The organism is Roseibium sp. AWQ4_254, assembly GCF_056161025.1.
In genome coordinates this window covers 57,672-112,164 of sequence record NZ_JBSWYH010000012.1, presented here as the reverse complement: position 1 = coordinate 112,164, position 54,493 = coordinate 57,672, and the positions used below count along the sequence as shown (strand labels likewise).

Annotated in this window: 57 protein-coding genes and 1 tRNA gene (2 of these 58 only partly in view); 39 read left to right on the top strand and 19 right to left on the bottom strand. The window is 59.8% G+C overall.

What is annotated here, in order from left to right:
- Positions 1-444, top strand: the 3' portion of a protein-coding gene (locus ACXAIC_RS11290; RefSeq protein ID WP_475178113.1) for an NAD-dependent epimerase/dehydratase family protein. It extends 426 nt beyond the left edge of the window; the window shows 444 of its 870 coding nt (coding positions 427-870); the start codon falls outside the window, past its left edge; its stop codon occupies positions 442-444.
- A gap of 52 nt (positions 445-496) precedes the next feature.
- On the opposite strand, the gene lipB is transcribed toward ACXAIC_RS11290, so the two are convergent.
- Positions 497-1,222, bottom strand: coding sequence for a lipoyl(octanoyl) transferase LipB (gene lipB / locus ACXAIC_RS11285; RefSeq protein ID WP_475178110.1), 726 nt, complete (start codon positions 1,220-1,222; stop codon positions 497-499).
- A gap of 95 nt (positions 1,223-1,317) precedes the next feature.
- On the opposite strand from lipB, the gene ACXAIC_RS11280 reads away from it, so the two are divergent.
- From ACXAIC_RS11280 to mgtE, 3 genes are all read left to right on the top strand, one after another.
- Positions 1,318-1,584 carry a FliM/FliN family flagellar motor switch protein gene (locus ACXAIC_RS11280; RefSeq protein WP_475178108.1) on the top strand — a complete coding sequence of 89 codons (267 nt, stop codon included), beginning with the start codon at positions 1,318-1,320 and terminating at the stop codon, positions 1,582-1,584.
- Between the two features lie 143 nt (positions 1,585-1,727).
- Positions 1,728-1,814, top strand: a tRNA-Leu gene (locus ACXAIC_RS11275).
- Positions 1,815-2,538: 724 nt separating this feature from the next.
- Positions 2,539-3,954, top strand: a complete 1,416-nt coding sequence (mgtE, locus tag ACXAIC_RS11270) for a magnesium transporter (RefSeq protein ID WP_475178105.1) — start codon at positions 2,539-2,541, stop codon at positions 3,952-3,954.
- A gap of 601 nt (positions 3,955-4,555) precedes the next feature.
- On the opposite strand, the gene ACXAIC_RS11265 is transcribed toward mgtE, so the two are convergent.
- On the bottom strand, positions 4,556-5,371 hold the full coding sequence (locus ACXAIC_RS11265; RefSeq protein WP_475178102.1) for a MarR family winged helix-turn-helix transcriptional regulator: 816 nt from the start codon (positions 5,369-5,371) through the stop codon (positions 4,556-4,558).
- 152 nt (positions 5,372-5,523) lie between these two features.
- Between ACXAIC_RS11265 and ACXAIC_RS11260 the strand changes: the two genes are divergently transcribed.
- From ACXAIC_RS11260 to ACXAIC_RS11195, 14 genes are all read left to right on the top strand, one after another.
- Positions 5,524-5,949 (top strand): organic hydroperoxide resistance protein, encoded by a 426-nt coding sequence (locus ACXAIC_RS11260; RefSeq protein ID WP_475178098.1) that lies wholly within the window; start codon positions 5,524-5,526, stop codon positions 5,947-5,949.
- A gap of 170 nt (positions 5,950-6,119) precedes the next feature.
- Positions 6,120-6,554, top strand: coding sequence for a VOC family protein (locus ACXAIC_RS11255; protein ID WP_475178093.1), 435 nt, complete (start codon positions 6,120-6,122; stop codon positions 6,552-6,554).
- Between the two features lie 91 nt (positions 6,555-6,645).
- A complete protein-coding gene (locus tag ACXAIC_RS11250) occupies positions 6,646-7,356 on the top strand; it encodes a GH25 family lysozyme (RefSeq protein WP_475178090.1) in 711 nt (236 codons plus the stop codon).
- Between the two features lie 86 nt (positions 7,357-7,442).
- Entirely contained in the window at positions 7,443-7,844 is a 402-nt protein-coding gene (locus ACXAIC_RS11245) for a MerR family transcriptional regulator (protein ID WP_475178087.1), read from the top strand.
- A complete protein-coding gene (locus ACXAIC_RS11240; RefSeq protein ID WP_475178082.1) occupies positions 7,844-8,287 on the top strand; it encodes a PaaI family thioesterase in 444 nt (147 codons plus the stop codon). Before ACXAIC_RS11245 ends, ACXAIC_RS11240 begins: the two co-directional genes overlap by 1 nt.
- A gap of 5 nt (positions 8,288-8,292) precedes the next feature.
- Positions 8,293-8,760, top strand: a complete 468-nt coding sequence (locus tag ACXAIC_RS11235) for an N-acetyltransferase family protein (RefSeq protein ID WP_475178078.1) — start codon at positions 8,293-8,295, stop codon at positions 8,758-8,760.
- Positions 8,761-8,765: 5 nt separating this feature from the next.
- Complete coding sequence (locus ACXAIC_RS11230) at positions 8,766-9,938, top strand: isovaleryl-CoA dehydrogenase (RefSeq protein ID WP_475178074.1); 1,173 nt, start codon at positions 8,766-8,768, stop codon at positions 9,936-9,938.
- 43 nt (positions 9,939-9,981) lie between these two features.
- On the top strand, positions 9,982-10,494 hold the full coding sequence (locus ACXAIC_RS11225) for an SET domain-containing protein (protein ID WP_475178069.1): 513 nt from the start codon (positions 9,982-9,984) through the stop codon (positions 10,492-10,494).
- Positions 10,491-10,880: a cupin domain-containing protein gene (locus ACXAIC_RS11220; protein WP_475178064.1), complete on the top strand. Its 390-nt coding sequence runs from the start codon at positions 10,491-10,493 to the stop codon at positions 10,878-10,880. Before ACXAIC_RS11225 ends, ACXAIC_RS11220 begins: the two co-directional genes overlap by 4 nt.
- 67 nt (positions 10,881-10,947) lie before the next feature.
- Positions 10,948-11,640 carry an SDR family oxidoreductase gene (locus ACXAIC_RS11215; RefSeq protein ID WP_475178060.1) on the top strand — a complete coding sequence of 231 codons (693 nt, stop codon included), beginning with the start codon at positions 10,948-10,950 and terminating at the stop codon, positions 11,638-11,640.
- Positions 11,641-11,747: 107 nt separating this feature from the next.
- Complete coding sequence (locus ACXAIC_RS11210) at positions 11,748-12,155, top strand: ACT domain-containing protein (RefSeq protein ID WP_475178056.1); 408 nt, start codon at positions 11,748-11,750, stop codon at positions 12,153-12,155.
- A 93-nt stretch (positions 12,156-12,248) separates the two neighbouring features.
- The gene (locus ACXAIC_RS11205) at positions 12,249-13,103 is read left to right on the top strand and encodes an adenylate/guanylate cyclase domain-containing protein (RefSeq protein WP_475178052.1); all 855 of its coding nucleotides are present in this window, start codon (positions 12,249-12,251) and stop codon (positions 13,101-13,103) included.
- A gap of 191 nt (positions 13,104-13,294) precedes the next feature.
- The gene (locus ACXAIC_RS11200; protein WP_475178047.1) at positions 13,295-13,909 is read left to right on the top strand and encodes an ATP-dependent Clp protease proteolytic subunit; all 615 of its coding nucleotides are present in this window, start codon (positions 13,295-13,297) and stop codon (positions 13,907-13,909) included.
- Positions 13,896-14,060, top strand: a complete 165-nt coding sequence (locus tag ACXAIC_RS11195; RefSeq protein WP_475178043.1) for a hypothetical protein — start codon at positions 13,896-13,898, stop codon at positions 14,058-14,060. Before ACXAIC_RS11200 ends, ACXAIC_RS11195 begins: the two co-directional genes overlap by 14 nt.
- Positions 14,061-14,175: 115 nt before the next feature.
- Here the strand turns inward: ACXAIC_RS11195 and ACXAIC_RS11190 are convergent, their stop codons facing one another.
- On the bottom strand, positions 14,176-14,580 hold the full coding sequence (locus ACXAIC_RS11190; protein WP_475178039.1) for a globin domain-containing protein: 405 nt from the start codon (positions 14,578-14,580) through the stop codon (positions 14,176-14,178).
- A gap of 572 nt (positions 14,581-15,152) precedes the next feature.
- Here ACXAIC_RS11190 and ACXAIC_RS11185 point away from each other — a divergent pair.
- Entirely contained in the window at positions 15,153-15,833 is a 681-nt protein-coding gene (locus tag ACXAIC_RS11185; RefSeq protein ID WP_475178034.1) for a YdcF family protein, read from the top strand.
- A 158-nt stretch (positions 15,834-15,991) separates the two neighbouring features.
- A complete protein-coding gene (locus ACXAIC_RS11180; RefSeq protein ID WP_475178030.1) occupies positions 15,992-17,239 on the top strand; it encodes an adenylate/guanylate cyclase domain-containing protein in 1,248 nt (415 codons plus the stop codon).
- On the opposite strand, the gene ACXAIC_RS11175 is transcribed toward ACXAIC_RS11180, so the two are convergent.
- The 3 genes from ACXAIC_RS11175 to ACXAIC_RS11165 all read right to left on the bottom strand — a co-directional run bounded on the left by ACXAIC_RS11175 (position 17,158) and on the right by ACXAIC_RS11165 (position 19,803).
- On the bottom strand, positions 17,158-17,880 hold the full coding sequence (locus ACXAIC_RS11175) for a DUF599 domain-containing protein (RefSeq protein WP_475178027.1): 723 nt from the start codon (positions 17,878-17,880) through the stop codon (positions 17,158-17,160). The two genes, ACXAIC_RS11180 and ACXAIC_RS11175, sit on opposite strands and share 82 nt — an antisense overlap.
- A 397-nt stretch (positions 17,881-18,277) precedes the next feature.
- Positions 18,278-18,823 carry a hypothetical protein gene (locus tag ACXAIC_RS11170; protein ID WP_475178025.1) on the bottom strand — a complete coding sequence of 182 codons (546 nt, stop codon included), beginning with the start codon at positions 18,821-18,823 and terminating at the stop codon, positions 18,278-18,280.
- A 95-nt stretch (positions 18,824-18,918) separates the two neighbouring features.
- Positions 18,919-19,803 carry an NAD(P)H-binding protein gene (locus tag ACXAIC_RS11165; protein ID WP_475178021.1) on the bottom strand — a complete coding sequence of 295 codons (885 nt, stop codon included), beginning with the start codon at positions 19,801-19,803 and terminating at the stop codon, positions 18,919-18,921.
- Positions 19,804-19,934: 131 nt separating this feature from the next.
- On the opposite strand from ACXAIC_RS11165, the gene ACXAIC_RS11160 reads away from it, so the two are divergent.
- The 3 genes from ACXAIC_RS11160 to ACXAIC_RS11150 all read left to right on the top strand — a co-directional run bounded on the left by ACXAIC_RS11160 (position 19,935) and on the right by ACXAIC_RS11150 (position 21,946).
- On the top strand, positions 19,935-20,369 hold the full coding sequence (locus ACXAIC_RS11160) for a DUF1489 family protein (protein ID WP_475178019.1): 435 nt from the start codon (positions 19,935-19,937) through the stop codon (positions 20,367-20,369).
- A 117-nt stretch (positions 20,370-20,486) separates the two neighbouring features.
- On the top strand, positions 20,487-21,239 hold the full coding sequence (locus tag ACXAIC_RS11155) for a vWA domain-containing protein (RefSeq protein ID WP_475178015.1): 753 nt from the start codon (positions 20,487-20,489) through the stop codon (positions 21,237-21,239).
- Entirely contained in the window at positions 21,239-21,946 is a 708-nt protein-coding gene (locus ACXAIC_RS11150; RefSeq protein ID WP_475178012.1) for a DnaJ domain-containing protein, read from the top strand. Before ACXAIC_RS11155 ends, ACXAIC_RS11150 begins: the two co-directional genes overlap by 1 nt.
- A gap of 17 nt (positions 21,947-21,963) precedes the next feature.
- Here the strand turns inward: ACXAIC_RS11150 and ACXAIC_RS11145 are convergent, their stop codons facing one another.
- A complete protein-coding gene (locus ACXAIC_RS11145) occupies positions 21,964-23,781 on the bottom strand; it encodes a serine hydrolase (RefSeq protein ID WP_475178009.1) in 1,818 nt (605 codons plus the stop codon).
- A 671-nt stretch (positions 23,782-24,452) separates the two neighbouring features.
- On the opposite strand from ACXAIC_RS11145, the gene ACXAIC_RS11140 reads away from it, so the two are divergent.
- The 7 genes from ACXAIC_RS11140 (at position 24,453) to ACXAIC_RS11110 (ending at position 31,130) form a co-directional block, all read left to right on the top strand.
- The gene (locus ACXAIC_RS11140; protein ID WP_475178005.1) at positions 24,453-24,785 is read left to right on the top strand and encodes a phasin family protein; all 333 of its coding nucleotides are present in this window, start codon (positions 24,453-24,455) and stop codon (positions 24,783-24,785) included.
- A 396-nt stretch (positions 24,786-25,181) separates the two neighbouring features.
- Positions 25,182-25,514 carry an ATP-dependent Clp protease adapter ClpS gene (clpS, locus tag ACXAIC_RS11135; RefSeq protein WP_475178002.1) on the top strand — a complete coding sequence of 111 codons (333 nt, stop codon included), beginning with the start codon at positions 25,182-25,184 and terminating at the stop codon, positions 25,512-25,514.
- Between the two features lie 12 nt (positions 25,515-25,526).
- Entirely contained in the window at positions 25,527-27,974 is a 2,448-nt protein-coding gene (gene clpA / locus ACXAIC_RS11130) for an ATP-dependent Clp protease ATP-binding subunit ClpA (protein ID WP_475177997.1), read from the top strand.
- A gap of 232 nt (positions 27,975-28,206) precedes the next feature.
- Positions 28,207-28,911 carry an SDR family oxidoreductase gene (locus ACXAIC_RS11125; RefSeq protein WP_475177992.1) on the top strand — a complete coding sequence of 235 codons (705 nt, stop codon included), beginning with the start codon at positions 28,207-28,209 and terminating at the stop codon, positions 28,909-28,911.
- Positions 28,912-29,328: 417 nt separating this feature from the next.
- Positions 29,329-30,039, top strand: a complete 711-nt coding sequence (locus tag ACXAIC_RS11120) for an AzlC family ABC transporter permease (protein WP_475177986.1) — start codon at positions 29,329-29,331, stop codon at positions 30,037-30,039.
- Complete coding sequence (locus ACXAIC_RS11115) at positions 30,036-30,401, top strand: AzlD domain-containing protein (protein ID WP_475177983.1); 366 nt, start codon at positions 30,036-30,038, stop codon at positions 30,399-30,401. Before ACXAIC_RS11120 ends, ACXAIC_RS11115 begins: the two co-directional genes overlap by 4 nt.
- A gap of 78 nt (positions 30,402-30,479) precedes the next feature.
- A complete protein-coding gene (locus ACXAIC_RS11110; RefSeq protein WP_475177977.1) occupies positions 30,480-31,130 on the top strand; it encodes a glutathione S-transferase family protein in 651 nt (216 codons plus the stop codon).
- Between the two features lie 57 nt (positions 31,131-31,187).
- On the opposite strand, the gene ACXAIC_RS11105 is transcribed toward ACXAIC_RS11110, so the two are convergent.
- From ACXAIC_RS11105 to ACXAIC_RS11090, 4 genes are all read right to left on the bottom strand, one after another.
- On the bottom strand, positions 31,188-31,622 hold the full coding sequence (locus ACXAIC_RS11105; RefSeq protein ID WP_475177971.1) for an HIT family protein: 435 nt from the start codon (positions 31,620-31,622) through the stop codon (positions 31,188-31,190).
- A gap of 209 nt (positions 31,623-31,831) precedes the next feature.
- The gene (locus ACXAIC_RS11100; protein WP_475177966.1) at positions 31,832-35,251 is read right to left on the bottom strand and encodes an acyl-[ACP]--phospholipid O-acyltransferase; all 3,420 of its coding nucleotides are present in this window, start codon (positions 35,249-35,251) and stop codon (positions 31,832-31,834) included.
- Positions 35,252-35,312: 61 nt separating this feature from the next.
- On the bottom strand, positions 35,313-35,594 hold the full coding sequence (locus tag ACXAIC_RS11095) for a YiaA/YiaB family inner membrane protein (RefSeq protein WP_475177962.1): 282 nt from the start codon (positions 35,592-35,594) through the stop codon (positions 35,313-35,315).
- Positions 35,595-35,608: 14 nt separating this feature from the next.
- A complete protein-coding gene (locus ACXAIC_RS11090; RefSeq protein WP_475177957.1) occupies positions 35,609-36,307 on the bottom strand; it encodes a PspA/IM30 family protein in 699 nt (232 codons plus the stop codon).
- A 109-nt stretch (positions 36,308-36,416) separates the two neighbouring features.
- Here ACXAIC_RS11090 and ACXAIC_RS11085 point away from each other — a divergent pair, with 109 nt between their 5' ends.
- Entirely contained in the window at positions 36,417-37,007 is a 591-nt protein-coding gene (locus ACXAIC_RS11085) for a TetR/AcrR family transcriptional regulator (RefSeq protein ID WP_475177953.1), read from the top strand.
- Positions 37,008-37,040: 33 nt separating this feature from the next.
- On the opposite strand, the gene ACXAIC_RS11080 is transcribed toward ACXAIC_RS11085, so the two are convergent.
- The 7 genes from ACXAIC_RS11080 to ACXAIC_RS11050 form a co-directional block, all read right to left on the bottom strand.
- Positions 37,041-38,522 (bottom strand): protein adenylyltransferase SelO, encoded by a 1,482-nt coding sequence (locus ACXAIC_RS11080; RefSeq protein WP_475177950.1) that lies wholly within the window; start codon positions 38,520-38,522, stop codon positions 37,041-37,043.
- A gap of 172 nt (positions 38,523-38,694) precedes the next feature.
- Positions 38,695-40,002: a TRAP transporter large permease gene (locus tag ACXAIC_RS11075; RefSeq protein WP_475177945.1), complete on the bottom strand. Its 1,308-nt coding sequence runs from the start codon at positions 40,000-40,002 to the stop codon at positions 38,695-38,697.
- Complete coding sequence (locus tag ACXAIC_RS11070; protein WP_475177939.1) at positions 40,002-40,526, bottom strand: TRAP transporter small permease; 525 nt, start codon at positions 40,524-40,526, stop codon at positions 40,002-40,004. The genes ACXAIC_RS11075 and ACXAIC_RS11070 overlap by 1 nt, the downstream gene beginning before the upstream one ends.
- Before the next feature lie 51 nt (positions 40,527-40,577).
- Positions 40,578-41,594 carry a TRAP transporter substrate-binding protein DctP gene (dctP, locus tag ACXAIC_RS11065; RefSeq protein WP_475177935.1) on the bottom strand — a complete coding sequence of 339 codons (1,017 nt, stop codon included), beginning with the start codon at positions 41,592-41,594 and terminating at the stop codon, positions 40,578-40,580.
- Positions 41,595-41,693: 99 nt separating this feature from the next.
- Positions 41,694-42,302, bottom strand: a complete 609-nt coding sequence (gene leuD / locus ACXAIC_RS11060) for a 3-isopropylmalate dehydratase small subunit (RefSeq protein ID WP_475177932.1) — start codon at positions 42,300-42,302, stop codon at positions 41,694-41,696.
- Positions 42,302-43,714, bottom strand: a complete 1,413-nt coding sequence (leuC, locus tag ACXAIC_RS11055; protein ID WP_475177927.1) for a 3-isopropylmalate dehydratase large subunit — start codon at positions 43,712-43,714, stop codon at positions 42,302-42,304. The genes leuD and leuC overlap by 1 nt, the downstream gene beginning before the upstream one ends.
- Positions 43,711-44,505 carry a GntR family transcriptional regulator gene (locus ACXAIC_RS11050; RefSeq protein ID WP_475178312.1) on the bottom strand — a complete coding sequence of 265 codons (795 nt, stop codon included), beginning with the start codon at positions 44,503-44,505 and terminating at the stop codon, positions 43,711-43,713. Before ACXAIC_RS11050 ends, leuC begins: the two co-directional genes overlap by 4 nt.
- A gap of 203 nt (positions 44,506-44,708) precedes the next feature.
- On the opposite strand from ACXAIC_RS11050, the gene ACXAIC_RS11045 reads away from it, so the two are divergent.
- Genes ACXAIC_RS11045 through ACXAIC_RS11025 form a run of 5 tightly spaced genes read left to right on the top strand, consistent with a single transcriptional unit; the run spans position 44,709 to position 51,333 of the window.
- Positions 44,709-46,406 (top strand): hydantoinase B/oxoprolinase family protein, encoded by a 1,698-nt coding sequence (locus tag ACXAIC_RS11045; protein WP_475177924.1) that lies wholly within the window; start codon positions 44,709-44,711, stop codon positions 46,404-46,406.
- Positions 46,403-48,466, top strand: coding sequence for a hydantoinase/oxoprolinase family protein (locus ACXAIC_RS11040; RefSeq protein WP_475177918.1), 2,064 nt, complete (start codon positions 46,403-46,405; stop codon positions 48,464-48,466). The genes ACXAIC_RS11045 and ACXAIC_RS11040 overlap by 4 nt, the downstream gene beginning before the upstream one ends.
- Positions 48,466-49,086 (top strand): isochorismatase family protein, encoded by a 621-nt coding sequence (locus tag ACXAIC_RS11035; RefSeq protein WP_475177914.1) that lies wholly within the window; start codon positions 48,466-48,468, stop codon positions 49,084-49,086. Before ACXAIC_RS11040 ends, ACXAIC_RS11035 begins: the two co-directional genes overlap by 1 nt.
- On the top strand, positions 49,083-49,949 hold the full coding sequence (locus ACXAIC_RS11030; RefSeq protein WP_475177909.1) for an isocitrate lyase/PEP mutase family protein: 867 nt from the start codon (positions 49,083-49,085) through the stop codon (positions 49,947-49,949). Before ACXAIC_RS11035 ends, ACXAIC_RS11030 begins: the two co-directional genes overlap by 4 nt.
- On the top strand, positions 49,942-51,333 hold the full coding sequence (locus tag ACXAIC_RS11025) for an FAD-dependent oxidoreductase (RefSeq protein ID WP_475177904.1): 1,392 nt from the start codon (positions 49,942-49,944) through the stop codon (positions 51,331-51,333). Before ACXAIC_RS11030 ends, ACXAIC_RS11025 begins: the two co-directional genes overlap by 8 nt.
- Before the next feature lie 31 nt (positions 51,334-51,364).
- Here ACXAIC_RS11025 and ACXAIC_RS11020 read toward each other — a convergent pair whose 3' ends face one another.
- Positions 51,365-51,751, bottom strand: a complete 387-nt coding sequence (locus ACXAIC_RS11020) for a hypothetical protein (RefSeq protein ID WP_475177900.1) — start codon at positions 51,749-51,751, stop codon at positions 51,365-51,367.
- 138 nt (positions 51,752-51,889) lie between these two features.
- Here ACXAIC_RS11020 and ACXAIC_RS11015 point away from each other — a divergent pair, with 138 nt between their 5' ends.
- The 3 genes from ACXAIC_RS11015 to ACXAIC_RS11005 all read left to right on the top strand — a co-directional run.
- Positions 51,890-52,420, top strand: a complete 531-nt coding sequence (locus tag ACXAIC_RS11015; RefSeq protein ID WP_475177896.1) for a TetR/AcrR family transcriptional regulator — start codon at positions 51,890-51,892, stop codon at positions 52,418-52,420.
- Between the two features lie 296 nt (positions 52,421-52,716).
- Positions 52,717-53,427 carry a helix-turn-helix domain-containing protein gene (locus tag ACXAIC_RS11010; RefSeq protein ID WP_475178308.1) on the top strand — a complete coding sequence of 237 codons (711 nt, stop codon included), beginning with the start codon at positions 52,717-52,719 and terminating at the stop codon, positions 53,425-53,427.
- A 9-nt stretch (positions 53,428-53,436) separates the two neighbouring features.
- A protein-coding gene (locus tag ACXAIC_RS11005; protein WP_475177891.1) for a GcvT family protein crosses the window boundary here: on the top strand, positions 53,437-54,493 show its start. It continues 1,385 nt past the right edge of the window; only the first 1,057 of its 2,442 coding nucleotides appear in the window; the start codon lies at positions 53,437-53,439; its stop codon lies off the right edge, out of view.

The following is a 54,493-nucleotide window of genomic DNA, read 5'->3' as shown; positions in this document are numbered from 1 at the left end:
GGCGAAGACGCTTTAAGGCGCCTGTGCGGACCGGGGTTCTTCGGCACGGTGCTGCGCCCCACGGGGCTTTATGGCGCCGTTCCGGGCCGCATGGACCACAAATGGACCGGTCTCTTCGAGGAGTTTCTGTCGGGCAGACCGGTCGCGCCGCGCTGCGGTACGGAACTTCATGGGGAGGATCTGGCGGCTGCCGTGTCGCTGCTTCTTTCAGGCCGCAGGGGCGGGGAGTCCTTTGAAATATATAATGCGTCCGATCTTCTTGTTGACCGTCGGGATCTGCTCGGGCGTCTTCAAACCGCCTGCGGCCGGGGCGGACCATTGCCTGAGGCGTCCAGCGCCCGGCCCTCCGTCATGGAGACAGCCAGGCTGGAAGCTCTTGGCTGGCGGCCGGGGGGCTCGGAAAAGCTGAATGGTTTCGTGGAAGCGTGCGCCCGGGCGCTGTAACACCAAGCGCGGTCAAATAGGTCATCATCAATTGCCTTTGGTATTGAGCGGGTCAAACGGTGTCAGGCGCGCCTTCGGTCTCAACGGGGCCGAAGATTTTCTCAAATTCCGCCCGGAGCACGGTATCGTTTTCCACCATGGTCACCGGCAGACCAAGATCCACAAGGCTGGTCACCCCGTGTTCTGTCACCCCGCAAGGCACAATGCCGGAAAAATGCTCCAGGTCCGGATCGACATTGAAGCTGATGCCGTGAAACGTGACCCATTTGCGCAAGCGGATGCCGATGGCCGCAATCTTGTCTTCGGCCGAGGCGCCGCGCTCCGGGCGCGCAACCCACACACCAACCCGGTCTTCCCGGCGCTCGCCTCTCACATGATAGTGCCAGAGCGTGTTGATCAGCCAGGCCTCCAGCGCGGAGACGAAGGCGCGGATATCCTGCTGGCGGCGTTTCAGATCCAGCATCACATAGGCCACCCGCTGGCCGGGGCCATGATAGGTGTGCTGGCCGCCGCGCCCGGTCCGGTAGACGGGAAACCGGCCCGGGGCAACCAGATCGCTGTCATTGGCGCTGGTGCCGGCGGTGTAAAGCGGCGGGTGCTCCAGCAGCCAGACAAGCTCATTTGCCGTGCCTGCAGTGATTCTTTCCACCCGCTGCGTCATCTGCTCAAGGGCGGTTTCATAGCCGACCAGATCATCGGAAATGCGCCACTCGACAGGGGCGGAGCCCGGTTCGGGCTGAAAACTGAAGGAAAGCGTGTTTCTTTCGGCAGGTGACATGTGGATGACAGTTCTTTGTTTTTTGAGCTGGCTTGCCGGGCCGTGGTATGGTGGGGCGCTGGCGGTTTCGCCCTATTTAAGGATCTTGAGGTCTTATGGCCACCTTTGACGAAATCAAAGTCGACATTTCCGTTGTGCTCGGCGAATCCGAAATGCCGGTGCATCAGCTCCTGCGCATGGGCCGCGGTGCGGTGATCGATCTGGACGTTTCGGAGGATGATGACGTCAAGATCTACGCCAACAACACTCTGGTGGCAAAAGGGCAGGTGGTGCTTCTGGGCGAGCGGATCGGCATTTCCATAACCGAAGTGCTGTTGCGCGGGCCGGAAGTGCGCCCAATGCGCACCGACGGGCCGCTCTGAGCCTTGCCGGCGAAAAACACCCGGTAGAACACGGCCGGATGTGCAGGCCTGTGAATTATTGCGCACTCGGCCCTTGCGCCCCCAAAAACCTTTTGCTACATGGGGCGCCTCGACGCAGACAGCGCCGGGAAACAATCGAATATGCGGTCGTGGCGGAATTGGTAGACGCGCAGCGTTGAGGTCGCTGTGGGGTAAAACCCGTGGAAGTTCGAGTCTTCTCGACCGCACCATTCAAAAACAAAGGGTTACGTCTTCCGGGCGTAACCCTTTGTTTTTTCCAAGCAACTCCAAGCTAGCTCTTCAGTAGCCTTTCCGACCTTGTTGCGTCCAACCATCGCCTGTGCGATGCGCTCTTTCATGATGGCTTTGAAGTTTCGTGCTTGTCTCAGAATTGGGGTTCAGCGTTCGCTATAAGTCTCGGATGCACGCTTGAGATAGCTGCAGAACGTCCAAGTCCCATAGTCATCGGGCGAAAGCTCATCTGGGTGTATACGGCTGAACCGCTGGCTGAAGTCAGCGTCGTTTAAGATCTCCAAGATCCCGGACGCGTTGATGTCCGTCTGGGCATCGGCAAAGCTGCGCGTCGCTCCTTTAGCCGATTTTGCTACCTTGCTTTGTAGTCATGACATAGTGTTGTCCCGCACATAGACTTTTTTGCCGTCAAAGCGAAAACCCAAATATTCAAAACCGTTCTTGCCGATCGGACACCAGCGATCCCGAACCCTCGTTATTTAATGCTGAGCCTGTTTCTTTGAGAAGAAACAGAGGGGAAATACACAAGAGGGCAGCACTCGAAGAGGCGCTTTCTTCCCTGTGATCTTGCGCACGCATCCCAACCCTGTGGACCAGCCGCCGATTTGCGGTGGCGCTTCGGGCCGGTAAGGGATAGTTCTGGGTTGAAGACCGGTGCTGGGGCGCCGAAGGCGCTGGCGGACGTAAAAAGGGGGGCACCGGATGGGGGACGCGGCTGAGCTTGACGTCACTGCCGTACCGGGGCCTCAAATCCCCGTCCGGGACGGGGAGGAGCGTCTCAACCCCGCGTTCATTGCCGCCATTGAAACCGCGATTGAGGCGCAGGACCGCTTTGCGCTGAAAGAACTGGCCGGGGATCTGCACGAAGCCGATACTGGCGACCTTCTGGAAACGCTGAGCGCCGATGAGCGGGCCGCGTTCATCCGGCTGCTTGGCGAAGAATTCGACTATACCGCCCTGACGGAGACCGACGAGGCGGTCCGCCTGCAGGTTCTGGAAGATCTGCCCAACGAGGTGATCGCCGAAGGGCTGGGCGAGCTCGATTCCGATGATGCGGTCTATATTCTGGAAGATCTGGATGCGGATGATCAGGCCGCGATCCTGGAAGAGCTGCCTTATGCGGACCGGGCGCAGCTGAAAAAGGCGCTGGATTATCCCGAAGACAGTGCTGGCCGGCGCATGCAGAGCGAATTCATCGCCGTTGCGCCTTTCTGGACCGTGGGCCAGACCATCGACTATATGCGCGAAGCCCGCGATCTGCCGGACAGTTTTTACGAGATCTATGTGGTCGATCCGGCCTTCAAGCTGCTGGGTTCGGTGCATCTGGACAAGATCCTGCGCACCAAGCGGGCCGAGAAGGTGACCTCCATCATGGAGGAGACCCGGCAGGCTGTGCTGGCAACGGAAGACCAGGAAGAGGTGGCCCGCCGGTTCGAGCGCTACAATCTGGTGTCCTCCGCTGTGGTGGATGAGAACGAGCGCCTTGTGGGCGTTCTCACCGTCGACGACATTGTCGATGTCATTCAGGAAGAGGCAGAAGAGGACCTGCGCGCCCTGGCCGGGGTGGGCGATGAGGAAATTTCCGACAGCGTCGTCACCATTGCCCGCTCGCGCCTGACCTGGCTGGTGGTCAATCTGGGGACTGCCATTCTGGCCTCGGTCGTGATCGCGCTTTTTGAAGACACGATTGAAGCCATGGTGGCCCTGGCCGTACTGATGCCGATTGTCGCCTCCATGGGCGGGAATGCGGGTACTCAGACCATGACAGTGGCGGTGCGCGGCATTGCCACCCAGGAATTGAGCGCGCGCAACATGATGCGGGTGCTGAACCGTGAAATTCTGGTAAGCGCGCTGAATGGGGTGGCGCTGGCGGTGCTGATCGGTCTCACCGCCTGGCTCTGGTTTTCCAGCCCGGGCCTTGGCGTGGTGATTGCTGGGGCCATTATCATCAACATGCTGTTTGCCGGGCTTTCAGGGCTTTTGATCCCGATTGTTCTGGACCGGCTGAACGTCGATCCGGCTATTGCCTCCAGCGTGTTCGTGACCACGGTGACCGATGTGGTCGGCTTTTTTGCTTTTCTTGGCATCGCCGCTCTGTGGTTCGGCCTGCCGCTATAGGGCGCGCCGCATTCCGAGGGTTTCAGGCCAATTGTCTTTTGCGTTGAAATCCTTGATTTCAGAAAGCGAAAGGCAAATCCAATTCAACGCGATTTATTCTCAAGCTGCGCGCAGGTTGCCTCTGCCGTTCTGCATGCGGTTCGGTCACGCGCCGCAGACAAACACTTTCTGGCGTTCACAGGCGGCAGTGCGGTGGTGTTAGGAGTTCCGGTCGGCTCCGTTGGAAAAGAGCGCCAGAAGGGCGTCAAGGTTTGGATAGGTGGCGAGCGCAATCAGATCCCAGTCCTCACCGCCGCTCAGAAAGGTTCCCCTGCACGGGGCCGCATAGGGGAAGCTGCAGCCGATATTGCCATGTGAGGCATGCTCACGGCGCCATAGCTTGAAAACGCCTCCCGGCCGCTCACGCCCGCGCAGCCCTCGTCATAGGCGGCTTCGCGCGCAGTTTGAACAGATTGATCAAAGTGACAGCCTGGTCTGCAGCGCGGCTTAAATTTGCGCGCCATTGGCTCTCTTTGGGGCAAGTTCCGTCATGGCCGGTTCCATACCGCTGCGGGGCTTGAATAAATTTAGGCGAGAAATTTCGGGTTGGGACAGGCGCTGATCAGCGCCCGTCCTGTGTCCGCAGATTGTCCCGCAAGGTGATGATCTTCGCCTGCAGGTCCGTGACCTCTTCGATGGTCAGTCCGGTGGCGGAGAAAATGCAGCGGGCAAAGTCCTCTGTCTTCTTTTGCAGGGCGCGGCCCTTGCGGGTGAGTTTCAGGATCACCTGGCGCTCGTCCTTGGCGTTGCGCGTGCGCGTGAGCAGGCCCATGGCCTCCAGCCGTTTCAACAGCGGGGTCAGCGTGTTGGTGTCCAGCTGCAGCCGCGATGTGATCGCGCCAACCGGTACTTTGTTGGTCTCCCACAGAACCGTCATGGCCAGAAACTGCGGATAGGTGAGTCCGATCTCCTTCAAAAGCCCTTTATAGACGCCGTGCATGGCGTGGTTGGCGGAATAGAGGGCAAAACACAGGAAGCCTTCCAGAGACGCTGGTGCTCCGGTATCCAGCTCAGACGCAGCGGCATCCGCTTCTGCGTTCGGGCTGATGACGGCGTCCGGTGTGTTGACGGCATCGGTCTCAGCACCGGCGCGCGCGGTCTCATGCGCTCCATTGTCACCGGATTTGGCAGCGGCTTTGGGGGCTGGAGGCTTGGCTGATTCAGGCGCGGCGGTGCCGGTCTCCAGGCTTTCCGGGGCTGGATCTTTGTGGGGAGGGGCGGCAGCAGCCTCTTCCGCAGTTCCTTTTGCAGCGGACGGGGCCACCGTCTTTGCCTTGTCCTTGCGGGCCGGGGCGGGCTTCTGCCTGTTTGGGGTCTCTTCGGGCGCCGACAATCCGATGGCGTCCAGCAGAGACATCTGGTCACTCGTCTCGTTCATAAGACACTTTATAAGTCGCGCGCGATATGATCGCAACATATTGACGGCGGGCCGAAGCGGGTTTATGTGAGTAAAATATATCGTGCACGATATAAATTGAAGCCGGGACGCGAACGGTGTCCTGGTGCAAGATCAAAACGGAGCTGTAAAAAATGCCAGTCGATGTTGTATATGAAACCCGCGCCCGGGCCACCGGCGGCCGGGATGGAACGGCGGAAACCTTGAGCGGATCTTTCAAGGTGACCCTGTCCACGCCGAAGGAACTGGGCGGTGCCGGCGGGCCGGGCAATAACCCGGAAGAACTCTTTGCTGCCGGATATGCGGCCTGTTTCATTGGCGCGCTGAAATTCGTTGCCGCTCAGGAAAAGAAGGCGGTTCCCGCTGAGACCTCAATCACCTCCACCGTGGGCATCGGTGCCAGATCGGAAGGCGGCTTCGGTCTTGCCGTGGCTCTGGACGTGTCCCTTCCGGGCGTTGAGCGGGCGGTGGCTGAAGATCTGGTGGCCAAGGCCCATCAGGTCTGCCCCTATTCCAATGCGACCCGGAACAATATTGACGTGCAGTTGACCGTCGCCTGAGGCAGCATTTCCCAGGAGTTAAGACCTCCACGGCGCTGCGCGGAGCGCTTTGTGACAAGCCGCCTTGCCGGATTGCAGGGCGGCTTTTCCGCGTGGGCGATGGACGGGATGGGGAAATTCGGCAAGGATTGCAGGATGTTCAACTGCATTCCCGAAAACGGACGAGGCCCATGGCAACACCACCCCTGATCGATGGCATTCTGGAAACGGCGGTTTATGTGGATGACATGGACGCGGCCCATGAGTTCTATGCAAACGTGCTTGGTCTGAAGCGTATGGTGTCGGGAGACCGGCTCTATGCCTATGACGCAGGACCCGCGCAGGCCTTGCTTGTGTTTCACCGCGGCGCGACGGGAGACGATGTGGACACGCCGGGCGGGGTGGTGCCGGGCCATGATACGTCCGGGCACAGCCATTTCGCCTTCCGGGTGCGGGCTTCCCAGCTGGAGCCCTGGCGGGCCTACCTGAAAGAGGCCGGCATTCCGCTCATCAGCGAAGTGACCTGGCCGGCGGGCGGAACCAGTCTTTACTTCAATGATCCGGACGGCAATGTTCTGGAACTTGCGGCTGCACCGCTCTGGCCGAATTACACCATCGAGACGTGAGCGGTTTGCCCTGCAGAGACACAGCCGTTCTTATCGTGATTTTTAAGACCTTTGCCGCATAGTCACACCTCCCAAAGGGGTGGGTGATCTTATGAATGTCTTGCAAGCGGTTTTCCGGGTTTTGTTTTATGGCGTGGTCGGATGCCTTATCTCGGCGGCTGGAGCTGCGTATTTCTTCATGAGCTGGGAACCGGACAGGGATGATTTTCCCCTTCGCGGCGTGGATGTGTCCCACCACCGTGGCGACATCGACTGGTCCAAGGTGGCCCAAAGCGATATCTCCTTTGCCTATATGAAGGCCAGCGAGGGGGGAGACTTCAAGGATGGCGCTTTTGCCCGCAACTGGGCAGGCGCCGGGGCGGCGGGGCTTGCGCGCGGTGCATATCATTATTTCAGCCTCTGTAAATCCGGCCGCCAGCAGGCGGAAAACTTTCTCTCTGTCCTGCCGGACGACCCGGACATGCTGGCGCCCGTGCTGGATCTGGAATTCACCGGCAACTGTGCAAAACGCCCACCGGTGGAGGTGGTTTTGCAGGACATTTCAGACTTTGTCCTGCGGGTGGAGCAGGCGAGGGGAAAGGAAGTCATTTTCTATGCGCCGGACGAGTTTTATCAGGTCTATCTGAAGGGGAAGGGGCTCAACCGGCGCCTGTGGGCGCGCTCCATCTGGCATTCACCCGCCTATACCAGGACCTGGACCCTTTGGCAGTATCAGGACCGGGGCATGGTGGACGGCATTTCCGGCAATGTCGATCTGAATGTGCTCAATGCAGGGGTGACGGTTTCAGATCTGAAATCTTGACCTTAGATGCTGAAAAATAAAATAAAAAACAGACATGTTGACTTTAACGTAAAAAGCTTGAACTGTTCCTGCGACGAGGAGCGGGCATGCAGCGCTATTACACGATCACACAGCTGACCCAGGAATTTGACATCACGACACGGACCTTGCGCTTCTATGAAGCCCAGGAGCTGCTGGCGCCCCAAAGGCGTGGCCGTCAACGGCTCTATACGCCCGGGGACCGGACCCGCCTGAAGCTTATTCTCAGGGGCAAGCGGCTCGGTTTTTCCTTGAATGAAATCAAGGAAATGATCGAAATGTATGCCAGTTCGCCGGGGGAGAGTGGGCAATTGCGGCTGTTTTTGGAAAAAATCGCACTCCGCCGGGCGGAGCTGATGGAAAAGCAGCGGGACATTGAGCTGACCCTTCTGGAGCTGGACGACGTTGAAGAGGGCGCCAGGGCCCGCATGGCGGAATTGCGCAGCCGTGCCCGGGTGGAGACCGAATAATGGATCTTGCCCCCAGAGACCCGGAGTGGGAACACCGGGTCAGAACAAGTTTTGCCGCCCAGGGCTTCATGCAGCATCTTGGCGCCGAGCTGGTCCATCTGGCGCCGGGCGGGGTCGATATCGAGCTGAAACACTCTGATGTTCTGACCCAGCAGCATGGCTTTTTCCATGCGGGGGCGACCTCGTCGATTGCCGACAGCGCGGCCGGTTATGCCGCCCTGACGCTGTTTGCTCCGGGCTGCGGGGTCTTGACCAGCGAATACAAGATCAACCTGCTCAATCCGGCCCGCCAGGCCGTGCTTCTGGCAAGAGGGCGGGTGGTCAAGCCGGGCCGGACCTTGACCATTGCCAAGGCGGATGTCTACGGGCTGGACGAGGGCAGTCAGGTCCATGTGGCGACCGGCCTGTTCACTTTGGCCAATGTTTCAGGTGTGAAGGACTAAATGGAATGACTGACCTTTCGGTGCGGGCGCTGACACGTGCGGATCAGGCCGCCTGGCGGGACCTCTGGCAGGGCTATCTTGCCTTTTATGAGCAGGACCTTCCCGGGGCCGTGACAGAGGAGCTGTTTGAACGCCTGCTCTCTCCAGAAGGCCACAGGGCTCTGGTGATTGAGGGCGCGGACGGGATTGCCGGTTTCGTGCATTACCTGTTTCACGACAACACCTGGTCCAGCGGGCAGAGCTGCTATCTGGAGGATCTTTATGTGAGCCCTGACGCGCGCGGTGGCGGTGCAGGTCGCAAGCTGATCGCTGCGGTTTACGCTTCGGCAGATGCCGAGCCGGGTGCCAGCGGCAAGGTCTACTGGCACACGGATAAGGACAACAAACGCGCGCAGGCGCTTTACAACCGCATCGGCGAGCTGACCGGCGACATTCGCTACAACCGTCCGGACAAGGATGGCCCCTTGGAGTAAATCACATGATCCGCAACGACTTTCCGTCTTTCAATTTCGATCTTGATGACACCGCGGACATGATCCGCGACACGGTCCGCTCCTACAGCCAGGACCGGATTGCGCCGCTGGCGGAAAAGATCGACCGGGACGACTGGTTTCCCCGTGAGCTGTGGCCGGAAATGGGCGAGCTTGGCCTTCACGGCATCACGGTGGAGGAAAGCTGGGGCGGGGCGGGTCTTGGCTATCTGGACCATTGCATTGCCATGGAAGAGATCAGCCGGGCCTCCGCCTCCATTGGCCTGAGTTACGGCGCCCATTCCAATCTATGTGTCAATCAGCTGCGCCGCTGGGGCAATGAAGACCAGAAGAACCGCTATCTCCGCAAGCTGATTTCGGGCGAGCATCTGGGGGCGCTCGCCATGTCCGAGCCGGGAGCCGGGTCGGATGTGGTCTCCATGAAATTGCGGGCCGAGAAAAAGGGCGACCGCTATGTGCTTAATGGCTCCAAGATGTGGATCACCAATGGACCGTCCGCGGACACATTGATCATCTATGCCAAGACCGATCCGGCTGCGGGGCCCAAGGGCATCACGGCGTTTCTGGTCGAAAGGGATTTTGCAGGCTTTTCCGTTGCCCAGAAACTCGACAAGCTGGGCATGCGGGGGTCGGAAACCGGAGAACTGGTGTTTCAGGACTGCGAAGTGCCGGAGGAAAACGTGCTTGGCGAGGTCGGCAAGGGCGTTAATGTGCTCATGTCCGGGCTGGACTATGAGCGGGCGGTTCTGGCCGCCGGGGCCATTGGCATCATGCAGGCTGCCATGGATGTGGTCATTCCCTATGTCCATGAGCGCGAACAGTTCGGCCAGCCCATCGGCACGTTTCAGCTGGTCCAGGGCAAGGTCGCGGACATGTATGTGAGCATGAATGCCACCAAGGCCTATGTCTATGCGGTGGCCAAGGCCTGTGACCGGGGCGAGACCACGCGTGAAGACGCGGCCGGAGCGATCCTGTTTGCAGCGGAAAACGCCACCAGGAGCGCCCTTGATGCGATCCAGCTGCTGGGGGGCAACGGCTATATCAACGAATACCCGACCGGACGTCTGCTGCGCGATGCCAAGCTTTATGAAATCGGGGCGGGGACGTCTGAAATCCGGCGCATGCTGATCGGCCGGGAGATCTTCAACAAAACGTCATGAGCCGCTGGTACATCCAGCTCTTTTGCATTCTTTGGAGAGGTTGATGGTTGCCAGCTGGTTTTCGCACAAGGTTAAAAAACGCCGGAGCGGCATTGAAGGAACAGGGCTTTTTGCAGCCAGCCGCATCGCGCCGGGAGAGCTGGTTGTGGTCAAGGGCGGCCATGTGTTCGACCGGGCCACCCGCGACAGGCTTGCGCATACTCTTGGGCCGGCGGAAATCCAGATTGGCGACGATCTGTTCCTGGGACCGGTTACAGCCGCGGAGCGGGACGCCTCAATGATGTCTCTCAACCATTCCTGCGATCCGAATGTCGGCATCAAGGGCCAGATCTGCTTTCACGCCATGCGCCAGATCGAGGCCGGTGATGAGCTGACTTTTGATTATGCGACCGGGGACGATGATGACTGGCAGATGACCTGCGCCTGCGGGGCGGCGCTGTGCCGGGGAAAGGTGACGGGCCGGGACTGGAGGCGGCTGGAACTGCAAGAGCGCTATGCCGGCTGGTTTTCCAGCTATCTTCAAGTCAAACTTGACCCTCTGACTGAGAAAACATGAAACAGACCACGCTGCCCGCAAAGCCCGATGCCAGATCTCCGGCAGGGGCTGAAATTCGTTTTATCATGGACGGGCCAACGGGCAACATGATCCATTCCACGGTGCCGCCGGGCCAGGTCAAACGGGCGACCCGGCACCAGACGGTCAACGAATTCTGGCACGTTCTGGAAGGCAGGGGGCAGATCTGGCGGTCCTGCGGGGCGCAGGAGAGCATGGTTGACCTTCTGCCCGGCGTTTCGATCGACATTCCGGCCGGAACGGCCTTTCAATATCGATGCGAAGGCGAGACCGCTCTTAAATTCATCTGCATATCCATGCCGCCATGGCCGGGGGATCATGAAGCCGAATATGTTGACGGGATCTGGGAGCCTTTGCTGCAGAGCTGACGTGTCAACTGATCCCTGAAGGGGTCTGCCAGCGTAGAGAGGTTTTGAAGAGGAAACAGACGCTCACATGTCTAACAGCATTGCATTGGTGATTGGCGCCACGGGCGGGATCGGCTCCGCGCTGTGCCGGCACCTGGCCGGGACCGGGTGCTATGACGAGGTGACCGGCCTGTCCCGGGCATCGTCACCGCCCCTGGATCTTCTGGACGAGGCCAGTGTGGCGCTTTGGGCAGAGCGTGTTGCGGCCGGAAACGGAGAGCTGCGGCTGCTCTTCGATGCGACCGGGGCGCTGTCTCTTCCGGAAACCCGCCCGGAAAAGAGCTTGAGGGAAATTGCTCCGGAAGCGATGGCGCAGTCTTTTGCCATCAATGCCATTGGTCCGGCTCTGCTGATGAAACACTTTCTGCCCCTGCTGCCGAAAGAGGGCCGCAGCCTGTTCGTCACCCTGTCTGCCAGGGTTGGATCGATTGGCGACAACCGGGCCGGGGGCTGGTATGCCTACAGGGCCTCCAAGGCGGCGCTCAATCAGCTTGTGCGCACGGCAGCCGTGGAACTGGCGCGCAAGACCCCTGAGGCCATTTGTGTGGCCCTGCATCCGGGCACTGTGCGCACGCCCTTGACCGAAGGTTTTTCCAAAACCGGCCTGGACGTTCAGGAGCCGGAAGAGGCTGCCAGCCGTCTGAGCGCGGTTCTTGATACACTGACCCCGATACAGAGCGGCGGTTTTTTCGATCATCACGGCAAGATCATCGATTGGTAGGCCTTGGACCTGTGGCCGAGAGAACGCCGCCAGGAGCGCGGCTTGCGGGATGGGGCGGAACTGGTGCAGGCTCTCGGGATCTTAATTCAGATTCGGACAACCCCCCTATGACCGGTGAAACCGATCTCAAAGCCCTCATTTCCCACATGCGGCCCATGCTCGATCCGGAGCCTTATGTGTTCTGCACCTTCGCAAATCTCGGATTTGAAGATCTGGCAGCGCATTCACCCGTGGGGCTGTTTGCGGAAACGGAAGGCACGACGGCCATCTTGCCTGTCAAGACAGCGCATGCGCTTGGTGTTGAGGAGGCGGAGTGGTTCCGGCGGATCACCCTGGCCGTGCATTCCTCTCTGGAAGCGGTTGGCCTGACAGCGGCTGTCGCAGCGGCGCTGGCGGAGGCGGGCATTCCGGCCAATGTGGTTGCCGCCTTTTTCCACGACCATGTTTTTGTGCCCAACGAGCAGGCGGAGAGGGCTCTTGCCGTGCTTCAGGACCTTTCGCGCCCGTCCGGTTAGCTGGCCGACCGCATGAGAGCCGGCCCAAGATTAGCGCTTGCAATTTGCGCTTTGGCTTCCCATTCCTAAGCATGGGCAATCAGAGGTTTCAGCATGAAGCGGGTGAAGCGGCGTCTGTCGGCAATCATGTGCGCAGATGTTGCACAATATTCGAAATTGATGGAGCGGGACGAGGACGGAACCCTTGACCGTCTCAAGGCCTACCGATCTGTCATGTCCGCGCTGACGGAGCGCCACAATGGCCGGATCGTCAACACCTGGGGCGATGCGGTTATCATCGAATTCGTGTCGGTGATTGAAGCGGTACAATGTGCCGTTGATATTCAGAACGAATTGTCGCAGCGCAATTCGGATCTGCCGGACGGCGACCGGATGGATTTCCGGATCGGGATCAATCTCGGCGATATCATGGTTGAGGGCGATGACATCTACGGAGACGGGGTGAATGTGGCTGCCCGGCTGCAGCAGATTGCCAAAAAGGGCGGCATCATGCTGTCCCAGTCGGTGTTTGATCAGGTGAAAAACAAGGTGGCTCTGGGGTTCGACCCGCAAGGGCCCCAGCATGTGAAGAATGTCAGCGAACCGGTTGAAACCTATTCGGTGCGCCTCGGCGGACGCAATGCACCGGAGGCTCCACTGTCCGGCCCGCTTGAGGAGGCGGGGCCAGCCTCTGACAGGCCGCCACCCCACCGGGGCTGGGACCCGGATGCCAGGGCGGCTGCCAACGGGTTTGAACAGGCGCGCCGCTGGATCCGCTCCCAGCCCCGCCGTGTGCGACGCTCCGTCTTCATGATCGGTGTTTTCTTTATTTTGAACCTGCTGACGTCTGGTCTGTCGAATTTGTGGTTTGTCTGGCCGTCGCTTCCCTTCGGTGTTTTCCTCCTGTGGCATCTTTTTGTAGGAAAGAAGGACGAGGGCTCCGCTGAGACTGATCCGAAGCAGGGGTAAAGGGGCAAGACCTATCGTGGCCGCTGTTCCCATTCTGATAACTGTTTTCAGGCTATTGAGAGTTTCAAGGTTTGCGAGTGACCGATACATCGCTTAAACATGGTTCCAAGACGGGCAGCGCCGGTGTGTTGTCCCGTTCAAAAAAATGCCGGCCCGGCCGGCCCAACAGCCAAGGGAGCTTAATCCTGCGCATGAAAAATTATTCGACCACGGTGCCAGCCCGCCTCGATGATGATGACGAGGACAAGTCCAAGAGCCAGCCGTCGATCCAGGTCGACAAGCACCTGTTTGAAGCGCGCACGGTACTGATCACCGGACCGGTGACCCAGGATATGGCACGCGACGTCTGCGCCCGTCTTCTGGCGCTGGCACAGGTTTCAAACGATCCGATCACCGTGATCGTGTCCTCTCCGGGCGGCCATGTTGAATCGGGTGACATGATCCACGACACGATCAAGTTCATTGCGCCTGAAGTGCGCATTCTCGGCATGGGCTGGGTCGCCAGCGCCGGGGCACTGATCTACGTGTCTGTTCCCAAGGACAAGCGCTTTTGCACCCCCAACACGCGTTTCCTTCTGCATCAACCCTCCGGCGGCGCCGGCGGCATGGCCACCGATATCGAAATCCAGGCCAAGGAGATCATCAAGATGCGGGACCGGCTGAACAAGATCTTTGCGGATGCCACCGGCCAGCCGATCGACCGGATCGAGAAGGATACGGACCGGGATTACTGGATGAGCCCGGAAGAAGGGATCAGCTATGGTCTTGTCGGCAAGGTCGTGACCAGCGTCGATGAACTCGGCTGACCGTCTCTTGAAAGCCATGCTTTGGGGAAACGCCGGTGCTTTTGCACCGGCGTTTTCTTTTTTGAGCAAGGCGCATTTTACCCGAGATGCCTTTCGCTGCCTGATATTCAGGGCATTCGATGCAAAAGAAAAACGGTTTGAAGCGGTATGACCGCAGCACGCCTCAAGACGCAGTGGAGAGGGAGCTCCGGCTGGCGTCTGGCTTTTGAGCGCCTGGAGGGCGGCAGAGCGCTGGCGCGCTCCGCAAGGAAAGCCAGAATCCCGTCTCAGGCGGAGATCAAATCCGGTTCGACGGAATAGACCATGATCGGATCCACCGGTTTGGGATCGAGGACACGGGGGCGCAAGGTCTCCATGGAACGGCGTAGATCTGCTTCGTCGTTGGCGCATTTACGCCTTTCCAGAAAGACGCCGACCAGGTGGTCCACAAACCGTTCATACACATCCGGGCAGGTGCAGATCGGTGCCAGAAGCTGACAGATCGGCTTGCCCTCATAAGAGGGAGCCCCGCCCAGAAGAAAGATCAGGAACTCGATCAGATCATCTGAATGTTCCATTTCCGTCTTGAATGCAGAAACATCGAAATAAGGATCCTGATCAAGCCGGGTGTGCAGGTGCGGCAGCGCCCGCGACACCGCGTCACGTCCCCCGAGTTTCAAATAGAGTGTCATCTGACCAACCCTCGACTGTGCCTTTACGAAAACTACGCCCCCATATTGCCGTAGTTCGGCCCTTGCCCCTGTGACCTCGGTCACTGATCTTGTCTTTGTGAAATTAGACAAGGCTCTTCCGTATCTGAAGTAACCGGTGCGCCCGGATTCAACCGGTCTGCAACCCGCACTGGCGATCCAGATTCCCTGTAAAATATGACAGATGATTATCACATTTATTTCTGTGGTGTGACCATTAAACTTATGGATTATCAGCGGTTTTGGCTTTATATTTCTCGTTGGAAAAATTTGTATAACTTCAGAAATGCAAGAGGATTTCGCCTGTTTGATCCTTTTTTGTTTCTAAAAATAATCTTGAATATTTCTAAAACAGAAATTTAAAGGGTTGTCATGAAATCGGCTACTTAGTGGCTTCTTGTCATTTGACAGAATTTGTCGGTAATCGGGTCGCCTGGGTGTTCTTCTATCTTTCAAAAATCGGCTATTTTTTAATTCAGCCGTCCAACTTTCTCATTGTTCTGTCCCTATCAGGGCTGCTGTTTGCGTCCCTGGGGATTCGGCGCTCTGGTGCCTTGCGCCTAGCGCTTTTTGGGATTGGCGGGCTGGCCTTTGCCGGTCTGTCGCCTGCTGCCAACTGGCTTATTCTGCCCCTTGAAGAACGGTTCTCCAGGCCCGCCACCTTAGAGGGCTATGACGGCATCATCGTGCTGGGGGGCGCTGTCGATACAGTTGTCACCGGCGGCCGCGGCGATACGGCCCTGACCACGTCAGGGGAACGGCTCACGATTGCGGCACGGCTGGCGCGGCACCTGCCCGGAGCCCAGTTGATCCATACCGGCGGCAAGGGGGTGATCGTGTCGTCGCAGGCCACAGAAGCGGAAGGGGCTGCGCGGCTCTTTGAGGATTTCGGCATTCCTGCGAACCGGGTTCTGTTGGAAGATGCTGCGCGTAACACCTGGGAAAACGCGGTCCTGACCCGCAAGCGAGTCCAGCCCAGGCCGGGGCAGAGATGGCTTCTGGTGACCTCCGCCTACCATATGCCCCGGGCAATGGGCGTTTTTGAGCAGGCGGGCTGGACCGGCGTGACCGCATATCCAGTTGATTATAGAACCCGCGGCCTCGAAGACAGGGGCCTCGGCTTTACCGGCGTGTCCAAAGGTCTGCGGCGTTTTGATCTTGCGTTTCGGGAATGGGCCGGGCTGCTGGCCTACTGGATGACGGACCGCACACCGCAGCTGTTTCCCGGCCCCTGACGTGTCCTTTGGGCGCTGATGAACTGGCGGCAGGCCAAAGCTGCATAGCTGCTCCGCAGCGCTGCCCTCTTTTTTCGGAGGGGCATCAGCCCCATATGCACCGGAAATGACCGGGCAGGGTGTGCCCGGTGAAGGCAGCAGGGAAGGGACGTGGGCTGATGGTCCTCGAAGCGCCGCTTGTTTCGGCAAACATAGTGCAGTGGCTTTACAGCGATGCGCCGCAGCTTGCGGGCACCCTGGAGATTGTCTGTGACCTGGGTGAACGTTTGCGCGCGGGCCATGTTCCTGTTGACCGTGTGACAACCGGCATCTGGATTGTGCACCCGAATGTTCAGGCAGAAGCCTCGATCTGGTCGAGTGACGGGACCAGTGAGCTGATCCGCTACACCAAGGACATCAAATCCGATACGGACTATAACAGCAGTCCGGTCAAGCAGGTGCACGAGACCTTGCAGCCGGTGCGGGTGGAGATGGCCCGCGATCCGGAGGCCTCCAGAGCCTTTCCTGTGACCGAGACGCTTTTTCACACAGGCTTCACTGACTATATCGCCCTGCCGATGCTGTTTTCCGACGGGTCCGTGAAAACGGCGACCTTTGCCACAAAGGCTTCGGGCGGGTTCTCCAGCGCGCATATCAGCGTGTTTGAATCTTTGCTGCGGCCGCTGGCTCTTGTGTGCGAGCTGAAGACCCTCAAGCGGACGGCCGAAACCGTGCTCGACACCTATGTCGGTCCGCGGGCCGCATCCAGAGTTCTTCATGGCACCACGCGGCGCGGTGAGGGCGAATGGATCAAGGCCGTGGTTAGCTTTGCTGATATTCGCGGCTTCACCCGGCTTTCCAACCGGCTTCCCGCAGACAGGATTGTGCAGTTCCTGAACAAATATTTCGGGGCCATGACCGGCGCCGTAGAAGCCCATGGGGGCGAGGTGCTCAAATATATCGGCGATGAGGTCATGGCGATCTTCCCCTATGAAACAGAGGAAGAAGCCAGGCATGCATCTAAACAGGCCCTTATGGCAGCCCGGGACACGCTCCGCCGGATCGAGACGATCAACGGCGCGAATACCTGCGCAGATACGCCGGATCTCAGTGTCGGCATCGCTCTGCATGCGGGCGATGTGTTTTATGGCAATGTGGGCAGTGAAACCCGCCTTGATTTCACCGTTGTCGGGCCGGTCGTCAATCTGGCGGCCCGGATCGCCGAACTGGCCAAAGATCTCCAACGCGAAGTGCTGGTGTCCGACGCACTCTCCGACATCATGGGGTGCCGGTCCGGGCTGTTCGGCCGTTATGAGGTCAAGGGCTTCGATGATCCGGTTGCGGTCTATTCGCCGGATTTGCTGAGGGACGACGGGCTGGGATATTGCCCGGACACAACGGCTGAGCGGGCGCGCGAGAAAAACTGACGCCTGAGCAGGACAACCAGAACGGCCAGCGTGGTGCCTGCAAAGACAAGCGGTCCGGCAAACCAGCCCAGAAATCCGATCGCAAAAAAGAGCGCCCGCTGGCCACGGTTGAAGTGGCGTCCGGCCAGCACGTTCATGTCCCCGGCCTGACTAGCAATGGTACGGATCTCTTCCTGCGGGGCCTGATCCCGGTCCGGCACCGCGCCCATGATGATGCTGGCATAGTTGAACAGCCTGTAGGCCCAACCGAATTTGAAAAAGCCGTAGGCAAGAATCAGCATCAGGCCCAGAACCTTGATTTCCCAGATGGCCCGGCTGCTTTCGACTGGAATGGACAGGTCGCCGGCGATCTGCACGATCCGGTCGGTGGCCTCCAGAAGGGCGAAGCCGCCGCCAATGGCAAGCAGGGCGGTTGAGGCGAAAAACGCTGTTCCCTGCTGCAATCCTGACATGATCGACGTGTCCATGATGCGCACCTCTCGCTGGCACATAGAGATCATCCAGCTGCGGCGGTACTCGTCCATGGCACTGGACAGGGTTTTCTTGCGCAGCGGGCTGACATCCACGATCAGATTGAATCCGAACCAGGCAAACAGGAACCAGGCCGCAGCCGCCAGATCCAGCGCAGAAAGAACATGCATTTGAAACCCTTTTTCAGTCGGGACCTGTTTTTCCTCAGCATAAGCGGCTGAAATACGGAAGGGAATTCTGGTCTGCAAAATTGTCGGGTCAGTTGCTCTATTTTTGCGCTTGCGAAAAGGTAAGGGATCGTTTACCTCCTCGCCTCAATGGCGCCTCATTTCAATTCGCAGGGGACTGGCGCCTTACAAAAAAGTGTAGGGTTTTAATGGACGAAAACGTGCAGAAGTCTTGTTGGAGCGTCACTCTTTGGACTGTCGCTGCAGTTGGTCTCGCTTTGACGATGATCCTCCTGTTCAACGATGCCGATGGCGCACAACAAGCCGTCGCCGCAGCCAACTAACGGCAAGCGGGACGTTGTCACGCAAGGGCGCAGCCAGGAGCTGCGCCTTTTTCATGTCAAAAGCCCTGTTCTTGCTCAAATGTCCCGGCAGAGGGCCTGTCAGCCGGGCCGAAAACCTGCCGGAATTCCATCTGCCGGACGATGATTTTGCCACCCGGATAGCTGATCAGGAACCCTGTATAGGCCTCTGGGCCGACCGGCATCAGCACCAGCCGGGCAAGGCCGGCTCCTGGCCAGGCGACCTCTGCACCCCAAGCCGGAAGACTGCTGTCTGCCAGGGCGCTGTTCAAGGCGGCGATGTCGGAATGGTGCAGGATCTCAGCGTCCCGCGCCGTCCATTCCAGTCCGTCCAGACCTTTTGGGAGTGCGAACAAGGTAATCTGTGTGCCATTGATCGCAAGCTGCAGGCTGTCCTCTGTCTGCTGACTGATTGTGGCCTGTCCGATCCGCCTGTCACGGGCAATCGGGCGCCGGTGGCCGTCTTCTTCGGAAAACCCTGTGGTGTTGACCACCTTGAAGGCGCCAAGCGGTGGGGGCTCTGCTGCCAAAACAGGCAGAGCCGTCAGCGTCAGAAACAGAAAACTTGCAATAAGCCGGGTCATTCACGCAGTCCGATGAAACGTTTGGCCTATTTTAACGGCTGAGGAATTGAAAAAGTCTTTGCCGTTGATCCGCAAACGCTCCGGTGGTGTCGGGACTATCTGGACAGGTTCACAACCAGATCTTCGATCGTGGGGCTTTCCGGACGCCAACCCGTTGTGCGCTGTGCGCGGGCCGTGTCGACCTGCTGGGACAGGGCGTAGCCGGCGCTCCAGTCCGTGTCTGGCGGGCTGCCTTGCGGGGCGGGGATGGTTTCGATGTCCAGGGGCTGGCCATGGCGGGCTGAAATGTGGGCGGCCAGATGGCCGACGGAGATGCCGGAAATGCTGCTGGCGATCAGGCTCATGCGGAAGCGGGCCTGTCTGAGGGCAAGCCCATAGAGTGCAGCAAGATCGGTGACGTCCACAAGCGGCCATGAAGTGCCCGGCGCAGCGCGGGTCCTGAATGGGGCGCCCACCTTGAGAGCCCTGGTCATTTCGGCAATTGGACCGGCGGCCCGGCTGCAGGCCAGAGCCGGGTGTAGCACCACCAGATTGAGATCCGTACCATGGGACAGGGTCCGGATTGTTTCGGCCATGTAGCGGAAGGCGGGCAAGGGGGAAAAGGGTGTTTTTTCGCTCAACCGTTCTGCGGCACGGGTCTCGGGAAACAGCCAGATACCGCCGGTATAAATCAGTTTCAAAGGTTGTTTGCGGTGTTTGGCAGCCTGTTTAAGGGCCAGCATTGCAAGCCGGTCGATCCGGCCCATTTCGCTTGAGAAGGTTGCACCCGCATGGATGACCGCATCGCAGGACGCGGCCCGGCTGACCCAGCCGTCGGGCGCCTCCAGGTCCCCGGGAAAAGCGCTGGCGCCCAGAGCTCTCAGCCTTTCAGCCGCATCGTCCGACCGGGCCAGGGCGATGACCCGGACGTCCTGCGAGATGAGATGGTTTACGATTGCGGCGCCGATCGTGCCGGTGCCGCCGGTCACAAAAACGTCCATGTCAGCACAGAACGCGTTTCGGTCCCAAGGCGCAAGCCTTGAAAGAAAAAGCGCTTGAACAATCCACCGGCCTTTGCACCGCTTTCACCCTGTCTGCTTGACGTTGCCTTCAGGCCTGATACGTCAGAAGGATGACCTTGCATCTGGTAAAATTATGTGTGGGCGCAGACAGCGCTGAGTCCCTTCAGGCATGGATCGATTTCCGGGTTGAGCAGGCACGCCTGGCCGGGCTTGAGGAGGTTACCACACATACGACCCGTATGGCGCCGACACGCAAGGATGAGCTTCTGGATGGCGGTTCGCTCTATTGGGTGATCAAGGGCAAGATCCAGGCGCGCCAGCATCTGATTGATATCCGCCTATTCACCGACGACGCCGGGATCAAGCGCTGCGATCTGGTGCTGGAGCCCCGGCTGATCCTAACCCGGTATCAGCCGAAACGCCCGTTCCAGGGCTGGCGGTATCTGAAGCCGGAGGAGGCTCCGGCCGATATGCGCGCGGCCGGAGATACGGCGGCGATGCCGGAGGCCATGCGCCGCGACCTTGCGGAGCTTTGCCTGCTTTAAAGCCTGCGTCTGGTCTGGCCCGCGCAGACGGCTGGCGCTTTGGACCCGGCAACCTTGCCAAATGGTTCTTGGGGAACCACTTTCAAGGACGGAGCGTTCAAGACGAGGGCAGGACGGATGGCCACAAAGCGTCGAGAGGGAACAGCGGAGATGCCGGTCCGGCAGCACGGCGGTTTGGCGTCGAGCCAGGACGATATCTCGGCCTTTCTGCAAAAGGTTCAGGACACCGAAGCGCTGGCCGCTGCGAGCCGGACAGCGCCCGGCGGGCGTCTGGTGTTTGCGCTGGACGCGACCATGAGCCGCCAGCCTACCTGGGACAGGGCGTGCCACATTCAGGCCGAAATGTTTCAAGAAGCCGGTCGGATCGGTGGCCTCAGGATCAAGCTGGTTTATTTTCGCGGCTTTCGCGAATGCAAGGCCTCCAGATGGTTCGAGCGCAGTGAGGATCTGGCCCGGGCGATGGGGCGGATCTCGGTGCAGGGCGGGCGCACACAGATCGGCAAGGTTCTGACCGCAGCCTTGAAGGCGGCGGAGGAGGACAGAATTGCGGGTCTCGTCTATGTCGGCGACTGCATGGAAGAAGATGTCGATGTCCTGTGTGACAAGGCCGGGCAGCTGGGGCTCCTGGGAGTGCCGGTCTTCGTGTTTCAGGAGGGGCGTGATCCGGTGGCCGAACAGGCCTTCCGTGAAATCGCGCGTTTGACCAAAGGGGCCTATTGCCCCTTTGATGCAGGATCGGCCGGGCAACTGGCCGAGCTCTTGAAAGCGGTTGCCGTATATGCCAGTGGCGGCTCACAAGCGCTGCAGGCGTTGGAAAAGAAAGGCGGGCAGGGGGCCCGTCTGCTGTTGCAGCAAATCAAATCTGGCTGATGATCTATATTCTTTTTGGCGTGTTTGTGCTCGGCGCGGTGCTTTATGGACTGCGCAGCTTCGTACAGGCGAATCCGGCGGACCTTGCCCGCAAGATCCGGATATATGGCGGGATCGGGCTTCTGCTTCTGGGGGGGCTGTTTGCCCTGACCGGCCGGTTTCTGTTTGCCCTCCCGGCCCTTGGTCTTGGCCTGTCGCTGCTGGGAATTGCCGGGTTTAGAGGCGTGAGCGGTGGTTACAGGGCGTCCAAGTCGGCCGGGCAGACCTCGCGAGTGCGCACAGCCATGGTCGAAATGGAGCTGGATCACGACACGGGTGAAATGACCGGTCTGATCCTGGCCGGCGGCTTTCAGGGCCGCAGGCTGGATGCGCTGAGCGAGCCGGAGCTAGAGGCTTTTTGGGGAGAAACGGCTCAGGACGACCAGAGCCGCAAATTAGTCGAAGCTTATCTCGACCGCAGGCTTGCCGGCTGGCGTGAACACTTCCAGACGGATGGAGCACAGGGGCAGGGAAGCCCGGCGGGCTCTGGCCCCATGACAGATGAGGAGGCCTACGAGATCCTGGGGCTTTCGCCCAATGCCGGGGACGCGGAAATTCGAGCCGCGCATCGCAGGCTTATGATGCGGGTGCACCCCGACAGGGGAGGTTCCGGTTTCCTCGCGGCGAAAATCAACGAGGCTAAAGACACGCTTCTCAGAGGACATTGACGGCATCCGTTACGCGGTTACTGGTAGATGGCGAAGCAGGCGAATTTTGCCTTTTTGAGAGTTTTGCAGGCCTTGCGGGCCGACGTCTTGGTGTCGAAACCGGCAAAGCGGGCCCGGTAGAGCATTTTGCCATTGGATTCGACGGGTTCGGTGTAGGGCGAGCGGCCTCGCAGGGCGCCGCCGGTTTTCTGTTTGGCCTTTTTCAAAAGTGCGACAGCCTGGTTTTCACTCTCCGCTGCAGCGATCTGAACCTGCCAGCCCGGCTCGATATCTGGGGTGTCGCTTGTGGCCAGGGTGACGGTGTCACCTTTGCTTTTGGTCCTGTCCGCATCCTTGACGACGGCTGCTGCCTCTTCAATGGCAGGGGCACCTTCTTCGGGGGCCGGCGTTCCAGTTGCGGAGGCCATGGCCAGTTTAACAGGCGCGCTGCCGACCGGAGCGCTGCCGACCGGAGCGTTGCCGCCGCCTGCTTCCGGTGCCGGAAGCGTTTCAATGGTCACGGTTTCCACCTTGATCGTTCCCGAAGCATCGATTGAAGACGCCTGCTGTATGGCGGTCTTGTCCTGGGCCCGGGCAATTTTTGCGCGCGCGGCCTCCAGCAGTTCTGTGGTTCCGACCGAATTGGTGGTCAGGTCTACATCAGGGCTCTCCCGGGGCACGGGCGGTAGAGCTGTGGCAACTGCAAAGGTGCTGTCAAAGCGCTGTTTAACCAGTTTTGGTGGAACGGGGATGGAGTCCCCGAAGCCTGGAATGGTCTTGGGGGGGGCCGTTGCCTTGTCCGCCACTTCCGCTGTCTGCATTTGCGGGGAATGGGCAGGAGCAGGGGCCGGGACCGGCGCTGCGGTTCCTTTGGCATCCTTGCCAAAAGCAAGCACCATCGCGGCGCTGTCGGCCGGTGCGGGGCGCTGGCCTGGCTTCGTTTTCGGAACCGGCGGATTGGTGAGCTTGGCGATAACCAGGGCCGGTGCCACGCTATGCTTGGCGATTGCCGGGACGGTTTTCTTGCCTCGGCTTGCCTTGGGCAGATACCGGTTGATCAGTTTGGTCATTTGCGCGTTGCGGGACGCGCCGGTGCGCCCACCCATGACAACGGCCACGATCTGGCGGCCATTGCGTTTGACCGAGGTCACCAGATTGAAGCCGGAGGCCCGGATATACCCAGTCTTGATCCCGTCAACACCCTTCACCCGGCCAAGCAGCTTGTTGTGGTTGCCATAGGTGCGGCCCTTGTATTTGTAGGACCGGGTTTTGAAGTAGCCATAATATTGCGGAAAATGTTCCTGGATGGCGCGGCCGAGGGTGGCCATGTCGCGCGCGGTCGTGCGCTGGCCGGAATTGGGCAGGCCATGTGGATTGCGGAAGGTGGTCTTTTTCATTCCCAGCGCGCGGGCGGTGCGGGTCATGCGCGCTGCAAAGGCTTTTTCCGAGCCACCGATATTTTCCGCCACCACTGTGGCAACATCATTGGCGGATTTGGTGACCAGGGCCAGGATGGCATCCTTGACACGGATCGTCCTGCCAGCCTTCAGGCCCAGTTTGGACGGCGGCCGGCCGGAAGCGTATTTGGACACTTTCAAACGGCTGTCCAGGGACAGGCGCCCGGCCTCGAGTTCCTCAAAGACAATATAGAGTGTCATTATCTTGGTGAGGGAGGCGGGATAACGATACGAATCTGCTGAAGACGCATAGAGGGTCTTGCCGGTCTTTGCGTCGACAACTATGCCCGCATATTTCGGGTTTGCCATCGCAGCCGAGGGGAGGCAGAGCAAAAGAGCGCCGAGCGTCAGAAGTTTGCCGAGCCGGGTCATTGCCACAGCCAGACGATGAAAACGCATACCAAACACAGTTACTATCCCAATCCGGGTCACACGTTTCTGTCTGAAGCGCCGCGGGTCGATCTCGCCCCCTCGTGAGCCCCGCCGCTGCTTCGTGAAGTCCAGACCATTTGATGGAAACACGGTTACGAATGTGTAAATGGAATGCAGAAAAAGCACATCGAATTTTTGTTTTTTGTCAGAGTTAATCAATGATTAATCTTGAATAACGCCTTGTTATTCAGCGTGGTGTAGATATGATATTTGTATAATTTCATAAAATTACATTTTTTACGTATGATTGTTTAAATTGAATTCGTTCTTGCTTGCATTGATCTGGGAGCTGGACCATTCGTTCGTGAGAGGAAAGTAGCCATTTGAGGTCTTCGGTGCTTATTTCTTCCGTTACGTTATTTCGTTGAATGCGAATGAACTGAGTTGTAGCTTAAAAATGTCGAAAAGTGCCCGTTTTGTGCGGGTTTTAGGGTGGGTAAGTAATCATCCTTACGTAGTGAAATCAAGTACGTAGTGCTATCAGGGGTTGTTTTTGCGCTGCAAAATCGCCTTGACAGTTTTTGTGCGGTGCATTACGAAAATTTTCTTGTAGGTAACGCTAAGCATGTACCGGATATCCTTAGGCCGTTTTCAAGGCTGGACAGGACTGGGCCGGCACGTATGATGAGGGCAGTATCATGATGAACAGCTTTGAAGATTTCCAGAAGTTGAGCAAAGACAATATGGACATGGCCATGGAATCCTTCGGGTCCATGAGCAAGGGTTTTCAGGCGATCGCCGCAGAAGTTGCTGACTACCAGAAAAAGTCCTTTGAAGAAGGCTCTGCCGCAGTGGAGAAGCTTGTAGCGTCCAAGTCCCTGGACAAGGCCTTTGAAGCTCAGACCGACTACGTGAAGACCGCTTATGAAGGTTTTGTCGGTGAAATGACCAAGATCGGTGAAATGGTCACCGATTTGTCCAAAGACGCTTACAAGCCCTATGAAGGCGTGCTTGGCAAAATGGCGAAATAACCTGCAAGGTTCTTTCGGCTAGGCAGTTTTTTGAAAAACCCGGTTCTCAGGAGCCGGGTTTTTCACATTTATACAGATATGCCCATATTTTGCCGGATGTGCAAAAAGATGCCGCAATCACGCCGAATTGCCCGGTGCTCCCATCTTTAAACCCGGTTTTGATCACCTACATGGGTGTAGGGCGGGCGGCATTGCCTTCCATTTGGATCAATCTCCTGCATCTTGATGAAATCGACCATTGCGCCCGCGCGGCTGGCGCGGCAGGATTACCGGTGATGATCTCCGCTTCCGTGCGCAAGTGCGCGGAAGCGTCAGGCAGCGGGCGACATACAGCCCAGCTGCAGGGACTTTTGACACCGGCCAGGTCCGGAAGGATAGAGGCAAATAGTGACGGCAATGTCGGCGGGCCCAGATTATGACAATGACGGTGACGACACCGGAACTGTTGTTGTTACCCGAACGAAAACGGTTACCAAGCGGCCAAATCTCTATCGTGTGCTGCTTTTGAACGATGACTACACTCCGATGGAGTTTGTCATTCACGTTGTGGAAAGCTTCTTTCAGAAGAACCGGGAAGAAGCGACCCGCATCATGTTGCATGTTCATCACCATGGTGTGGGGGAATGCGGGATATACTCTTACGAGGTCGCCGAGACCAAGGTGACCCAGGTGATGGATTTCGCCCGCAAACACCAGCATCCGCTGCAATGCGTCATGGAAAAAAAGTGAGGACCAACGCACGTGCCTTCTTTCTCACGCAGTCTTGAAAAAGCCCTTCACCAAGCCCTGGCCTTTGCCAATGAACGGCAGCAGGAGTATGCCACGCTTGAGCATCTGCTCCTGGCCCTGATCGATGATCAGGACGCGGCAGCCGTCATGCGGGCCTGCAATGTCGATCTGGAGACGATCCGGCGCAATCTCGTGGAGTATATCGAGACCGAGCTGGACAATCTGGTCACAGACAATGACGAGGATTCCAAACCTACCGCCGGTTTCCAGCGGGTGATCCAGCGTGCGGTCATCCATGTCCAGTCGTCGGGCCGTGAGGAGGTGACCGGTGCCAATGTGCTGGTGGCGATCTTTGCGGAGCGGGAGAGCCATGCGGCCTATTTCCTGCAAGATCAGGACATGACCCGCTACGATGCGGTCAACTACATTTCCCATGGCATTGCAAAGCGCCCAGGCATGTCCGAGGCCCGGCCCGTGGAAGGGGCGGATGAGGAAGACATTCTGCCGGGCGCTGACGGCGAGAAGAAATCCAGCCAGAAGACCGATGCGCTGGAAGCTTATTGCGTCAATCTCAACGACAAGGCCTCCAGCGGCAAGATCGACCCGCTGATCGGCCGGGACAGTGAAATCCAGCGCACGATCCAGATTCTGTGCCGCCGGTCCAAGAACAACCCGCTGTTCGTGGGAGATCCAGGCGTTGGCAAGACCGCCATTGCCGAGGGTCTTGCCCATCGGATTGTCAATGGCGATGTGCCTGATGTGCTGACCGAAGCGACGATCTTTTCCCTCGACATGGGGTCTCTGCTGGCCGGGACACGCTACCGGGGCGATTTCGAGGAGCGGCTGAAACAGGTCGTGAAGGAAATTGAGGACTATCCGGGCGCGGTGATGTTCATCGATGAAATCCACACGGTCATCGGTGCGGGCGCCACCTCCGGCGGGGCCATGGACGCATCGAATTTGTTGAAGCCGGCTCTGGCTTCCGGTGCGATCCGCTGCATCGGCTCGACCACCTACAAGGAATACCGGCAATTCTTCGAGAAGGACCGGGCGCTGGTGCGCCGGTTCCAGAAAATCGATGTCAACGAACCCTCGATCCCCGATGCCATCGACATTCTGAAGGGGCTCAAGCCCTATTTCGAAGACTTCCACAAGGTCCGCTACACCCATGATGCCATCAAAACGGCGGTCGAACTGTCGGCTAAATATATTGCCGACCGGAAGCTCCCGGACAAGGCCATTGACGTGCTGGACGAAACCGGCGCGTCCCAGATGCTGGTGCCCGAAGCCCGCCGCCGCAAGACGATCGGTGTGAAGGAAATTGAAAACACCATCGCCACAATGGCGCGGATTCCACCGAAATCCGTCTCCAAGGACGATGCGGAGGTGCTGGAAAATCTGGGTAAGGATCTGAAGCGGGTTGTTTATGGCCAGGACAGTGCCATCGAAACTTTGGCCTCGGCGATCAAGCTGGCCCGGGCCGGACTGCGTGAGCCAGACAAGCCCATCGGCAGCTATCTCTTTTCCGGTCCCACCGGGGTCGGCAAGACTGAGGTGGCCCGCCAGTTGGCGTCTTCGCTTGGCGTGGAGCTGATCCGGTTCGACATGTCGGAATATATGGAGCGGCACACGGTGTCCCGCCTGATCGGCGCACCTCCGGGCTATGTCGGTTTCGACCAGGGCGGTCTGTTGACTGACGGGGTCGACCAGCACCCCCATTGTGTGCTGCTGCTGGATGAAATCGAGAAGGCCCATCCGGATCTCTACAATATCCTGTTGCAGGTGATGGATCACGGCAAGCTGACCGATCACAACGGCAAGCAGGTCGATTTCCGCAATGTCATCCTGATCATGACCACCAATGCGGGCGCGGCCGACATGGCCAAGATGCCGGTCGGATTCAACCGGGTGAAGCGCGAAGGCGACGATGCGGAGGCGATCAACAAGCTGTTCACGCCGGAATTCCGCAACCGTCTCGATGCGATCATCCCGTTCGGCAACCTGCCGAAGGAGGTGGTCTACAAGGTTGTCGAGAAATTCGTCATGCAGCTTGAGGTCCAGCTTGCGGACCGCAATGTGACCTTCGAGCTGACCGATGAGGCGGTGAAATGGCTGGCCGACAAGGGTTATGACACCCAGATGGGGGCCCGGCCGCTCGGGCGGGTCATTCAGGAGCATATAAAGCGCCCGCTGGCCGACGAGGTTCTGTTCGGCAAGCTGAAAAAGGGCGGTATGGTCCGTGTGTCCGTTTCCGAAGATGGCAAGGGTCTGCTGTTGGAAAGTGTCGAGGAACGGGCGACGCCGCCCAAACCGAAGGCCAAGACAGAGACCAAGGCCAAGCCGAAGCGCCGACGCAAGCCGGCCGCCAAGGCAACTGCAGCCAAACCGTCCAAATCAACCGGTGGCAAGGGCGGGTCGTCGAAGAAAAGCCTGGTGCCGAAAGTGCCGCTCGCCGATTGATCCGGCCCTGCCGGATAAAGAAAACCCCGGATTGCTGTCCGGGGTTTTTTTTATGCTCCGGAGGCAGGGGGCCTGAGCGGGGCCGGTGTTAGAGCATCGTGCGTTAAGCAGGGAGCAACCGTTTGAGCGAAGGCTGAGCATCATTCCAGAAATGTGTTTGTTTCCGGTTGGATAGGTTTCTATCAGGTGAACTTGGTCATAGGCTTGGGCAGCACGATACAAGGAGTTGACGATGTCTGAAACGAAGGTTGCCCTGATCACGGCTGGCGGATCCGGAATGGGGGCAGCGGCGGCCCGCCGCCTGGCGGCGGACGGCATGAAGGTTGCGATCCTGTCGTCCTCCGGCAAGGGGGAGGCGTTGGCCAGGGAGTTGGGAGGTGTCGGCTTTACAGGGTCCAATCTGGTGCCAGAAGATTTAAAGGCTTTTGTCGATAACTCAATGGAAGCTTTTGGAAGAATTGATGTTCTTGTCAATTCTGCAGGCCATGGTCCCAAAGGTGACATTCTGGAGATTTCCGACGAGGACTGGCATCGCGGCATGGATTATTACCTGATGAATGTCATTCGGCCGAGTCGTCTGGTGGCACCGGTCATGGCCCGGTTGGGCGGTGGCACCATCCTCAACATTTCCACCTTCGCCGTCTTTGAACCTGACCCTATGTTCCCCACTTCGGGCGTGTTCCGGGCCGGGCTTGCCAGCTTCACAAAGCTCTTTTCGGACAAGTTCGCCCCCCAGAATGTGCGCATGAACAACGTGCTGCCCGGCTTCATCGACAGCCTGCCGGAAAAGGACGACCGGCGCGAGCGCATCCCGATGGGCCGCTACGGCCAGATGGAAGAAGTTGCCAGCCTGATTTCCTATCTCGCCAGCGACGCAGCGGCCTATATGACCGGCCAGAACATCCGTATCGATGGCGGGTTGACCCGGTCGGTTTGAGCCGAACGCGATCACCTTCTGAGGTCCAGGACATCTTTCAAGCAGGACGTCGCACCCTCTCTGCCGCATCCTGAAGGAACGCGCGAGCGCTGTCTCGAAGGATCGTCCGCTTGCTCTGAATAGTCTGGCCCGTCCTTCGAGACAGGCCTTTCAGGCCGTCTTCAGGATAAGGTGCCGCGCTTGGCGGACACCTTGGAATTGTCTTGTTCCGGGCCGTCCTGGACCTGGCTCCGGACCCCCGCATGGCGTTTTGGCAAGAGGCGGCAAAAGGCTTGGAGGACTGCTCCGGAGAGGAACGCCTCTGGACAGCCTTCCTGCAAGAAGCTAAGGCTGCCTTATCAAAGTGCCCTTTCGAGTCTTCTTCACATGACAGTCTCCCGGGGGAGTCCCCCGTCTCAACCAGCTGATGAGCCGCCCTTGCCGGGACGCCGCTGGTTTTTGCTGGGCGCACGCGCAGCCGTTTCGATCCCGGCCTTGATCCTGACAGCCGCCTTTGTCGGGTATGCCGGACTGGCGCGGGAAACGGGGCTGTCCCTTCCGGAAACCCTGGCGATGACCGGTTTCATCTGGGCCCTGCCGTCCATCGTCCTTCTGACCGGGGCGCTGTCGTCCGGCATGGGGCTGATCCCGGCTGCCATTGCCGTTGCGCTGGCCTCGGTCCGGCTGATGCCCATGACCATGGCGCTGATGCCAATGGTCAAGGTGCCGGGCAAAACCAAAACCTGGCAGCTCCTGATCGCGTCCCATTTTGTTGCGGTGACCGCCTGGGTGTTTGCCATGCGCAGTCTGCCGGAGCTGCCCCGCGAGGCCCGGCTGCCCTATTTCACCGGCTTTGGCAGTGCGGTGACCAGTTTTGTCTTTTGCATGACGGGCGCGGCCTATCTGGCGGTGGAGCGCATGCCGGATGTGATCGCCGGAGCGCTGGTGCTCCTGACACCGGTCTATTTCCTGTGCTCGCTCTGGGGAGCGGCGCGGCTGTCGCTCGACAAGGCCGCCATGGTGGCCGGGCTGGTGCTCGGGCCGTTGTTTTTTCTCTATCTGCCGGGGCTCGATCTTCTGTGGACCGGTCTTGCCGGGGGCACCGGAACTTATCTGGTACTGCGGGTTTTGAGGAAGGGGCGGGCATGAGCGGAACTGGACTTTCCGCCACCTGGTGGTGGCCATATGTGATGATCCTGGTGGCCGGGTGGCTGGCAACGGATGTCTGGCGCTGGATTGGTGTTTTCGCCAGCGGCCGCCTGCGCGAAGACAGCGAGCTTCTGGTGTGGGTGCGCTGTGTGGCCACAGCGCTGGTGGCCGGGCTGATTTCAAAGCTCATCTTGTTTCCCCAAGGGGTTTTAGGGGAAACGCCCATGTGGTTGCGCATTGCCGCTGCCTGTGCCGGGTTTGCAGCCTTTCTGGCCGGGCGTCAGAGGGTGATTGTCGGGGTTCTGGTGGCCGAAGCCTTTTTGATGGGCGGCTGGTGGCTTTTGGATCTACTCGTGCGGTGAATTTGAAACATTGAGTTGCTCGTCAGCTTCAGGTCACTAGGCTGATCTCACAAAACGTCTTGAAGGCTGGAGATCAAAATGACGGATCAGGTCGAACTATTTTACGCCCCGCAGACCCGGGCGACCGGTGTGCGCATTCTGCTGGAAGAGCTGGGCGCGTCCTATAAGCTCAATGTCATCAACTTCAAGCTTGGCGAGAACCGGGAGCCGGAGTTTCTGGCTATCAATCCGGCAGGCAAGGTTCCGGCGGTGCGCTGCGGGGAGGCCGTGGTGACCGAGCAGGTGGCGATCTATCTTTATCTCGCAGACCTTTTTGCTGAAAAAGGCCTGGCGCCTGCGCTGGATGACCCGCTCCGGGCCGCCTATCTGCGCTGGTTCGTCTATATGGCGTCCTGCTATGAGCCGTCCCTGGTGGACCGGGCCATGAAGCGGGAAGAAGCGCCCCATGCCATGTCACCCTATGGCAGCTTTGATATGGTGATGTCCAACATGCGCGTCCAGCTGGCCAAGGGGCCTTATGTGTTGGGGGAGAAGATGACGGCGGTTGACGTGATCTGGGCCATGGGCCTGCGCTGGGGCATGATGTTCGGTCTTGTGCCCGAACATGCAGAATTCCAAGCCTACACGGACCGGTTCCTGTCCCGTCCTGCGGCTGTCAAGGTGCTGCAGGAAGATTCCAATCTGGCCAAGGAGCATGAAGAGGCAGCCCGCCAGGCCGGGCTGCTCTGATGGAGGCACTGGTCATCTGATCGACCAAGAAAGCGCTCTTGAAGGGCAGCTTTGGTTTTAAGCTGAAGCCAGGGCTGCCCGGATTTTTTCCGCCTGGGCGGCCAGCATTTCATTGTCGGCCATCTCGCCCGTGTGGGGTTTCAGGGAAACCCCTTCGAAGCGCGGAATGACATGGACATGGGTGTGGAAGACAACCTGTCCGCCGGCCGATTCTGAGAATTGCTGGATGGTGGTGCCATCCGCCCCGAAAGCCTTGATCACGGTAAGGGCCATTTTCTGCACCGTGGCCATGACGGCAGCAAGATCATCCGGAGCAATGTCGAGAATATTGCGCGACGGGGCCTTGGGGATCACCAGAATATGGCCGTCGCCCCGGGGCATGATGTCCATCATCACAAAGGTCTGATCGTCTTCAAATACCTTGTGGCTGGGCAGCTCGCCGCGCAGGATCTTGGCGAACACATTCTGATCGTCATAGGCGGGGATGGTCATGTCTTAGAGGTCCTGTCTGGCTTAACGGGCCGGCATCTTGCCGCCGTGGGCAAAGACGAATGCCAATCTCAACGGATAGAGCCCGATCTGACCGGTTTCTATCCATTGAGGTTGGTATAGTCTCAGACCGTTCTTCCGGGCAAGAGGCCTGTGCCCCGGTTTTCACCGGGGCACAGGGGCAGGCCGCGAGCGGCAAGGGGACGCCCGGATCAGGCAGCGTTGGTGGCAAGTCCTTCCCCGGCCACCAGTTCGGAGACCCCGGCAAAGTCGATCTTGCCGGTTCCAAGCACAGGGACCTTGGCAACAACCCGCACTTCGGCCGGGATCATGAGATCCTGGGCGCCCCGGTCTTTCGCAGCTTTTAGGAAATCACTCCGGGACGCTTCGGCGCATTCGGTGATCAGGATCAGTTTCTCCCCCTTGCGGGGATCCTTGATAGCGGTGACCGCTGACAGTTGATCCGGCCAGACCTGTGCGGCAATCGCTTCGACTGCGGCGAGCGAGACCATTTCGCCGCCGATCTTGGCGAAGCGCTTGGCCCGGCCCTTGATGGTCAGGAAGCCGTCTTCATCAATGGCGACAATGTCGCCCGTATCGTGCCAGCCGCTGGCCACCGGTTCAATGACGCCGGGATTGTCGGCTTTCAGATAACCGGCCATCACATTGGGGCCGGAGACCAGCAACCGGCCGCCATCGTCCACACCCGGCACCGGTTCGAGGCGCGACACCATGCCAGGCATGAGTTTGCCCACAGTGCCCGGCTTGCTGAACATGGGCGTGTTGAGCGCGATGACAGGCGAGGTCTCCGTCACTCCGTACCCCTCCAGGACCCGCACTCCGAACCGGTCCATGTAGGTTTGCCGGGTTGTTTGTTTCACGGGCTCGGCGCCTGCAAAACAGTAGCGCAGGGAGCGGAAGTCATAGGCGTGGGCCACCCGTGCATAGCCGTTCAGGAAGGTGTCCGTGCCGAAAAGGATCGTTGCGTTGGAACTGTAAATCAGTTCGGGGATGATCCGGTAGTGCAGCGGTGAGGGGTAGAGATAGGTGGGCACTCCGGAAATCAGCGGGAGGATCGTGCCGGCGGTCAGGCCGAAGGAATGGAACATCGGCAGCACGTTGAACACCTTGTCGGAGGCGGAAAAATCGATCCGCGACGCCGCCTGGTTGGCGTTGGCCAGAATGTTCTTGTGGGTCAGTACAACCCCTTTGGGCGTGCCTTCAGAGCCGGAAGTGAACAGGATGACGGCCGTGTCACTGCTGGTGCGGCGGACCAGCGGCCGGTTGCGGGAGAGCGCGCCGCGCAGTTTGTCGGCAAGGCCGATCTCCTCGCGCAGCTCGTCAAGCCAGACCAGTTTCACATGGGGCGCAAGCCCTTCTGCCAGATCCTCCAGTTTGGCCTGACGCAGGAAGGCCCGGGAGGTCAGCACGGTCTGGATCCTGGCTGTCCGGCAGGCCGACAGCACGTTTTCCAGACCGGCAGTGAAGTTGATCATGGCAGGCACCTTGCCGGCGGACATGGCCGCCAGAACCGTGACGGCCGAGCCGTTGGCATTGGGCAGCATGATGCCGAGCGTGTTCTCCCCAGGTGTCAACGCCAGGATCTTGCGGCCCAGAACAGCGGCGCCTGTCAACAGTTTGCTATAACTGAGAGCGCCGGAGATCGGGTCTTCCAGTGCCGTCTGGGAGGAGCCGCGTTCCTTGGCGGTGGCAATCAGCTGATCCAAAATCGTCTTGTCTTCGGCCAGGCTGGTCTCGAACATCAGCTCCGACATGATCTGGTAGAGCGCACTCCCCGCCGCGATCCGGCGTTTTCGGCCCTTCAGATCTTCCGGCAAGTCCAGGTGTTTGGGCTCCATGATGGTCACCTTCACTTTCGGAAACAGGCGTTTGCGGATCTGGTAGGGGTTCAGATAGGAAAAGGGGGTCTTTTCCAGACCGTCGATGCGGATCGGCACAATCATCGCGCCGGTCTTGTCCGCGACCATGGCCGCCCCGTCATAGACCTTCATCAGGGAGCCGGTGACCGTCAGGCGGCCTTCGGGAAAGATCACCATCGGTTCGCCGGATTTGACCACCTTGATCAGGGAACGGGTCGCCAGCGGCTTGGCCGGGTTGATCGGCAAAGCATTGGCCAGCCGGAGGAAGGGGCGGACCCACCAGCGCTGCGCAACAGTGTAGTCGATGGCAAAGGTGGGGGTGCGGTCCGTCAGGGTCAACGCCAGGCCGGCATCCAGGTAAGAGACGTGATTGAGCGCCAGAATCGGTGCCTCGCCTGCCTTTTCCAGGTTCTCAAGTCCTTTGATCTCAACCCGGAAGATGGCCCGGTAGAGAATGGTGATCGCATCGCGCAGCGGATTGGTCGGCAAGGTCTTCAGCATGAGGACGGCGGCCAGTGCATTCAGGCCGCCAAGGGTTGCCATGATCACGGGAATGGAGACACCGGCTTTTTGGGCTCCGGCCAGGGTGAGGCCGCCAAGGGCCATGATGGCTGCACCAAGCGCGTTGGACCCGGCAATGCGGCGGGCACGGCTTTTCGGGTCTGCCCAGGTCTGCAGGGCGGTGAAGGTGGGCACCACCAGAAGGGCGCCCGCAATGGCAAGGCCGGCCATGTCGATGGTCAGGCGCCACGTGCCCTGACGGCTCAAGAAGTCCACAAGACCGGCGGCCGGAACCGCCTCCGGCAGGGTGGACAGGGTCCAGGCGATGTCGGCGCTGAACAGGGCCACCAGCAAGGTGCCGGCCGGGGCGGGCAGAAGCACGACGCGGCCAGCCGAGAGCCAGGCGGCAAGGGCCGAGCCAAGGCCGATGGAGATGGCGAAAACGGTCAGGAAATAGGTGACGGCAGTTTCATCGCCGCCCAGCATATCCTTGACGATCAGCGGCAGCAGCGCCAGCACGATGGAGCCCGCGAGCCAGAACCAGCCATTCATCAGGGCCACCTTCAAGAGACGGCGGTTGCTGGAGAGATCAGACAGAATTCTCCAGGTGGAGGTCAGGATGTTCCAGTCGACTTTCAGATCGGGAGAGGCCGCGGCCGCGTGCGGGATCTGCCGGCTCATGCCGTAACAGGCCAGGGCCAGGGCCATCATCATGGGGTCAAAGATCAGCGCCGGCGCCCCTGCTGCAAAGATCAGCCCGGCCGAAATTGTCCCGCCCAGAATGGCCAGAAAGGTTCCAGCTTCAATCCAGGCATTGGCCCGGGGCAGCTCGTCGGCCTCCAGATGTTCCGGCAGGAGACCGTATTTGACCGGGCTGAACAGGGCGGACATGGCGCCGAACAGGAAGAGGGCGGAGAAGAGAACAACCAGGGAGCCTGTTGCCATACCGGCGATGGCAAGCCCGGCACCGGCAATTTCGACCGCCTTGGTGCGCCTGGCCAGGATCGACTTGTCGTATTTGTCGGCCAGTTCACCGCCCAGGGCGGACAGGAACAGGAAGGGGGCAATGAAAATGGCGCCTGCCAGGGCAATGAGGGCGCCGGACGCGCCGGTGCCGTCCCCTGCGGCTGCCACCTGAAACAGCACCAGAAACACCAGCGTGTTCTTCAGGAAATTGTCGTTGAAGGCGGATAGGAACTGGGTCCAGAACAGCGGGGCAAATCGCTTGGAGGTTATCAGGGGGGTACGCATGGTCGGTGTCTTTCTCCGGTGGCAAGGGCGGCTGGTGCCAGCCGCCCGTTCGCAATCTGGATCAGCCGTGATCCGGCTTGCTGATGTCCATCAGCAGTTTTTCGGTTTTGGCCTCTTCCAGCCGGTTGTGGAACTTCTCTGCTTCATCCCTGTCCCGCAGCGTCTTGGTCAGGGTGACGGCCGTGTGAACCAGCATAAGCGAAGCCATGGCATAAAATCCCTTGGCTGAGAAGCTGGCTTCCAGATTGTAGATGCCAAGCGCCATCATGATGGCGGCGACCGCAAAGCTGAGGCCGGTGAAAATCATCCAGTTGCTGGATTGTTTGATCTGATTGTCCTGCATGGTGTGTCCTTTCCTTAGTGCTTGTCTTCAATCAACAGGGGCAGGTCCGCCTTAAGGCGGGCCAGAACGTCGTCTGCCCGGACGCGGACCGGGGCGCCACAGCCTGCGTCCGCCAGTTTTTCGATCACCGCATCTGGCCGGTCGGCTGGGGTGAGGGCGGCAAATTCCAGGTCTGCAAGTTGCTCGCGTTCCTGGAATTCGGTGATTTCTTCCAGCTGTTCTTCCGCACGCGACAGGGCCGACTGGCCTGCAATTGCACCCATGGACTGGGCTTTGTGCATCTGCTGGCGAACTTCAGCTGTCCGTTCGCCCCGTTTCAAGGCCCGCAGCCGGGCCTGGGTCCGGTGTAGCTGGTCGGTCAGGGTGAGCAGGTCCTGATCGAATGCGCGGATCGAGGCTTCAAGCGCGGTCTTTTCGTCTTCTTGAACGGCGATGGCTTCCGCCGCTTCGCGGGCGAGCTGTTCAGCGCCTTGCAAAAGGGCATTGCGGGCCCGGTTTTCCAGGTCTTCGACGGAGGCTGTCAGCTGGCGCAGACGCTTGCGGTCCATTTGCTGTTCGGCCTTCGCCTTTGCAAGCGCGGCCTGGGCGGTGCGGACTGCAAAGGCGGCTGTGCGGATGTTGGTGTCAAGGCACTGAAGCGACCTGTCGTCACCCGGTGGGACACCGGTGCCGGCCAGCAGGGCCTTTATCTGACTAAAAAATGGTTCGAGCATTGGGATCTCCTAAAAATGAACATTGTTCACTATTTGACAAAGCCATAACTTTCAGGTTAGGTCAAGAAAAAAATGAACTAAGTTCACTTTTGTGCGTGAGGCGTGGTAAATGGCTGGAACTCAAAAAGCAAAAAGTGAGGAAACGCAGCGGCGGGTTCTGGAGGCGGCCGTGAAAGCGGTTGAGGCCGGGGGGCTTGACGCACTGCAGATCCGCAAGATCGCCGCCGAGGCGGGCTATTCGGTCGGCTCGGTCTATAAACATTATGCCGATCAGGAGGCTCTGGTGACCGCCGTTGACACGGTAACCCTGGCACGTATCAAGGCGGCCATGGCCCAGGCTGTGGACGGGGTTGCAGATCCGCTGGAGCAGCTCAAGGCGCTGGCGCGAGCCTATCTGGCCTTTGCGCGTGAGCACAGCAACCTCTGGCGGACCTTGTTTGACCTGAAACTTGTGCACGGAACCGCGACGCCGGAAATCCACATTCAGGAACTGGTCGATCTTCTGGCCTTTATTGGCCGTCCTTTGCGGCAGCTGGAAACGGGGCTGGACGGGGACGCGCTGGCTGCGCGCACCCGGACCTGCTTTGCCGCGCTCCACGGTCTGGTGACCATCAGTCTGGAAGACCGGTTTGTCGGCCTCTCCGACGAAACGCTGGAGCGGGAGATGATGTTTCTGGTGGAACGGTTGGCGGGAAAATAGTGAACCGACAGCCCTTCCTTATATTCCGTATCTCTATGTCCCGCAAAAGGTCTGGTAGGGACCGAAGTCCTTGGGGGCCGGACGGGCATAGGCCTCTTGGCCGGGCTGTATATCAAACGGCTTGGCCAGAACGTCCAGCAAGGCACGGGCGGGGGAATAGTCGCCCTCATCGGCGGCTTCAAGCGCCGCTTCAACCTTGTGGTTTCTCGGGATATAGGCCGGGTTGGTCCGGTTCATCCGCGCTGTCAGCGTTTCGGGGGCGGGGCTTTCCCGAGTCAGCCGTGCCTGCCACCGCTCCAGCCAGGGATCAATCTGTCCGGGCTCGTCAAAGAGCGCCCGCAGAGCCGCTGTCTCTCCACGGGCTGCGTCCGCCAGGTGGCGGAACACCAGGGTATAATCGGCCTGCCCCGCGTGCATCCGGCTCAAAAGATCCTCGGCAAGGGACTTATCGTCCTTCTCGTCACCTTCCAGCCCTAGCTTGGCCCGCATGCCGTCCAGCCAGTGGCCGCCGTAGAGTGCCGGGAACCGTCCCAGTTCGGCGCTCACCTCCTCAACAGCCGCATCCGGATCGTCCGGGTTGACCAGGGGCAGCAGGGATTCGGCCAGACGGGCCAGGTTCCACTGGGCAATCACCGGCTGGCGGCCAAAGGCGTAGCGCCCGCCATGGTCGATGGAGCTGAAGACCGTGGACGGGTCGTAGGTGTCAAGGAACGCGCAGGGGCCGTAATCAATCGTCTCCCCGGAGATCGTGGTGTTGTCCGTGTTCATGACCCCGTGGATGAAACCGGTCAGCACCCATTTGGCCACGAGAGCGGCCTGCCGCCCGAGCACTCTTGCAAAGAACGCCGTATAGCGCTTTTCCGCGTCGAGAAGGTCAGGGTCGTGGCGGGCAATCGCATAATCGGCCAGCTGGCGCAGCTTCTCCGTTTCCTGGCGGGCGGCGAAAAACTGGAACGTGCCGACCCGCAAATGGCTGGCGGCCACCCGTGTCAGGACCGCACCGGGTTTGGGACCATCCCGGTTGATGGTTTCCCCTGTGATCACGGCTGCCAGGGCCCGCGTTGTCGGGATGCCGAGCGCGTGCATCGCCTCGCCAATGATATATTCGCGCAACACAGGGCCGATGACGGCTTTTCCGTCACCGCCCCTTGAAAACGGGGTCGGGCCGGAGCCTTTCAGCTGAATGTCCCGGCGTTTGCCGCTCCGGTCCAGCACTTCCCCCAAGAGGAGCGCACGCCCGTCGCCCAGTTGCGGGGAAAATCCGCCAAACTGGTGGCCAGCATAGGCCTGGGCCAGGGGCGAGGCCCCGTCCGGTGCCTTGACGCCCGCAAAAATGGTGGCGCCGTCTGCGGTCTCCAGAGCCTCGGCATCAAGACCCAGCTCTGCGGCCAGCGGGCGGTTGAAAAAGACAAGTGCCGGGGCCGGTACCTTGGCGCCTTCCCAGGGCACATAAAAGCCTTCAAGCTCCCTGGCATAGGAGTTGTCGAACTGGAAAAGCGGCGGTCTGGCGGTCATGTCCTGGGTCCTGGCATGAGGGACGGCGGTCCTATAAGGGCCTCAAGGCCTACATATAGAGCCCTTGCCGGGCACATTGAACCATTGGGTTTTGGGCTGAATGCGAAAAGCCACCGGATCCAGGGTCTCCTTGCAGAGACCGGACCCGGCGGCTTTCATTCCCGGACAATCTTCAGAGGCTGGGGAGCCAGAGCGCCAGGGGCGGAAACAGGATCAGCAATCCGACCAGCAGCAGCGAGCACAGGATGAACGGAATGGCTGACGTATAGATGTCCCGCATGGTCGTGTCCGCAGGAGCGACCCCTTTCATGACGAACAGCAGCAGGCCAAAGGGCGGTGTTGTGAAGCTGATTTCAAGGCCCAGCAGCATGATCAGGCCGAACCAGATCGGGTCGAAGCCAAGCGTATGGGCGAGGGGGAAGAAGATCGGCACGGTCAGCATCATCATGGAGATCTGTTCCATGAACATTCCGAGCAGCAAGAGCACTCCGAACATCACCAGCAGCATGGCCACAGGGGCCAGATCAAAGGACGTGGCCCAAGTGACCAATCCGCTGGAGGCTCCGGAAAAGGCCAGCAGCTGGCTGAAAGTCGCCGATCCGAACACAATCAGATAGGCCATCAGCGTGACCCGCATGGCTCCGATCACGGAGGCCTTGACAGCCTCCCAGGTCAGGCAGCGGTAGATGATCCCGAGGATCAGCACCCCAAGCGCTCCGAAAGCAGCGGCTTCCGAGGGGGTGACGATGCCGTCAATCATCAAAACCACGATGATGATCATGACGCTGATCATCGGGATGATGTCGGTCGCCAGCAGCCGCAGCTTCTCCATGGCCGACATGGGGGTGACGGAATAGGCCGGCGCGGCGTCGGGATCGAGCTTCGTCTGCAGGAAGATCGTGCCCACATAAAGGGAGGCGAGCAGCAGGCCGGGCAGAATCCCGGCAATCAGCAGCGCTGATACATCGATCTGGGCGAGCGTGGCCAGCAGCACGGCAAGGGCCGACGGCGGAATGATGATGGCCAGACCACCCGTGCCCAGGATCGGGCCAATGCTCATGTGTTTTTTGTAGCCGCGCTGGTTCATCTCCGGAACCATGAGTGAGCCGAGCAGGGCAGTGGAGCCCATGGACGAGCCGGACAGGGTGGAAAAGGCGGTGCCGCCCAGAACGGTGACATAACTGAGGCGGCCGGGCAGGCGGCCGAGCAGCTTGTCGATGGCGTTGAACATGCGCCCACCCAGCCCTGTGTGGAAGAAGATTTCCCCCATCAGCAGAAACAGAGGAATGGGAACAAGGGCGAATTTCGTCAGGGACCCGAGCCCGTTGTTGAGGAGCTGGGCGACCCCGCGGTCGCCGCCCATAAACATCCAGGCACCGACAATATTGGCTGCTAGAAAGGCCAGGGCCACGGGCATTCCGATGGCCATCAGGACCACGATTGTGCCCAGCAGCAGGGCAAGTGCTTCATACCATTCCATCAGCCGTGAATTCCTGCTTTGCCTGAATGCAACAGGTCGGACCCGAACACAAAGCGGCTGAACTCAACAGCCATGACCGTGAAGCTCAAGGGAAACGCGATCGTCAAGATCCACTTGGGGAAATAATAGGCGCGCACGTCATAGTCGCCCCTGTCGATATTGGTGAGGAACAGCTCCAGCCCCTTCCAAGCCAAAAGGGCGCAGACGAGCACACACAGGACCGCCACCAGCCGGCTGACCACACGGCGGACCGGGACGGGCAGATAGGCGGTCAGAAGTTCGATATGCACATGTCCCTTTTCGCGCACCAGCCAGGGGGCGCCGAACATGGTCATGTAGAGAAGGCCGTATTCGGCTGAGGTGAACAGCCATGCAAAGGGCTGAATGCCGATATTGCGCATGGCCACAGAGACGATAATGGAGATCATCAGCCAGACAAGAATGATGCCGGACAGGCCTGCCATTGCATAAAGCAGTGCATTGTAGGCGCGGGAGACGAGTACCATGCCGTTTGTGCCTTTCACATGAAAAGGTCCGCGGCAAAGCCGCGGACCAGGTCGATACGCGGTGCGCGATTATTTGTCCGCCGCAGGATCGTAGTAGAGTTCGATCAGACGGTCGTAATTTGCGTCGCCACCGGGCTGTTCAGCCATGAGCTTTTTCATGCGCTCCCAGGTTTTTTCGCGCGCAGCCGCCAGATAGTTGGCCTTGGCTTCGCCCTCCAGCGAGATAACCTCCATGCCTTGCCCGGCAAGGGCCTTGAAGTCTTCATCCCGCTTTTGGTGGAGCGCTTCAACACTTTCTTTCTCGTGCTGGATTGCTACATCCTGAAGGATCTTGCGGGATTCCGGGCTCAGGCTGTTCCACTTGTCCAGGTTCACGATGACACCGAGGTCCGTGGAGAAGAAGCAGGGTTCGATGCGGTAGTTGAGGAACTCGTTCCACTTCAGGTCGATCAGGCCGATCTGGGTCCAGCCGGTCGCATCGACGATGCCGCGCTGCAGGGCGTTGTAGACTTCGCCGGTCGGGATATCGATCACCTGTGCGCCGAGATAGTTGGAGAAGAAGGCGTTATAGACCGCGTTGCCGCGCAGGCGCAGACCCTCGACCTTCAGGTTTCCCTTGTCATCGAATTCCGGCTTGTTGCGGGTCCAAAGGTTGTAGCAGACGCCGCTGTCGAACCAGCCGAGATATTTCACGCCCATCTTTTCCTGATGGATCTGGTCCATCAGTTCGGTGCCGCCATTCTGGCGGGTTTCAACCGCTGTCAGATTGCTGGCCACCATGGCGTCCTTTTCCGGCACGGTGCCGCCATAAAACGAGCCCGGTGTATAGACCATGTCCACGATGCCATCGCGCAGGGCGTCGGGCTGCTGGAACATGCCGATAGCTTCCGGGCCGCCGCGCACTTCGATCCGGACCACACCCTTGCCCGCTTCATTCACCTTGTCCACGAAGGACAGGAAGCTTTTGGTGTAGATCAGGGTCTTGGGAAAGGCGTGGACGGCCGTCAGGACGTCTTCGGCATGGGCCAGCGGGGCCGCCAGCAGGGTCGAACAGCCAAGAAGGCCGGCGAACAGAAGGTTTTTCATAAAGTGGACTCCGTTTTTCGGAGCGGAAAGTTCCGCCCCCTCCGAATGGTGGATGGCAGTTGCATCCATATTTGGACCGTTTGACGGCCTCATTGACGTTCAGCCTGATGGGGCCGGCCAGATCCAGGGCGCGGTTTTTTGCCTCTCTTTTTGAAATGTCGTGATGCGCCCGATTTCAGAACGGGTCAGGTCGATATCGTCCCAACCCATGATGAGTTTTCGTTGCCGGACCGGATCGATCTCAAATGGAATCGCCCGGCCGGACGCGGTGATGGTGCGTGTATCCAGATCCACCTTCAACTGTTGAGGTGACGGCAGCATGGCAATCAGCTCTTCCACCGTCTCTTCCGGCAGCAAAGCGGGCAGAAGGCCGTTATTGACCGCATTATTAGCGAAAATGTCGCCGAAACTGGGGGCTATGACAGTTTTGAAACCGGCGTCCACAAGCGCATAGACCGCCGCCTCCCGGGAGGAGCCGCTGCCGAAATTGCGCCGGGCGACAAGCACGTTGGCGGCTGGAAACAGATTCAGCGGATGGTGCTCAAGCAGCACGCCCGCTGCGTCACGCCGGTGATCATGCAGCAGATATTGCCCATAGCCTTCCGATCGCGGCGTGGTCATGAACCGGGCCGGAATCAATTGATCCGTATCGATGTTTTCGTGGGGAAAAGCCACTGCAAGGCCGTCATGCAGGGTCCATCCGGCCATCAGAGGCTCCTTCCCGCCAGCAGCGCGCGCGGATCGGAAATCACACCGGTGACGGCGGCGGCAGCGACCATGGCCGGTGACATGAGGTGGGTCCGGGACCCCGGGCCCTGGCGGCCCTTGAAATTGCGGTTGGTGGTGGAGGCGCAGCGAGCGCCCGGGGCCACCGTGTCGCCGTTCATGGCAACGCACATGGAACAGCCCGCTTCTTCCCAGCTGAGTCCTGCTTCGGTGAAGATCGCGGCCAACCCTTCCTGTTCGGCCTGGGCGCGCACCAGCATGGAGCCCGGGGCGACCCGGCCGGGCACCTTGGCCTTGCGGCCCTTCAGCACGGCGGCAGCGGCTCTCAAATCATCAATCCGGGCGTTGGTGCACGAGCCGATAAAGACCTGATCCACGGGAGTCCCGGCAATCGGCGCCCCTGGCGCAAGACCCATATAGTCAAGAGCCGCCTTGACCTGTTCGGCCCGGGCTGGCTCCAGCGCCGCCGGGTCCGGCAGCGTGTCAGTGACCGGCACGGCCTGTTCCGGGCTTATGCCCCAGGTGACTGTCGGGGCCAGATCGGCAGCGTCCAGCGTCTGCTCGGTGTCATAAGCTGCCCCGTCATCGCTGGTCAGCATGGCCCAGGCGTCCACGGCCCTGTCCCAGTCGGCATCATCCGGGGCATAGGGTCTGCCCTTCAGATAGGCCAGCGTTGTGGCATCCGGTGCCACCATGCCCATGCGGGCACCGCCCTCAATGGACATGTTGCTGAGGGTCATCCGGCCTTCCATGGACAGGCCCTCGATGGTGCTGCCGGAATACTCCACCGCATGGCCACGCGCATTGTCGGCGCCAAAGCGGGAAATCCAGTTGAGGGCGATGTCCTTGGCGGTGACGCCCGGGGGCAAGACGCCGGTCACCTTGACCCTGAGCGCTTTCGGTTTGACCTGCCAGATGGTCTGGGTCGCCAGAACATGGGCCACTTCCGTCGCCCCGATGCCAAAGGCGAGCGCACCAAAGGCACCATTGGTGGAGGTGTGGCTGTCGCCGCAATTGATTAGCATGCCGGGCAGGATGAGGCCCTGTTCCGGGCCAACCACATGGACAATGCCCTGGCGGGGATCGTTTAGGCCGAACAGGGGCAGATCATGGCGCCGGGCGTTGGCCTCCAGCGTGGTAATCATGTGCCGGATGGCCTCGTCGCCAAGATCATCCCGGTTGCGGGTCGGCGCATAATGGTCGACAACGGCATAGGTCAATGCCGGGTGGGCGACGCTCAGATTTTGTGCAGCCAGCTTGGCAAAAGCATGGTGCGAGCCTTCATGAACCAGATGCCTGTCGACCCATAGCAGCGACGCGCCATCTTCCCGGCGGCTGATCTCATGGTCGTCCCAGAGCTTGTCCAGGAGTGTGCGCGGAGACGTGTGGTTCATTTCTGGCCGGCTCCGGCGCTGACACGCGGGGCCCAGGATCTGGACAGGCCGTCGCCAACCCGGTTGAGGGCCATGTCCAGACGGAAAAGATCCGGCCGGTAAAGCGCCGAAAGATATTCCACACCGCGGCCTTGCTCATCCAGAACCACCCGGTCTAGGGCGAGCAGGGCAGAGCCGACAGAGATGTCCAGCGCCTCGGCAACATCCGGCGCGGCGAGGGTTGCGGTCACGGACTGCTGGGCGGCTTCAATTTTCACACCGCTGCGTTCGAGAAGCTCAAACAGCGGGGTCGAGGCCAGATCGGCCTCAGAATAATTGCGCGCGACCGCCTCCGGGACGTAGGTTGTCAGATGCGAGAACGGCGTGTCACCGGACAGGCGTATGCGGGTTGCAACCTGAACCTTGGCGTCACGGGCCAAGTTCATGGCCTGACGGACCGGTTCCGGCGGATGCTCATAGGAAAACGATAGGAGCCGGGCCATGGTGGACCGGCCCATCTCTACAAGCTGGGGCATCAGCGTTGCGAAATCGGCGGAGATCTTCTGGTTGGCCTCCGGTTTGCTGCGCACCTTGGTCCCGCTGCCGACGCGCCGTTCAATCACACCGTCGGAATCAAGCGCTTCCAGAGCCCTGCGGATGGTGACGCGGGACACGCCGTGGATGGCCGCGAGCCTTTGTTCGCCGGGCAAAAGCGATCCGTCCGCATGAACCCCGCGCGCGATTTCATCGCGCAAAAGCAGGTATACTCTGCGGGCTTTCCCCCCTTCGGGCAGCTCTGCATTGGCAGTCACGGTCAATCTATACTCCTGTTGGACCCATGGAACCATATCACGGCCAACAATATAGGCAACAATTTGTATTTCAAAATCAAGTCCAAATGTTTTTATTGATCTTTTAAATTTGTATTATAAAAAATACAGATCAGATCTGGATGGGGGCACGAATCCCTGATAGCCAGGTGAAGAACAGCGCGAAACGGGAGTTTTCCAGCGGTATGGCGGCAGATATTGATCCGGTAACGCTTGCAGTCCTTGCAGGCCGAATGGAGCAGATCGCAGATGAAATGGACGCGACCCTGTTCCGCAGTGCGTTCAATCCGATCATTGCGGAAGCCCATGACGCGAGTCACGGGCTCTATCATGCCGGAACCGGCGACACACTTGTTCAAGGCAAGAATGGCCTGCCGATCTTTGTTGGTGTCATGGCCTTCGCGGTCAAGGCGGTGATCGATAAGGTCGCGCGCGATGGAGGCGTTCAGGATGGAGATATTTTCATCTTCAACGATGCTCATCTGGGAGGCACCCATTTGAGCGACATGCGCCTGGTGAGGCCGTATTTTCATGACGGCAAGCTGTTCTGTTATCTCGCCTCGGTCGGTCACTGGCATGATGTGGGCGGCGCGGTTCCGGGCAACTACAATCCGGAAGCCACTGATGCGTTTCAGGAGGCCTTCGTCCTGCCACCGGTCAAGCTTGCAACTGCTGGGGTTCTGAACACAGACATAGTTGACATTTTGAAGCGGAACACGCGTCTGCCGCAATCGGCCATGGGTGATCTCAACGGCCAGCTTGGCGCGCTGGATCTGGGCGTGAAGCGTATGGATGAACTTTTGGGCGAATATGGCCAGGAGGTCACGTCGTCCGCGCTTGCAGCCCTTGGGGACCGGGCCGAAAGGCTGATGCGGGCCGAACTGGACGAGCTGCCCGATGGCTGCTGGACGGCCGAAGATTTCCTCGACAATGACGGTATCGAGGACACGCCTTTGCCGATCAAGGTGGCGCTCTCTGTGGCGGGCGACAGGATGGTGCTGGATTTTGCGGGCACAGCGCCCCGGTGTGCGGGGCCGGTGAACATTGCCCTGCCGACGGCGATCGCCACGGCCTATGTGGCCATCAAGCATATTTTTCCGGCACTTCCGGCCAATTCCGGGGTCATGAGGCCGATCGACGTGCGCATCCCGGAGGGCTCTATGCTGGCGGCGGAGTTTCCGGCAGCCGTGGGCGGCTACACGGAAACCATCTTGCGCATGATCGACGTGATTTTCAGCGCGTTTGCCAAGGCCGCGCCCGAACGGGTTCCGGCCAATGCCTATGGCACCATCAATGCGCTGTCGATTGCGGGCAAGAAGGCCAATGGCCAGCCCTGGGTGATGTTCAGCTTCTATGGCGGCGGCCATGGCGGCTCGGTGGAAAGCGACGGCCTCAACCATGGCAATGCACCGATTTCTACCGCAACGATCCCGCCGATGGAAATTCTGGAAGCGGCGTATCCTGTCATGTTCCGCCAATGGGGGCTGCGGCCGGACTCCGCCGGAGCCGGACAGCACCGGGGCGGTGTCGGTGCGGTTTATGAAATCGAAGTGCTGGAAGAAAACGGTGCCGATGTTTTCCTCTTCGGGGAACGCGGCAAGTTTGCGCCCAAAGGCGTTGCCGGGGGAGCCGACGCGGCGGTCAACGGCTTTTCTTATGAAAACAATGGCACCTGGCATGTGCCCCCCATGGTGTCCAAGATGAGGGGCATCCGTCTGGAACAGGGGGAGGGCGTGCGCTTGGAAACGCCCGGCGGCGGCGGCTACGGCGCCCCGGACAAACGTGATCCGGCCCTGGTGCGCCGGGATGTGACACAAGGACTGGTGAGTGAAGAGGAAGCCGTGAAGCTCTACGGCTCCTCCTGGAAGGAAGCGCAGACATGAGCGTCGGCAAGATGGTGGGTGTCGATGTCGGCGGCACCTTTACGGATATTTTTGTGCTGGACGAAACAACGGGCAAGGTCACCGTCAACAAGGTGCCGACCAGCCGCCCTGACCAGTCCGCCGGGTTTCTGGACGGGATCGGCCAAAAAGTAGCCGATCTTTCGGAGATTGCCGTGGTGGTCCATGGCACGACGGCAGGCACCAATGCGCTTCTGGAGCGCAAGGGCGCGCGGACCGGGGTGATCACCACCGAGGGCCTGCGCGACATTCTGGAAATGCGCCGCCGCGACCGGCCGAGAACCTGGGGGCTGCGCGGCGACTTCACTCCGGTTGCGGACCGGGAAGACCGGATCGAAGTGCCCGAGCGCACCCTGGCCGATGGCACCATCCGCACACCTGTGGATTTGGCGGCGGTGCGGGCGGCGGCGCAGACGCTGAAGGAAAAGGGCTGCCTTGCGGTTGCAGTCCTGTTTGCCAATGCCTATGCCAATCCGGCCAATGAACAAGCAGCCGTTGCGGCGGTGCGGGAGATCTGGTCGTCTCCCCATGTGTCGGCGAGCCATGAGATCCTGCCGGAAATCCGGGAATTCGAACGCTTTTCAACGACTGCTTTGAATGCCTATCTGCAGCCGGAAGTGTCCGGTTATCTGAACCGGCTGGAAAACGCACTGACCCGGGGCGGCTTTGACGGCGAGTTCATGATTGTCCAGTCAAACGGCGGCGTCATGACCGTTGAAACCGCCTGCCACTATCCGGTGCGCACGGCTTTGTCCGGCCCGGCGGCCGGGGTGACGGCCGCCGCCTATATCGCCGAGACCGCCGGTTTTCCCGACATCATCACCGGGGATATGGGCGGCACCAGTTTCGACGTGTCGCTGGTGACCGGCGGCCAGTCCATGCTGTCGCCGCAGACGTCCATCGATTTCGGCATGGTGGTGCGTACGCCGATGATCGAGATCACCACCATCGGCGCGGGCGGCGGGTCGATTGCCTGGGTGGACAAGGGTGGTCTTCTGAATATTGGCCCGGAAAGCGCCGGGGCCAATCCCGGTCCGGCTGCCTATGGGCTCGGCAATGACCGGCCCACTGTGACCGACGCCAATATCGTTCTGGGCCGGATCGATCCGGACAACCCGATTGGCGGCAAGCTGGACCGTCTGGATGTGGACGCGGCCCGGCAGGCCATCAGCACCCATGTGGGCGCCCCTCTCGGCCTTGATCAGGAAGCTGCAGCGGAGGCGATTTTGAAAGTCGCCAACAGCCGCATGGCTGGGGCGATCCGCCTGGTAAGCATTGAGCGCGGCTTTGATCCAAAGAAATTCGCCTTCATGCCATTTGGCGGTGGCGGTGCTCTCCATGCCGGGGCGATGCTGGCCGATGTCGATATCGGCCGGGCCATTGTCCCGCGCTATCCCGGGGTTACCAGCGCCATGGGCTGTGTGATTGCCGACATGCGCCAGGATTTTGTGCAGACTTTCAACAGTCTGCTCGAAGGTCTAAGCGAAACGGATCTCAAACATCACATGCAGGATCATACGGACCGGGGTCTTGCCCTTCTGGAAGCGGCCCGAAGCCGGTTCGAGGCTCGGGATCTGATGTTCGAGCTGGACATGGCCTATGTGGGCCAGACCCACACCGTTCCGGTGGCCATTCCTTTCCAGTGGGATGGGGACCGGATCGTGCCGCCAAGTCTGAGCGAGATCGCGGATGCATTCGACAAGACCTATCAGGACACGTATGGGCGTCTTCTGGACAACGGGCTGCGCCGGGTTCTGAACCTGCGCAGTGCAGTGATCGGGCGGCGGCCGAAATTCAGCCTGGAAACGCTTGCGCCTGACCAGCATGGGAGGGCAGAGCCCAAATCCCGCCGGAAGGTCCATTTTGACGGTGCCTGGCATGAGACGGCCATTTATGACCGGCTGAGCCTTCCCATTGGTACGGTCATAGACGGACCGGCCATTCTGGAACAGGCCGATACGACCGTTCTGATCGAACCGGAGCTGACCGCCCGTGTCGACCGGTTCGGAAATACGATCATTGAACGAAAGGGGCGCCCGTGATGACCGATCTGTCCTTTGTCGATCCGTCCCGGACGGCGCTTTTGACCATCGATCTGCAAAACGATTTTCTCCATGAAAAGGGGGCCTATGGCCGCGCGGGGCAGAGCTCTGAGGCGATAGCGGCTCTGCCGGAGCGGATCCGGCCGCTGCGCGATACGCTGAAGGCGCTTGGCGGGGTCTATATATCCGCCCAGTTCACTCTGGTGCCGGGGCCGGAAGGCGAGCCACTGATTGCCCCCCATTTGCAGAAGCTGCGGCCCTTTCTCGGAAAGGGGGATTTTGCGCCCGGCGCTGTCGGGCACGCTGTGGTCGACACCCTGGCACCTGCCGATTATGTGGTTGAAAAAGTGGCCTATTCCGCTTTCTACCAGACCCGGCTGGAATACATCATGCGTGCCATAGGCATTGACACATTGATTGTCGGCGGGATCGTCACCAATGGCGGCGTGGCCTCGACCTTGCGCGATGCTCACTTGCGCAACTTGGAAACCGTCATGCTGAGCGACGGCTGTGCGGCTTTCAAGCCTGACGTGCATGAGGCCACGCTTTTGTCGTTGGGAACGGTGACCCATCAGGCGACCTGCGCCGAGGTGCTGGCTTATCTGGAGGGTGCGGTATGACCCTTTTGCAACGGTTGAATCAGGACAAGATTCTTGTTGCCCCGGGCGTCTATGACGGCTTGACCGCGACTCTCGCCCAGGCGGCGGGATTTGAATCGCTCTATCTTTCCGGCGCGGCTGTTGCCTATACCAAGCTTGGACGCCCCGATATCGGCCTGACCAGCATCAGCGAAATGGTCCAGGTCATGGAATTGATTTCCGACCGGGTCGATCTTCCGGTGATCATGGATGCTGACACCGGCTTCGGCAATGCCCTGAATGCCCAAAGGACCATGCGCCTTTATGAAAAAGCGGGGGCGTCTGCGCTTCAGGTGGAAGACCAGACCTTTCCCAAGCGCTGCGGCCATCTGAAGGACAAGACGCTGATCGCGCCGAAGGAAATGGCCGGGAAAATCGCGGCCATGGCCGATGCCCGCCGCTCTGACGACACGCTGATCATCGCCCGCACCGATGCCATTGCGGTGGAAGGTTTTGACCAGGCGGCCGAACGGGCCGAGCTCTATCTGGAGGCGGGCGCCGATGTGCTGTTCATCGAAGCGCCGCGCTCGCGCGAGGAACTCTCTGCCGTTGCGCAGCGCTTTGCCGGGCGGGTGCCGCTTCTGGCCAATATGGTGGAAGGCGGTGAGACACCGATCAGTGGCGCGCAGGATCTGGAACAGCTCGGGTTTTCCGTGGTGATCTTTCCTGGCGGCATTGTGCGCGCGCTCGCCTGGGCGGCCAAGCACTATTATGCCAGCCTGCATCTTGCGGGCAGCAACCGGCCCTTTGCGGACCGGATGCTGGATTTCAACGGCCTGAATGCGGAGCTGGGCACGGACCAGCTGCTGGCTGAGGGCAAAACTTATGAGGACTGGGATGGCTGAGATCCGGTCCGCGGAGGGCGTTTCCTTTGACCTTGAGGTGGAAACCCTGATCATCGGGGCGGGGGCCTGCGGGCTGGTGGCCGCTCTTGCGGCGGACGAAGCCGGACAGGAGGTTCTGGTTCTGGAGGCAGATCCGGTGCCCCGCGGTTCCACCGCGCTGTCGGCCGGGCTGATCCCGGCGGCCGGAACCCGCCTGCAGCAGGCCGCCGGTATCAACGATTGTGCGGCGCTGTTCGCCGACGATATCCGCCGCAAATCCAAAGGGGAAAACCTGCCAGACCTGGAGACAGCGCTGGCGGGCGGGGCCGCTGGTGTGGTCGACTGGTTGGCCGAGCGCCATGATCTGCCCCTGTCCGTGGTGGATGACTTCGACTATCCCGGCCATTCCCGCCGCCGCATGCACGGCCTGCCGTCCAGATCCGGAGTCGAGCTGATCGATGCGCTGCGCGCGGCCTGCGAACAGCTGCAGCTCGACATTATTTGCGAGCGCCGGGTGAAAACGCTTTTCCTTGGCAAGGATGCCGGGCCGGAGCAATCGGGCCGTATCGCCGGGGTCGCTGCCGTTCGTCCGGATGGGGAAGAAGAGAAAATTGCCTGCCGCAAACTGATCCTGGCCTGCAACGGCTTTGGCGGCAACCGGCAGATGGTCCGCGCGCATATGCCGTCCATCAGCGAGGGGCTCTGGTTCGGCCATGACGGCAACCGGGGCGAGGCAGTCGGCTGGGGCCGTCTGCTGGGAGCCGGGCTGAAGCATCTCGGTGCCTATCAGGGCCACGGCAATGTTGCCCATCCCCATGGCATCCTGGTCACCTGGGCGGTGATCACCGAGGGCGGCATTCAGGTTAATCTCAACGGGGAGCGGTTCTGGAACGAGGCCGAAGGCTATTCGGAAGCTGCCCGAAAGGTACTGGCTCAGCCGGAAGGGATTGCCTTTTCCGTCTTTGACAGCCGCATCGCGGCGGTTGCCCGCCAGTTCGAGGACTTCAAGGAGGCGGAAGCCGAAGGCGCGGTGCTGAGCGCAGACAGTCTGGACGAGCTGGCCTGCCTGATGGGCGTCCCGGCTGGCGCCCTTGAAACCACGCTGTCCGGTCTGCCGGAGGAGGGGCCTGACCGTTTTGGCCGCTGCTTTGCCGGAGCGCCCCTGTCACCGCCCTATTGCGTGGTGAAAGTCACCGGGGCGCTGTTCCACACTCAGGGCGGTCTGGTGACGGATGGCACCGGGCGCGTGAAACGGGCTGATGGCAGCCCCTTTGCCAATCTCTATGCCGGGGGTGGTGCCGCCTGCGGCGTCTCAGGCGCAGGCGACAGTGGGTATCTGTCCGGCAACGGCCTGCTCAGTGCGGTGGTTCTGGGCTTCCGGGCAGGTCAGGCGCCGGTGCCGTAAGATACAGGCGTGCCGCGCTTGCCCGCACGGCCTATCCCTGCGCCGGATCCCGGGGCATTTCGTAGCGCTCCTTGCCCAGTTCAAAAATGGCCAGTTTGGCAGCCATCACCAGGCAAAAACAATAGAACACCGTGCCTCCGCCGGTGAGCCAGTAGATCACCGGCAGTTCCATAAGGTGAAAGGGCAGAAAGGCGCGGCTGAGGCCGGGCCGCGTGCGCCACCAGCCACGAACGGGCGGGGCCGCGTTGGCAACCAGACCACTGCACCAGTCAAAGGCAAGCGCTGCAAGCAGTGCGGTTTTCCAGGTGAAGTCCAGCTGCGTGAGTACGAGCGCTGCGGCTCCGACGCCAATCCCGTAGGAGGTGAAAAGCTGGAGCAGGCTGGGGGATTTGCCCTGGATCGGATCCAGAAATGTCATGGGTTGGCTCCTTTGAATGTTGGCATGCCGGTCCAGCGGGCAGGAGCTGGGCCGTTTTTTGAGCTGGCCTGTGCGGGCAGTCTTTTGTGCCAGGGTCGCGTCATTGTAGGAAAATGTAGCAACTGCTACAATTCTGTTATGACACCAAGAGAGGCAAAGCAAGCGGCGCTTGTGGCCAGGGTGGCAGCCCATCTGGCCGAACAGGGTCTGGCTGCGTCCGGGCTGCGCGCTCTGGCGGTGGCGGCCGGGACAAGTGACCGGATGCTGCTCTATTATTTCAAGAACAAGGACGCCCTTCTGGAGGCGGTGTTTGACCATATCGCCGGTCAGATTGAGACAGCTCTTGGGCGCGCGTTTCCCGCAGTTGGCAGCTTGCCGCCGGAGGTTTTGCTGGAGCGCCTTTGGCACGAAAGCCGGGCCCCGCATTTGCGCCAGCCCCTGATCCTGCTTCTGGAACTGGCCGCTGCCGGGGCGAGATCCGGCGGCCCCCAGGCCCGTGCGGCGCTGAAAATGTCCGAGGATTTTCAAAGCTGGATTGCAGCGCGTCTTCTGCTGCAGCCGGGTCAGGACAGGCGGCAGGTCGCCGGCAGGCTCCTGGCAACCCTGGACGGTATGGCGCTGCAAGACGCGCTGCGCCGGGCGGCTGAAGTCCCAGGATCAAAAGCCTGAAGCGCCCCGCATTGCATCAGATGTGCCTTTCGCGGCCTTAAATCAAAGAGTTCAACGGACAGAGACAAAACGGTTTGAAGCCATTGGATGGTAGCGTGCGCCAAAGGGCGGCGTTCTTCTTCTGAGGCCACCAGCTGTTGTTTTTGCGCCGTCTTTTATTTTGCGGGTCTTTCGACACTTGGAGTGTTCCCGGTCTTTTGCAGGCGATCAATCACATCATTTTGCTGCTCGGCAGAACTGTTGGAGTGTGAGGCTCTTCCCTCAGCCGAAATGAGCACCTGAAAACCGTGCTGCGTATGTTGGAGATATTTCTCGAAACAAGACAGGTTTTGGCGCGTGAAAATTGCGGACAAATTTTCATTTGCGGCTGTGAAAATTTCTTGTTATTTTTCATTTGTCCGGCGTGCAGACAATCTCAGGTGCAGGTCACGAGGCTGAAAGGGGAGGGAATGTCTGGAAAACATCAAGTCGGACAAGATATTCGCGCCTTGCGCGTTTCCCGCAAGATGACCTTGGAGAATCTGGCGCGTGCGCTTGGGAAATCCGTCGGATGGGCCTCGCAGGTCGAACGCAACAAATCAAAGCCGTCAGTGGATGATCTTCACAAAATCGCTCGCGTACTGAAGGCGCCGGTTTCAATTTTCTTCGGTATTGCTGACGCTCCAGAGGAAGAACGGGGTGTGGTGGTTCGTGCAGCAGCACGCCGGGAAATTGGTGAACGCGACAACGGCTTGTTCGAAACGCTTATTTCTCCCGATCTCACGGATGACTTCGAAGTCATTCACTCCAGCTTTTTGCCTGGATCCTCACTCTCCAAGGCCAGGAAACGCGCGACAACGGAAGTCGTCTACCTCGTTTCCGGTAAACTGGATATCTGGATCGCGGAGAAAAAATTCACGGTCGATGCCGGCGACAGTTTCCGCATCAAAGGCTCGGAATACCGTTGGGCAAACCCTTATCACGACCCTGCGCTCGCAATCTGGGTCATCTCTCCCCCCGTTTATTGAGGTTTGACCATGGCACTTCCTTCCACAGCACGTGTTGTCATCATCGGCGGCGGTATCGTTGGAACCTCGGTGTTATATCATCTGGCAAAGTCGGGCTGGTCTGACTGTGTCCTGCTGGAGAAAAATGAACTGACTGCAGGATCGACATGGCACGCCGCAGGCAACACACCTAATTATGCGACCAACTACGGTGTGTTGAATATGCAGCGCTACAGTCTTGCGCTCTATCGCAATCTGGCGAGGGAAGTGGATTACCCGATCAACTACCATGTGACCGGTTCGGTTCGTCTCGCCCACTCAGAAGAACGTATGATGGAATTCGAGCGGGTGCGCGACATGGCAGGTCATTTGGATCTCACCATGGAAATGTGTACGCCGGAGCAGCTAAAGCAGCATTTCCCGTTCATGGAAACACACGACCTTGAAGGTGGTCTATGGGATCCTCTGGACGGCGACATCGATCCCTCACAGGTGACGCAGGCGATGGCCAAGGGGGCGCGCACCCATGGGGCGCAAATTGTCCGTTTCAACCCGGCGACGGGTGTGTCCCAGGACAATGGCGAATGGATTGTTCACACTGAAAATGGGGATATCCGCTGCGAATATGTGGTGAATGCTGCGGGATATTATGCGGACCGTGTCGCGAAGTGGTTTCTGCCCTTTGGTGGGCGCCAATTGCCTTTGACCGTGATGAGCCACCAATACTTCCTGACTGAGGCGGTTCCCGAGATCGAAGCCTTGACCAAGGAGAATGGCCGCAAGCTGCCATTGTTGCGCGACGTAGATACATCCTACTATCTTCGTCAGGATACCTACTCGCTGAATCTCGGGCCTTACGAGCGCAATTGTCAGGCCGCTTGGGTCAACGACGACGACCCCATGCCTGACGATTTCAGCTTCCAGCTGTATCCCGACGATCTTGACAGGCTGGAACTGTACATCCTGGATGCTATGGAACGGGTTCCGCTTCTGGGGTCGCGCGGGGTTCAACGCAATATCAATGGTCCCATTCCCTACGCACCGGACGGACTGCCAATGCTGGGTCCCATGGCGGGTGTTCCCAACG

What these genes read in the sequence shown, in the direction of transcription:
- ACXAIC_RS11170 (WP_475178025.1), bottom strand. Translation starts at nt 18,823, where the DNA reads ATGACCCGGCTTATTGCAAGTTTTCTGTTTCTGACGCTGACGGCTCTG.
- ACXAIC_RS11240 (WP_475178082.1), top strand. Translation starts at nt 7,844, where the DNA reads ATGGATCTTGCCCCCAGAGACCCGGAGTGGGAACACCGGGTCAGAACA.
- ACXAIC_RS11235 (WP_475178078.1), top strand. Translation starts at nt 8,293, where the DNA reads ATGACTGACCTTTCGGTGCGGGCGCTGACACGTGCGGATCAGGCCGCC.
- ACXAIC_RS11010 (WP_475178308.1), top strand. Translation starts at nt 52,717, where the DNA reads ATGTTGGAGATATTTCTCGAAACAAGACAGGTTTTGGCGCGTGAAAAT.
- ACXAIC_RS11045 (WP_475177924.1), top strand. Translation starts at nt 44,709, where the DNA reads ATGGCGGCAGATATTGATCCGGTAACGCTTGCAGTCCTTGCAGGCCGA.
- ACXAIC_RS11030 (WP_475177909.1), top strand. Translation starts at nt 49,083, where the DNA reads ATGACCCTTTTGCAACGGTTGAATCAGGACAAGATTCTTGTTGCCCCG.
- ACXAIC_RS11260 (WP_475178098.1), top strand. Translation starts at nt 5,524, where the DNA reads ATGCCAGTCGATGTTGTATATGAAACCCGCGCCCGGGCCACCGGCGGC.
- ACXAIC_RS11095 (WP_475177962.1), bottom strand. Translation starts at nt 35,594, where the DNA reads ATGCAGGACAATCAGATCAAACAATCCAGCAACTGGATGATTTTCACC.
- dctP (WP_475177935.1), bottom strand. Translation starts at nt 41,594, where the DNA reads ATGAAAAACCTTCTGTTCGCCGGCCTTCTTGGCTGTTCGACCCTGCTG.
- ACXAIC_RS11080 (WP_475177950.1), bottom strand. Translation starts at nt 38,522, where the DNA reads ATGACCGCCAGACCGCCGCTTTTCCAGTTCGACAACTCCTATGCCAGG.
- leuD (WP_475177932.1), bottom strand. Translation starts at nt 42,302, where the DNA reads ATGGCCGGATGGACCCTGCATGACGGCCTTGCAGTGGCTTTTCCCCAC.
- ACXAIC_RS11225 (WP_475178069.1), top strand. Translation starts at nt 9,982, where the DNA reads ATGGTTGCCAGCTGGTTTTCGCACAAGGTTAAAAAACGCCGGAGCGGC.
- ACXAIC_RS11255 (WP_475178093.1), top strand. Translation starts at nt 6,120, where the DNA reads ATGGCAACACCACCCCTGATCGATGGCATTCTGGAAACGGCGGTTTAT.
- ACXAIC_RS11205 (WP_475178052.1), top strand. Translation starts at nt 12,249, where the DNA reads ATGAAGCGGGTGAAGCGGCGTCTGTCGGCAATCATGTGCGCAGATGTT.
- clpS (WP_475178002.1), top strand. Translation starts at nt 25,182, where the DNA reads ATGTCGGCGGGCCCAGATTATGACAATGACGGTGACGACACCGGAACT.
- ACXAIC_RS11015 (WP_475177896.1), top strand. Translation starts at nt 51,890, where the DNA reads ATGACACCAAGAGAGGCAAAGCAAGCGGCGCTTGTGGCCAGGGTGGCA.
- ACXAIC_RS11160 (WP_475178019.1), top strand. Translation starts at nt 19,935, where the DNA reads ATGACCTTGCATCTGGTAAAATTATGTGTGGGCGCAGACAGCGCTGAG.
- ACXAIC_RS11025 (WP_475177904.1), top strand. Translation starts at nt 49,942, where the DNA reads ATGGCTGAGATCCGGTCCGCGGAGGGCGTTTCCTTTGACCTTGAGGTG.
- ACXAIC_RS11090 (WP_475177957.1), bottom strand. Translation starts at nt 36,307, where the DNA reads ATGCTCGAACCATTTTTTAGTCAGATAAAGGCCCTGCTGGCCGGCACC.
- ACXAIC_RS11150 (WP_475178012.1), top strand. Translation starts at nt 21,239, where the DNA reads ATGATCTATATTCTTTTTGGCGTGTTTGTGCTCGGCGCGGTGCTTTAT.
- ACXAIC_RS11280 (WP_475178108.1), top strand. Translation starts at nt 1,318, where the DNA reads ATGGCCACCTTTGACGAAATCAAAGTCGACATTTCCGTTGTGCTCGGC.
- ACXAIC_RS11200 (WP_475178047.1), top strand. Translation starts at nt 13,295, where the DNA reads ATGAAAAATTATTCGACCACGGTGCCAGCCCGCCTCGATGATGATGAC.
- ACXAIC_RS11210 (WP_475178056.1), top strand. Translation starts at nt 11,748, where the DNA reads ATGACCGGTGAAACCGATCTCAAAGCCCTCATTTCCCACATGCGGCCC.
- ACXAIC_RS11140 (WP_475178005.1), top strand. Translation starts at nt 24,453, where the DNA reads ATGATGAACAGCTTTGAAGATTTCCAGAAGTTGAGCAAAGACAATATG.
- ACXAIC_RS11125 (WP_475177992.1), top strand. Translation starts at nt 28,207, where the DNA reads ATGTCTGAAACGAAGGTTGCCCTGATCACGGCTGGCGGATCCGGAATG.
- ACXAIC_RS11215 (WP_475178060.1), top strand. Translation starts at nt 10,948, where the DNA reads ATGTCTAACAGCATTGCATTGGTGATTGGCGCCACGGGCGGGATCGGC.
- ACXAIC_RS11110 (WP_475177977.1), top strand. Translation starts at nt 30,480, where the DNA reads ATGACGGATCAGGTCGAACTATTTTACGCCCCGCAGACCCGGGCGACC.
- ACXAIC_RS11155 (WP_475178015.1), top strand. Translation starts at nt 20,487, where the DNA reads ATGGCCACAAAGCGTCGAGAGGGAACAGCGGAGATGCCGGTCCGGCAG.
- lipB (WP_475178110.1), bottom strand. Translation starts at nt 1,222, where the DNA reads ATGTCACCTGCCGAAAGAAACACGCTTTCCTTCAGTTTTCAGCCCGAA.
- ACXAIC_RS11115 (WP_475177983.1), top strand. Translation starts at nt 30,036, where the DNA reads ATGAGCGGAACTGGACTTTCCGCCACCTGGTGGTGGCCATATGTGATG.
- ACXAIC_RS11165 (WP_475178021.1), bottom strand. Translation starts at nt 19,803, where the DNA reads ATGGACGTTTTTGTGACCGGCGGCACCGGCACGATCGGCGCCGCAATC.
- ACXAIC_RS11245 (WP_475178087.1), top strand. Translation starts at nt 7,443, where the DNA reads ATGCAGCGCTATTACACGATCACACAGCTGACCCAGGAATTTGACATC.
- ACXAIC_RS11175 (WP_475178027.1), bottom strand. Translation starts at nt 17,880, where the DNA reads ATGCATGTTCTTTCTGCGCTGGATCTGGCGGCTGCGGCCTGGTTCCTG.
- ACXAIC_RS11145 (WP_475178009.1), bottom strand. Translation starts at nt 23,781, where the DNA reads ATGCGTTTTCATCGTCTGGCTGTGGCAATGACCCGGCTCGGCAAACTT.
- ACXAIC_RS11195 (WP_475178043.1), top strand. Translation starts at nt 13,896, where the DNA reads ATGAACTCGGCTGACCGTCTCTTGAAAGCCATGCTTTGGGGAAACGCC.
- ACXAIC_RS11265 (WP_475178102.1), bottom strand. Translation starts at nt 5,371, where the DNA reads ATGAACGAGACGAGTGACCAGATGTCTCTGCTGGACGCCATCGGATTG.
- ACXAIC_RS11250 (WP_475178090.1), top strand. Translation starts at nt 6,646, where the DNA reads ATGAATGTCTTGCAAGCGGTTTTCCGGGTTTTGTTTTATGGCGTGGTC.
- ACXAIC_RS11105 (WP_475177971.1), bottom strand. Translation starts at nt 31,622, where the DNA reads ATGACCATCCCCGCCTATGACGATCAGAATGTGTTCGCCAAGATCCTG.
- ACXAIC_RS11040 (WP_475177918.1), top strand. Translation starts at nt 46,403, where the DNA reads ATGAGCGTCGGCAAGATGGTGGGTGTCGATGTCGGCGGCACCTTTACG.
- ACXAIC_RS11035 (WP_475177914.1), top strand. Translation starts at nt 48,466, where the DNA reads ATGACCGATCTGTCCTTTGTCGATCCGTCCCGGACGGCGCTTTTGACC.
- ACXAIC_RS11075 (WP_475177945.1), bottom strand. Translation starts at nt 40,002, where the DNA reads ATGGAATGGTATGAAGCACTTGCCCTGCTGCTGGGCACAATCGTGGTC.
- ACXAIC_RS11100 (WP_475177966.1), bottom strand. Translation starts at nt 35,251, where the DNA reads ATGCGTACCCCCCTGATAACCTCCAAGCGATTTGCCCCGCTGTTCTGG.
- ACXAIC_RS11230 (WP_475178074.1), top strand. Translation starts at nt 8,766, where the DNA reads ATGATCCGCAACGACTTTCCGTCTTTCAATTTCGATCTTGATGACACC.
- leuC (WP_475177927.1), bottom strand. Translation starts at nt 43,714, where the DNA reads ATGAACCACACGTCTCCGCGCACACTCCTGGACAAGCTCTGGGACGAC.
- ACXAIC_RS11220 (WP_475178064.1), top strand. Translation starts at nt 10,491, where the DNA reads ATGAAACAGACCACGCTGCCCGCAAAGCCCGATGCCAGATCTCCGGCA.
- ACXAIC_RS11180 (WP_475178030.1), top strand. Translation starts at nt 15,992, where the DNA reads ATGGTCCTCGAAGCGCCGCTTGTTTCGGCAAACATAGTGCAGTGGCTT.
- ACXAIC_RS11020 (WP_475177900.1), bottom strand. Translation starts at nt 51,751, where the DNA reads ATGACATTTCTGGATCCGATCCAGGGCAAATCCCCCAGCCTGCTCCAG.
- ACXAIC_RS11190 (WP_475178039.1), bottom strand. Translation starts at nt 14,580, where the DNA reads ATGACACTCTATTTGAAACTCGGGGGACGTGACGCGGTGTCGCGGGCG.
- ACXAIC_RS11085 (WP_475177953.1), top strand. Translation starts at nt 36,417, where the DNA reads ATGGCTGGAACTCAAAAAGCAAAAAGTGAGGAAACGCAGCGGCGGGTT.
- mgtE (WP_475178105.1), top strand. Translation starts at nt 2,539, where the DNA reads ATGGGGGACGCGGCTGAGCTTGACGTCACTGCCGTACCGGGGCCTCAA.